Annotated in this window: 58 protein-coding genes (2 of these 58 only partly in view); 27 read left to right on the forward strand and 31 right to left on the reverse strand. The window is 41.4% G+C overall.

What is annotated here, in order from left to right; genetic code table 11:
* The 5 genes in view from mlaB to mlaF are tightly spaced (at most 35 nt apart) and all read right to left on the reverse strand, a layout consistent with a single transcriptional unit that may run on beyond the window.
* Positions 1-3 carry the beginning of a lipid asymmetry maintenance protein MlaB gene (mlaB, locus tag PSF67_RS01065; protein WP_102137922.1) on the reverse strand. It extends 288 nt beyond the left edge of the window, so the window shows 3 of its 291 coding nt (coding positions 1-3); it begins with the start codon at positions 1-3; its stop codon lies beyond the left edge, outside the window.
* Between the two features lies 1 nt (position 4).
* Complete coding sequence (mlaC, locus tag PSF67_RS01070) at positions 5-634, reverse strand: phospholipid-binding protein MlaC (protein WP_102137923.1); 630 nt, start codon at positions 632-634, stop codon at positions 5-7.
* 35 nt (positions 635-669) lie between these two features.
* The gene (gene mlaD, locus PSF67_RS01075; RefSeq protein WP_102137924.1) at positions 670-1,173 is read right to left on the reverse strand and encodes an outer membrane lipid asymmetry maintenance protein MlaD; all 504 of its coding nucleotides are present in this window, start codon (positions 1,171-1,173) and stop codon (positions 670-672) included.
* Between the two features lie 3 nt (positions 1,174-1,176).
* Positions 1,177-1,959: a lipid asymmetry maintenance ABC transporter permease subunit MlaE gene (mlaE, locus tag PSF67_RS01080; protein ID WP_102137925.1), complete on the reverse strand. Its 783-nt coding sequence runs from the start codon at positions 1,957-1,959 to the stop codon at positions 1,177-1,179.
* Positions 1,960-1,964: 5 nt separating this feature from the next.
* Entirely contained in the window at positions 1,965-2,768 is an 804-nt protein-coding gene (mlaF, locus tag PSF67_RS01085) for a phospholipid ABC transporter ATP-binding protein MlaF (RefSeq protein WP_102137926.1), read from the reverse strand.
* A 477-nt stretch (positions 2,769-3,245) separates the two neighbouring features.
* On the opposite strand from mlaF, the gene kdsD reads away from it, so the two are divergent.
* From kdsD to rnk, 11 genes are all read left to right on the forward strand, one after another.
* On the forward strand, positions 3,246-4,214 hold the full coding sequence (gene kdsD / locus PSF67_RS01090) for an arabinose-5-phosphate isomerase KdsD (protein WP_166264319.1): 969 nt from the start codon (positions 3,246-3,248) through the stop codon (positions 4,212-4,214).
* A 14-nt stretch (positions 4,215-4,228) separates the two neighbouring features.
* Entirely contained in the window at positions 4,229-4,789 is a 561-nt protein-coding gene (kdsC, locus tag PSF67_RS01095) for a 3-deoxy-manno-octulosonate-8-phosphatase KdsC (RefSeq protein WP_102137928.1), read from the forward strand.
* A gap of 16 nt (positions 4,790-4,805) precedes the next feature.
* Positions 4,806-5,381, forward strand: coding sequence for an LPS export ABC transporter periplasmic protein LptC (lptC, locus tag PSF67_RS01100; RefSeq protein ID WP_102137929.1), 576 nt, complete (start codon positions 4,806-4,808; stop codon positions 5,379-5,381).
* Between the two features lies 1 nt (position 5,382).
* The gene (lptA, locus tag PSF67_RS01105) at positions 5,383-5,943 is read left to right on the forward strand and encodes a lipopolysaccharide ABC transporter substrate-binding protein LptA (protein ID WP_102137930.1); all 561 of its coding nucleotides are present in this window, start codon (positions 5,383-5,385) and stop codon (positions 5,941-5,943) included.
* Positions 5,944-5,948: 5 nt separating this feature from the next.
* On the forward strand, positions 5,949-6,674 hold the full coding sequence (gene lptB, locus PSF67_RS01110; RefSeq protein ID WP_231067970.1) for an LPS export ABC transporter ATP-binding protein: 726 nt from the start codon (positions 5,949-5,951) through the stop codon (positions 6,672-6,674).
* A gap of 41 nt (positions 6,675-6,715) precedes the next feature.
* Positions 6,716-8,161: an RNA polymerase factor sigma-54 gene (rpoN, locus tag PSF67_RS01115; protein ID WP_102137932.1), complete on the forward strand. Its 1,446-nt coding sequence runs from the start codon at positions 6,716-6,718 to the stop codon at positions 8,159-8,161.
* A 22-nt stretch (positions 8,162-8,183) separates the two neighbouring features.
* Positions 8,184-8,471: a ribosome hibernation promoting factor gene (gene hpf, locus PSF67_RS01120; protein WP_102137933.1), complete on the forward strand. Its 288-nt coding sequence runs from the start codon at positions 8,184-8,186 to the stop codon at positions 8,469-8,471.
* A gap of 93 nt (positions 8,472-8,564) precedes the next feature.
* The gene (gene ptsN / locus PSF67_RS01125; protein ID WP_102137934.1) at positions 8,565-9,032 is read left to right on the forward strand and encodes a PTS IIA-like nitrogen regulatory protein PtsN; all 468 of its coding nucleotides are present in this window, start codon (positions 8,565-8,567) and stop codon (positions 9,030-9,032) included.
* A 119-nt stretch (positions 9,033-9,151) separates the two neighbouring features.
* Complete coding sequence (rapZ, locus tag PSF67_RS01130) at positions 9,152-10,003, forward strand: RNase adapter RapZ (RefSeq protein WP_004258318.1); 852 nt, start codon at positions 9,152-9,154, stop codon at positions 10,001-10,003.
* A gap of 5 nt (positions 10,004-10,008) precedes the next feature.
* Complete coding sequence (gene npr, locus PSF67_RS01135; RefSeq protein WP_102137935.1) at positions 10,009-10,281, forward strand: PTS phosphocarrier protein NPr; 273 nt, start codon at positions 10,009-10,011, stop codon at positions 10,279-10,281.
* A gap of 188 nt (positions 10,282-10,469) precedes the next feature.
* Positions 10,470-10,880, forward strand: coding sequence for a nucleoside diphosphate kinase regulator (gene rnk / locus PSF67_RS01140; protein ID WP_102137936.1), 411 nt, complete (start codon positions 10,470-10,472; stop codon positions 10,878-10,880).
* 133 nt (positions 10,881-11,013) lie between these two features.
* Here rnk and pmbA read toward each other — a convergent pair whose 3' ends face one another.
* Positions 11,014-12,354: a metalloprotease PmbA gene (pmbA, locus tag PSF67_RS01145; RefSeq protein ID WP_210848206.1), complete on the reverse strand. Its 1,341-nt coding sequence runs from the start codon at positions 12,352-12,354 to the stop codon at positions 11,014-11,016.
* A gap of 185 nt (positions 12,355-12,539) precedes the next feature.
* Between pmbA and yjgA the strand changes: the two genes are divergently transcribed.
* The 3 genes from yjgA (at position 12,540) to PSF67_RS01160 (ending at position 13,818) form a co-directional block, all read left to right on the forward strand.
* A complete protein-coding gene (gene yjgA / locus PSF67_RS01150) occupies positions 12,540-13,085 on the forward strand; it encodes a ribosome biogenesis factor YjgA (protein WP_004258329.1) in 546 nt (181 codons plus the stop codon).
* Between the two features lie 173 nt (positions 13,086-13,258).
* On the forward strand, positions 13,259-13,492 hold the full coding sequence (locus PSF67_RS01155; protein WP_102137938.1) for a hypothetical protein: 234 nt from the start codon (positions 13,259-13,261) through the stop codon (positions 13,490-13,492).
* The gene (locus PSF67_RS01160; protein WP_195697722.1) at positions 13,489-13,818 is read left to right on the forward strand and encodes a low molecular weight protein tyrosine phosphatase family protein; all 330 of its coding nucleotides are present in this window, start codon (positions 13,489-13,491) and stop codon (positions 13,816-13,818) included. The genes PSF67_RS01155 and PSF67_RS01160 overlap by 4 nt, the downstream gene beginning before the upstream one ends.
* Here the strand turns inward: PSF67_RS01160 and PSF67_RS01165 are convergent.
* The 11 genes from PSF67_RS01165 to PSF67_RS01215 form a co-directional block, all read right to left on the reverse strand.
* Positions 13,815-14,402 carry an RBBP9/YdeN family alpha/beta hydrolase gene (locus tag PSF67_RS01165; RefSeq protein WP_272676407.1) on the reverse strand — a complete coding sequence of 196 codons (588 nt, stop codon included), beginning with the start codon at positions 14,400-14,402 and terminating at the stop codon, positions 13,815-13,817. The two genes, PSF67_RS01160 and PSF67_RS01165, sit on opposite strands and share 4 nt — an antisense overlap.
* A gap of 60 nt (positions 14,403-14,462) precedes the next feature.
* Positions 14,463-14,750: a barstar family protein gene (locus PSF67_RS01170; protein ID WP_102137941.1), complete on the reverse strand. Its 288-nt coding sequence runs from the start codon at positions 14,748-14,750 to the stop codon at positions 14,463-14,465.
* Positions 14,751-14,762: 12 nt separating this feature from the next.
* Entirely contained in the window at positions 14,763-15,251 is a 489-nt protein-coding gene (locus PSF67_RS01175; RefSeq protein WP_272676408.1) for a ribonuclease domain-containing protein, read from the reverse strand.
* Positions 15,252-15,362: 111 nt separating this feature from the next.
* On the reverse strand, positions 15,363-16,808 hold the full coding sequence (tldD, locus tag PSF67_RS01180; RefSeq protein WP_102137943.1) for a metalloprotease TldD: 1,446 nt from the start codon (positions 16,806-16,808) through the stop codon (positions 15,363-15,365).
* A gap of 5 nt (positions 16,809-16,813) precedes the next feature.
* Positions 16,814-17,665, reverse strand: a complete 852-nt coding sequence (gene nit1, locus PSF67_RS01185) for a deaminated glutathione amidase (protein ID WP_166264311.1) — start codon at positions 17,663-17,665, stop codon at positions 16,814-16,816.
* Entirely contained in the window at positions 17,665-21,456 is a 3,792-nt protein-coding gene (yhdP, locus tag PSF67_RS01190; RefSeq protein ID WP_272676409.1) for an AsmA2 domain-containing protein YhdP, read from the reverse strand. The genes nit1 and yhdP overlap by 1 nt, the downstream gene beginning before the upstream one ends.
* Before the next feature lie 14 nt (positions 21,457-21,470).
* Entirely contained in the window at positions 21,471-22,940 is a 1,470-nt protein-coding gene (gene rng / locus PSF67_RS01195) for a ribonuclease G (protein WP_102137946.1), read from the reverse strand.
* Positions 22,937-23,524 (reverse strand): Maf family protein, encoded by a 588-nt coding sequence (locus tag PSF67_RS01200; protein ID WP_102137947.1) that lies wholly within the window; start codon positions 23,522-23,524, stop codon positions 22,937-22,939. The genes rng and PSF67_RS01200 overlap by 4 nt, the downstream gene beginning before the upstream one ends.
* A gap of 35 nt (positions 23,525-23,559) precedes the next feature.
* Positions 23,560-24,048, reverse strand: coding sequence for a rod shape-determining protein MreD (gene mreD, locus PSF67_RS01205; protein ID WP_004258382.1), 489 nt, complete (start codon positions 24,046-24,048; stop codon positions 23,560-23,562).
* A gap of 44 nt (positions 24,049-24,092) precedes the next feature.
* A complete protein-coding gene (gene mreC / locus PSF67_RS01210) occupies positions 24,093-25,061 on the reverse strand; it encodes a rod shape-determining protein MreC (RefSeq protein WP_102137948.1) in 969 nt (322 codons plus the stop codon).
* 86 nt (positions 25,062-25,147) lie between these two features.
* Positions 25,148-26,191 (reverse strand): rod shape-determining protein, encoded by a 1,044-nt coding sequence (locus PSF67_RS01215; RefSeq protein ID WP_004908213.1) that lies wholly within the window; start codon positions 26,189-26,191, stop codon positions 25,148-25,150.
* Positions 26,192-26,794: 603 nt separating this feature from the next.
* On the opposite strand from PSF67_RS01215, the gene acuI reads away from it, so the two are divergent.
* The 9 genes from acuI to fis all read left to right on the forward strand — a co-directional run bounded on the left by acuI (position 26,795) and on the right by fis (position 34,744).
* Positions 26,795-27,775, forward strand: a complete 981-nt coding sequence (gene acuI / locus PSF67_RS01220) for an acrylyl-CoA reductase (NADPH) (RefSeq protein WP_272676410.1) — start codon at positions 26,795-26,797, stop codon at positions 27,773-27,775.
* Positions 27,776-28,010: 235 nt separating this feature from the next.
* Positions 28,011-28,475 carry a type II 3-dehydroquinate dehydratase gene (gene aroQ / locus PSF67_RS01225; RefSeq protein WP_102137950.1) on the forward strand — a complete coding sequence of 155 codons (465 nt, stop codon included), beginning with the start codon at positions 28,011-28,013 and terminating at the stop codon, positions 28,473-28,475.
* Positions 28,476-28,493: 18 nt separating this feature from the next.
* Positions 28,494-28,964, forward strand: coding sequence for an acetyl-CoA carboxylase biotin carboxyl carrier protein (accB, locus tag PSF67_RS01230; RefSeq protein WP_102137951.1), 471 nt, complete (start codon positions 28,494-28,496; stop codon positions 28,962-28,964).
* Between the two features lie 12 nt (positions 28,965-28,976).
* The gene (accC, locus tag PSF67_RS01235; RefSeq protein WP_102137952.1) at positions 28,977-30,323 is read left to right on the forward strand and encodes an acetyl-CoA carboxylase biotin carboxylase subunit; all 1,347 of its coding nucleotides are present in this window, start codon (positions 28,977-28,979) and stop codon (positions 30,321-30,323) included.
* 176 nt (positions 30,324-30,499) lie between these two features.
* Positions 30,500-30,742, forward strand: coding sequence for a DUF997 family protein (locus PSF67_RS01240; RefSeq protein WP_102137953.1), 243 nt, complete (start codon positions 30,500-30,502; stop codon positions 30,740-30,742).
* A complete protein-coding gene (gene panF, locus PSF67_RS01245; protein ID WP_272676420.1) occupies positions 30,732-32,192 on the forward strand; it encodes a sodium/pantothenate symporter in 1,461 nt (486 codons plus the stop codon). The genes PSF67_RS01240 and panF overlap by 11 nt, the downstream gene beginning before the upstream one ends.
* 62 nt (positions 32,193-32,254) lie before the next feature.
* Positions 32,255-33,139 (forward strand): 50S ribosomal protein L11 methyltransferase, encoded by an 885-nt coding sequence (gene prmA, locus PSF67_RS01250; protein ID WP_102137955.1) that lies wholly within the window; start codon positions 32,255-32,257, stop codon positions 33,137-33,139.
* A gap of 317 nt (positions 33,140-33,456) precedes the next feature.
* Complete coding sequence (gene dusB / locus PSF67_RS01255) at positions 33,457-34,440, forward strand: tRNA dihydrouridine synthase DusB (RefSeq protein WP_102137956.1); 984 nt, start codon at positions 33,457-33,459, stop codon at positions 34,438-34,440.
* Between the two features lie 7 nt (positions 34,441-34,447).
* Positions 34,448-34,744, forward strand: a complete 297-nt coding sequence (gene fis / locus PSF67_RS01260) for a DNA-binding transcriptional regulator Fis (protein ID WP_004258438.1) — start codon at positions 34,448-34,450, stop codon at positions 34,742-34,744.
* 97 nt (positions 34,745-34,841) lie between these two features.
* Here fis and PSF67_RS01265 read toward each other — a convergent pair whose 3' ends face one another.
* Complete coding sequence (locus PSF67_RS01265; RefSeq protein WP_272676411.1) at positions 34,842-36,398, reverse strand: methyl-accepting chemotaxis protein; 1,557 nt, start codon at positions 36,396-36,398, stop codon at positions 34,842-34,844.
* Between the two features lie 472 nt (positions 36,399-36,870).
* Here PSF67_RS01265 and PSF67_RS01270 point away from each other — a divergent pair, with 472 nt between their 5' ends.
* Both PSF67_RS01270 and PSF67_RS01275 read left to right on the forward strand, forming a co-directional pair.
* Positions 36,871-39,006 carry a TonB-dependent receptor gene (locus tag PSF67_RS01270; RefSeq protein WP_229597481.1) on the forward strand — a complete coding sequence of 712 codons (2,136 nt, stop codon included), beginning with the start codon at positions 36,871-36,873 and terminating at the stop codon, positions 39,004-39,006.
* 173 nt (positions 39,007-39,179) lie between these two features.
* Entirely contained in the window at positions 39,180-40,004 is an 825-nt protein-coding gene (locus tag PSF67_RS01275) for an energy transducer TonB (RefSeq protein WP_272676412.1), read from the forward strand.
* A 91-nt stretch (positions 40,005-40,095) separates the two neighbouring features.
* On the opposite strand, the gene PSF67_RS01280 is transcribed toward PSF67_RS01275, so the two are convergent.
* The 5 genes from PSF67_RS01280 to PSF67_RS01300 all read right to left on the reverse strand — a co-directional run bounded on the left by PSF67_RS01280 (position 40,096) and on the right by PSF67_RS01300 (position 45,032).
* A complete protein-coding gene (locus PSF67_RS01280) occupies positions 40,096-41,343 on the reverse strand; it encodes an aromatic amino acid transporter (protein ID WP_102137960.1) in 1,248 nt (415 codons plus the stop codon).
* Between the two features lie 63 nt (positions 41,344-41,406).
* Positions 41,407-42,810: a tryptophanase gene (locus PSF67_RS01285; protein ID WP_102137961.1), complete on the reverse strand. Its 1,404-nt coding sequence runs from the start codon at positions 42,808-42,810 to the stop codon at positions 41,407-41,409.
* Positions 42,811-43,341: 531 nt separating this feature from the next.
* Complete coding sequence (locus PSF67_RS01290) at positions 43,342-43,998, reverse strand: DUF799 domain-containing protein (protein WP_102137962.1); 657 nt, start codon at positions 43,996-43,998, stop codon at positions 43,342-43,344.
* Entirely contained in the window at positions 43,995-44,348 is a 354-nt protein-coding gene (locus PSF67_RS01295; protein WP_272676413.1) for a DUF4810 domain-containing protein, read from the reverse strand. The genes PSF67_RS01290 and PSF67_RS01295 overlap by 4 nt, the downstream gene beginning before the upstream one ends.
* A 9-nt stretch (positions 44,349-44,357) precedes the next feature.
* Positions 44,358-45,032 carry a CsgG/HfaB family protein gene (locus PSF67_RS01300; RefSeq protein WP_102137964.1) on the reverse strand — a complete coding sequence of 225 codons (675 nt, stop codon included), beginning with the start codon at positions 45,030-45,032 and terminating at the stop codon, positions 44,358-44,360.
* A gap of 578 nt (positions 45,033-45,610) precedes the next feature.
* Here PSF67_RS01300 and PSF67_RS01305 point away from each other — a divergent pair.
* Positions 45,611-46,906, forward strand: coding sequence for an MFS transporter (locus PSF67_RS01305; RefSeq protein ID WP_166264292.1), 1,296 nt, complete (start codon positions 45,611-45,613; stop codon positions 46,904-46,906).
* A 67-nt stretch (positions 46,907-46,973) separates the two neighbouring features.
* Here PSF67_RS01305 and PSF67_RS01310 read toward each other — a convergent pair whose 3' ends face one another.
* Together PSF67_RS01310 and PSF67_RS01315 are read right to left on the reverse strand one after the other, a co-directional pair.
* A complete protein-coding gene (locus PSF67_RS01310; RefSeq protein ID WP_206276874.1) occupies positions 46,974-48,104 on the reverse strand; it encodes a hypothetical protein in 1,131 nt (376 codons plus the stop codon).
* On the reverse strand, positions 48,101-49,354 hold the full coding sequence (locus tag PSF67_RS01315) for a hypothetical protein (protein WP_241098781.1): 1,254 nt from the start codon (positions 49,352-49,354) through the stop codon (positions 48,101-48,103). Before PSF67_RS01315 ends, PSF67_RS01310 begins: the two co-directional genes overlap by 4 nt.
* 378 nt (positions 49,355-49,732) lie before the next feature.
* Between PSF67_RS01315 and PSF67_RS01320 the strand changes: the two genes are divergently transcribed.
* Positions 49,733-50,446 carry a UTRA domain-containing protein gene (locus tag PSF67_RS01320; protein WP_102137967.1) on the forward strand — a complete coding sequence of 238 codons (714 nt, stop codon included), beginning with the start codon at positions 49,733-49,735 and terminating at the stop codon, positions 50,444-50,446.
* 88 nt (positions 50,447-50,534) lie between these two features.
* Here PSF67_RS01320 and PSF67_RS01325 read toward each other — a convergent pair whose 3' ends face one another.
* The 6 genes from PSF67_RS01325 to PSF67_RS01350 form a co-directional block, all read right to left on the reverse strand.
* Positions 50,535-52,217: an electron transfer flavoprotein-ubiquinone oxidoreductase gene (locus tag PSF67_RS01325; protein ID WP_210843489.1), complete on the reverse strand. Its 1,683-nt coding sequence runs from the start codon at positions 52,215-52,217 to the stop codon at positions 50,535-50,537.
* An 11-nt stretch (positions 52,218-52,228) separates the two neighbouring features.
* A complete protein-coding gene (locus tag PSF67_RS01330; RefSeq protein WP_166264288.1) occupies positions 52,229-53,179 on the reverse strand; it encodes an electron transfer flavoprotein subunit alpha/FixB family protein in 951 nt (316 codons plus the stop codon).
* 15 nt (positions 53,180-53,194) lie between these two features.
* Complete coding sequence (locus PSF67_RS01335) at positions 53,195-53,950, reverse strand: electron transfer flavoprotein subunit beta/FixA family protein (RefSeq protein WP_166264286.1); 756 nt, start codon at positions 53,948-53,950, stop codon at positions 53,195-53,197.
* 152 nt (positions 53,951-54,102) lie between these two features.
* Positions 54,103-55,542: a purine-cytosine permease family protein gene (locus PSF67_RS01340; protein ID WP_102137971.1), complete on the reverse strand. Its 1,440-nt coding sequence runs from the start codon at positions 55,540-55,542 to the stop codon at positions 54,103-54,105.
* A 275-nt stretch (positions 55,543-55,817) separates the two neighbouring features.
* Entirely contained in the window at positions 55,818-56,957 is a 1,140-nt protein-coding gene (locus tag PSF67_RS01345) for an acyl-CoA dehydrogenase family protein (RefSeq protein WP_102137972.1), read from the reverse strand.
* On the reverse strand, positions 56,954-57,671 hold the 3' portion of the coding sequence (locus tag PSF67_RS01350) for a CaiB/BaiF CoA transferase family protein (protein ID WP_231067976.1). The gene runs 467 nt beyond the window's last position; the window shows 718 of its 1,185 coding nt (coding positions 468-1,185); the start codon falls outside the window, past its right edge; its stop codon occupies positions 56,954-56,956. The genes PSF67_RS01345 and PSF67_RS01350 overlap by 4 nt, the downstream gene beginning before the upstream one ends.

Raw genomic sequence — 57,671 nt, forward strand, 5'->3', positions numbered from 1 at the left:
CATATTACTTTTTCTCTTCTAAAGTAATTGGCGCTTTTGCACTGATTTCTAACTGTTTTGTTAAGCCATCGACACCCTGCTTACGTAGAATATCACCCCATTCATTTTGCTTAGTCGTGATCATGCTCACGCCTTCTGCAATCATGTCGTAAGCTTGCCAATAACCTGTTTTGCTATTTTTTCGCCATTGGAAATCTAAACGTACGGGAGGACGACCGTTGGTATCAATAATCGTCACACGGATAGCCACAATGTTTTTATCACCCAGTGGTTGCTCTGGTGCAATTTGATACGTTTGGCCATGATACATCGCCAATGCTTGGCCATAAACTTGCTCAAGGTAATCTTCAAACGCGTTGAAGTAAGCCTCGCGCTGGGCAGGGGTAGCCCCTTTATAATAGGTTCCTAGCACCAAAGCCCCTGCATATTTAACTTGTACATAAGGTAATAGTTCCTCACGAACAATTGTTCTGAGATACTCGGGGTCTTGCTTAATTTTTGGTTGCTCTGATTTCAAGCGGTTAAACGTTTTCGCCGCCGCTTCATCCATTAATTTATAAGGGTTGGTTTGGTCTACTGCCATGGCAAATGGCGCAATTGCCAACATAGCAACCATCATTAAACGTTTAAACATAATTCATTCCTTTATTCTTCAAAGGGAGCATCAAATTACTGTGCAGTTGACTCTGGCTCTGCACCTTGGCTATCACCACTTTTATATAAAAACTGGCCAATTAAGTCTTCTAATACCATAGCTGGCTTCGTATCTTCAAGGCGCCCGCCATTTTTTAAGATTGCGATACCTAATTCTTCATCATCTGGGCCGATATTCATTGCAATATACTGTTCACCCAACAAACCTGATGTGCGAATTGAAAGTGAGCTCGAATCAGGAATATTGTCGTATTCACTCAATAAATCAATTTTCACTTCAGGAACATAATTTTTTTTATCTAATGTGATACTGGCAACTCGACCAATCACCACACCGCCCACTTTGATTGGAGAGCCTTCTTTTAAGCCACCAATATTTTCAAAAGATGCTGATATTTGATAGGTGGATTGGCTTCCTATCGATTTTAAATCAGCGACTTTTAAACATAAAAAGATAATTGCGGCAATCGCCAGCAACATAAAACAACCAACCCATATTTCACTTTTTTTACTTTGCATGACTTAGTTCCCAAACATCAGTGCGGTAAGTACGAAATCCAGTCCTAAAACAGACAATGACGCATGTACAACTGTTCTTGTTGTAGCTTGGCTTATCCCCTCCGAAGTTGGGATGGCATCATAGCCATTAAATAATGCGATCCAAGTAACCGTGATGGCAAAGACTAAGCTTTTGATCACACAGTTGACTAAATCTAGCCGCCAATCAATGGAAGATTGCATTGAAGCCCAAAAAAAGCCTTCATCAATACCCTTCCAGTCAACCCCAACTAATGCACCACCTAAAATACCGACAGCAACAAAAATTAGAGATAACAATGGCATACTAATAAAACCAGCCCAAAAACGTGGGGCGATGACACGCCTAAGAGGGTCAACTGCCATCATTTCAAGGCTAGAAATCTGTTCAGTCGCTTTCATTAAGCCAATTTCAGCTGTTAACGCTGAACCCGCTCGTCCGGCAAACAACAACGCAGTCACAACAGGGCCTAGTTCACGCAATAGTGAAAGCGCCACCATCATACCTAAGCTAGCTTCAGCACTAAACGTCGTGAGAACCAAATAACCTTGTAACCCTAAAACCATCCCAATAAATAACCCTGAGACGGCAACGATCAGCAATGACTGCACACCAATGGCGTACAATTGCTTCATCAATAATGGCCATTGTTTACGAAACTCTGGTTTGCCAAGTAAGGCGCGAAACAGCATGTAGCCTGCTCGACCAAACGCGGAAAATATGTCAATCCATCGGCGTCCGAAGGCTGCAATCGCCTTTATTATCATTTTATTTACCCTAATAAATCAGCTAGATAATCATTGGCGGGAAAACGAAATGGAACAGGCCCATCCGCAATACCATCAAGGAATTGTCGCACACGAGGGTCTTGGTTTTCACGCAATTCTTCACCCGTTCCCTGAGCAATGACATGCTGCTGCGCAACAATATAAGCATTATCTGCAATGCTCAATACCTCTGGAACATCATGGGAAACCACGACACAGGTGACACCCAATGCTTGATTAAGCTCATCAATCAATTTAACCAAAACACCCATAGTAATCGGATCTTGACCAACAAAAGGCTCATCAAACATGATTAAATCAGGATCTAGAGCGATAGCACGCGCTAAAGCTGCCCGCCTAGCCATACCTCCCGATAACTCAGATGGCATTAATTTTGCGGCTCCTCGCAAGCCAACCGCCTCTAATTTCATCATCACTGTAGTATGGATCAGCGATTCAGGCAGGTTAGTGTGCTCACGCAACGGGAAAGCCACATTATTGAATACGTCCATGTCTGTGAATAGCGCCCCCGACTGAAACAGCATGCTCATCTTTTTACGAGACTGATACAGTTTTGAGCGTGACAGTGCAGGAATATTGTCACCATCAAACCAAATTTCACCTTCATTTGGCCGTAATTGCCCACCAATCAAGCGCAGTAATGTGGTTTTACCGATCCCTGACGGCCCCATAATTGCCGTAATTTTCCCACGAGGAACGGTCAGATTAATATTTTCAAATATTTTCCGATTTCCTCGAGTAAATGACATGTTCCGTACTTCAATTAAGTTGTCTGTCTGTGCTTGCATTGTTAAATAACTCGTTATACACCACGCGTAAATATTTTTATCCGTTCAGATGTTACCGAAAGATAAACTGAAAATCGTCAAATATCACAACAAAATAGAATTTATAGTATTATAGCGTCGAAAATATGACTTTTAGTATTACAACTTTGTTTTTACCTAAAGGAAACAGAGAAAAAACAATATAATTTCTTTATAGTCAGCAAAAGCTTTCGCTATTAACAGCAGATAGCTCTTAGAATGCTATGATTTACCTAACTGAGGATACGCGAATTTGCCTATCTTTTTTTGGTTCAAGATGCTAATAAAACCATCTTATACGTATTAAATTCTACATCGAAGTGCCAAAAAATACTTATTAAGTCTAAAACTAACATTAAAAAGTGCTTAACTGACAAAATACTTACTGATACCAAGTATTCGTTATACAATTTGATTTCGCTAATCCGATTAACTTAAAAGCTACGCATGGAACTAGAAATGTCAAACTTCGATTTTCAGAAAGTAGGTAAAGAAGTTCTCCATATCGAACATGAAGGTTTAAAAAACCTAGAACAATATATCAATACTGATTTTGACCGCGCTTGCCAGCTTATTTTTAACTGTGAAGGCAAAGTCGTCGTAATGGGAATGGGGAAATCGGGGCATATTGGGCGTAAAATTGCTGCCACACTAGCGAGCACAGGTACGCCGTCATTTTTTGTTCATCCAGGGGAAGCTAGCCACGGCGACCTTGGGATGATTACGCATAAAGATGTTGTGTTAGCCATTTCAAATTCTGGGGAGTCAGGGGAAATTTTAGCTTTACTCCCTGTTTTAAAAAGAATTAAAGTGCCTTTAATCTGTATGACTAACAACCCTGAAAGTAATATGGGAAAATATGCAGATGTGCATTTGTGCATCAAAGTGCCTCAAGAAGCCTGCCCTTTAGGGCTTGCACCTACCACGAGTACAACAGCAACACTCGTGATGGGAGATGCATTAGCGATTGCCTTATTAACTGCGCGCGGTTTCACGGCTAATGATTTTGCGCTTTCGCATCCGGGTGGCGCACTTGGGCGCAAACTTTTACTCCTCGTTCGTGATTTAATGAATACGGGTGATGATATCCCCCATATTCCTAAAAGCGCGTCTTTACGTGAGGCTTTAGTGGAAATTACCCGCAAAAAACTGGGTATGACAGTCATTTGTGATGATGACATGAATATTGAAGGTATTTTCACTGATGGGGATTTACGCCGTATTTTTGATATGGGTATCGACCTGAATAACGCTAAAATTGCTGATTTAATGACCCCCGGTGGAATTCGAGTATCGCCAACCATGTTAGCGGTTGAAGCGCTCAATTTAATGCAGTCTCGACACGTGACTTCATTATTAGTCGCAAATGATAACAAATTAGTTGGTGTGCTACATATGCACGATCTGCTACAAGCAGGTGTTGTATAACAGAAGGAAATACTATGACGTCTACCTTTTTGGAAACCTGCTATGGCCCTGTTGCCGATACTGTTTTAATCAAAGCAGAAAAAATCAAATTACTGATCTGCGATGTTGATGGTGTCATGTCCGATGGCTTGGTCTATATGGGAAATAATGGCGAAGAACTCAAGGCCTTTAATGTCCGTGACGGCTATGGGATACGTTGCTTATTAACGTCCGGTATTGAAGTCGCCATCATTACAGGAAGAAAAGCGAAGCTTCTTGAAGATAGAGCCCAAACATTAGGCATTACATATCTTTACCAAGGCCAAAGCGATAAGCTTTTGGCGTATCACGAACTGTTAGATACACTACAATTATCAGATGAAGAAATAGCTTATATTGGGGACGACCTGATTGACTGGCCTGTTATGGCTAAAGTAGGCTTATCCGTCGCCGTCGCTGATGCCCACCCTTTGCTATTACCGAAAGCGGATTACGTGACTCGTATTGGCGGGGGAAAAGGTGCAGTCCGCGAACTTTGTGACCTTATTTTGCTTTCTCAAGACAAACTAGAAGAAGCAAAAGGTTTATCAATATAACGAATAGATTGAATTCATGAGCAATGCGAAGAAGTGGTTAATTATTATTTTATCCTTAGTGGTATTAGGACTTATCGGTTGGAATTTAGCGGGTAATGATTCCGACAGCGCAGAGGATAAAGTAATTAATGATGGGCAACCTAATTATCAAACTGATGATTCAGTGACTTTTGTCTATAATCCAACGGGTAATTTAGCGTATAAACTCGTTTCAGATAAAATAGATAACTACACTGAAGGGAAAATCACGTGGTTTTCGAAACCTGTTCTAACCACTTATAACGAAGCCGGTGAGCCTACCTGGACAGTTAAGGCTTTCAAAGCAAGGTTAACGAACGATAGAATTCTCTATTTATATAGCGATGTTCAAGTTGATAGCTTAACTAAAGACTCGCAGATCCAACGAATTACAACTGAGAGTGCAGTTGTCAATTTGACAACACAAGACGTTTCATCTGATGATAAAGTGACCATTGTTGGACAAGGTCTCAATTCTACTGGTATGAAAATGAAGGGAAACCTTCGTACAAGAACGGCTGAATTAATCGAAGATGTAAAAACTCATTATGTGTTACAACCAGAAGAGCATTAAAATGAATCAAGTAACTAAGAAACGTTTTATTCAAGGAGCTGTTGCCAGTGCAATTTTGGCTCTTAGCCTACCTGCGATGGCATTAAAAAGTGATACGCAGCAGCCAATGACGATTAATTCGGTCAAACAATCTCTTGATTTAGAAAAAAACGTCACCACTTTTACAGATGATGTTGTTATTAAACAAGGCTCTATTGATATCAGAGCCAATAAAGTGGTTGTTACACGCCCAAGTAGTGACTCAGATAAAATTGTGATTGAGGCCTTCGGGACCCCAGTTACCTTTTACCAGTTGCAGGATGATGGCAAGCCAATTAAAGGCCATGCCAGTAAAGCCCGTTATGAGGTTGATAAACAACTCGTCACATTAACAGGCAATGCTTATCTTGAGCAATTAGACAGCAATATTCAGGGTGACAAAATTACCTATATCGTGCCAACGCAACAAATGGAAGCATTTAGTGATAAAGGCAAACGCGTCACTACCGTAATACTGCCAGCCCAATTGCAAGAAAAAGGCCCTGCAGCGAATAAAAATTCATCAGAAAGTAAGAGTAAATAACTGTTATGGCGATACTAACCGCTGAGAATCTAGCTAAAGCCTATAAAAAACGTAAAGTCGTTGAAGATGTCAGCCTGGAAGTTAAATCAGGTGAAATCGTTGGCTTGTTGGGACCAAACGGGGCCGGTAAAACAACGACCTTTTATATGGTTGTGGGTATTGTTCAGCGGGATGCTGGCAAAATTATGATTGATGGTGAAGATATCAGCCTTCTACCGTTGCATGAACGTGCACGCCGTGGAATTGGCTATCTTCCTCAAGAAGCCTCCATTTTCCGTCGCCTCAGTGTTTATGATAACCTAATGGCTGTGTTAGAAATTCGCGAAGATTTGAACTCTCAGCAACGTAAAGAGCGTGCTGAAGAGCTGATGGAAGAATTTAGTATTACCCATCTTCGGGACAGCATGGGGCAATCGCTATCCGGTGGGGAACGCCGCCGTGTTGAAATAGCTCGAGCACTTGCAGCTAACCCAAAATTTATTTTATTAGACGAACCTTTTGCGGGTGTTGACCCTATTTCCGTCTTAGATATCAAAAAAATCATTCAGCACTTAAGGGATTACGGCCTCGGTGTATTAATCACCGACCATAACGTGCGTGAAACCTTAGATGTATGTGAAAGAGCCTATATTGTCAGCCAAGGACACTTAATTGCTCATGGGTCACCAACCATGATCTTAGAGAACGAACAAGTGAAACGTGTATACTTGGGTGAAGGTTTCCGGTTATAAATTAGCGTATCGTCATTTTTTAGGGAGAATAAAACAGATTCATGAAGCAAAGCTTGCAGCTTAGAGTCAGTCAACAACTTGCAATGACCCCTCAATTGCAGCAAGCCATTCGCTTGTTGCAGCTGTCTACACTTGAGCTTCAGCAAGAAATTCAACTCGCCTTGGAAACCAACCCACTTCTTGAACAAGAAGAGTTAAATTCCGAGTCTGAATCTATTGACTCCCTAAATGAAAATTCCGATACCAGTGAGCTCGATACCAAAGACGCGCTCGAAAACCATGATATGCCAGATGAACTCCCTTTAGATACTAATTGGGATGAAATATATACGGCAGGAACACCGTCAGGGACCAGTAATGATTATAATTTTGATGAACTCCCTGTTTACCAAGGTGAAACAACGCAAACATTGCAAGATTACCTGACGTGGCAAGCTGAGCTGACCCCTTTTACTGATACGGACAGGGCAATAGCCACCGCTATTATTGATTCAATAGATGATTCCGGTTACCTGACAACAGCAGTTTCTGATATACATGAAGGGATTGATAACCCAGAGATTAGTATTGAGGAAGTCATTGCTGTCCTTAAACGTATTCAGCATTTCGACCCACTGGGTGTCGCAGCACAAGACTTAAAAGAGTGTTTATTAATTCAATTGTCACTCTACCCTAAAGAAACTGATGGGCTACAAGATGCGAAGCTCATTATTAGTAACCATATTGATTTACTGGCTAACCGTGATTTTCGCCAGTTAGGTAAATTAACTCGCTTAAAAGAAGATGCGCTCAAAACCGCGATAGACCTGATTTTAACGTTGAATCCAAAACCTGGCCAATCTATCAATACTGGGGAATCGGAATACGTCATTCCTGATGTTTTAGTGAAAAAAATCGCAGGGCACTGGCAAGTTGAGTTAAATACAGATAGCATCCCTAAGCTAAGCATTAATAACCATTATGCTTCGATGCTGAATAATTCAGCGAGTGAAGATGACTCCCAATATATTCGTAGTCATCTGCAAGATGCAAAATGGTTGATTAAAAGCCTTGAGAGCCGCCACGAGACACTATTAAAAGTCGCGACTTGTATTGTAGAACAGCAACAAGAATTCTTTGAGCTGGGAGAGGAGTACATGAAACCGATGATACTGGCCGATATCGCCTATCAAGTGGACATGCATGAATCAACTATCTCACGAGTGACAACTCAAAAGTTTCTCCATAGCCCACGAGGCATTTTTGAGTTGAAATATTTTTTCTCCAGCCATGTTAATACGGACACAGGTGGCGAAGCCTCCTCAACCGCAATTCGAGCATTGGTGAAAAAACTGGTTGCTGCTGAAAACCCAGCAAAACCATTGAGTGACAGTAAATTGACGAGTATGCTGGCTGAACAAGGCATTCAAGTCGCTCGCAGAACTGTTGCTAAGTATCGAGAATCGTTATCCATTCCGCCCTCTAACCAGCGTAAACAACTGGTTTAATTGATAAAATAAGGAAGATTGTATGGAATTTCAGATTACTGGACACAATATTGAAGTTACTCCTGCATTGCGCGAGACTGTTGAGAAAAAACTCAAAAAATTGGAACAATTATTTGATCGTATTAATAATATCCAAGTTGTCTTGAAAGTTGAAAAAGTTCAGCAAATTGCGGAAGCAACTGTGCAAGTCAATGGAGCGGATCTCCACGCATCAGCGGAAGAAAACGATATGTACGCCGCTATAGATATACTCGTAGACAAACTGTCGCGCCAATTAACCAAACATAAAGAAAAACTGAGACAACATTAATACATTGATACGGCTTATTAATGAGCCGGATAATGTTTCAAACCAGATGGTGGGATACACCATCTGGTTTTGTAGTCCTAAGTGAACAATAAAATGAATAGTGATATAGAAATCCAGTTAAACGTTGTTTTATCATCAGCCTGTACACGTAATAATATTGTGTGCACCAGTAAAAAAAGAGCTTTAGAAATTATTAGTGAGCTGGCTGCCGTTGAATTGGAATTACCTGAAAATACGGTATTTGAAGCGTTATTAACCAGAGAAAAAGTTGGCACAACAGGTATTGGTGGTGGTATTGCCATTCCTCATGGAAAGCTGAACGAAGGTGAAAGTAGCCGTGCTGTCGGTGTCTTTTTGCATTTAGAGGAGCCGATTGCGTTTGATGCAATTGATAATCAGCCTGTTGACTTGTTGTTCGCGTTACTTGTGCCATCAGACCAATGTAAAACGCACTTGCATACATTGTCGCTTATCGCCAAAAAATTAGCCGATAAAACGCTCTGTAAACGCCTACGCAGTGCACAAAGTGATGAAGAGCTATACCGCATAATTACAGAGTAAGTGATAAATTATGTATCTTGCCATATGCAAATGATATTGTTATGGTTTCTAAGTAATATTATTTGGCAAATACTGCTTTTCAAGAAGCACATTATTAGGAAACAAAAGGGAGCAAGCTCATGGTGCTGATGATAGTCAGCGGCCGTTCCGGTTCGGGGAAATCCGTTGCCTTACGTGCGCTGGAAGATATGGGTTTCTATTGCGTAGATAACCTACCGGTTGTATTACTACCGGAGTTAGCGAATTCACTGGCTGATCGTAATATTTCAGCAGCGGTAAGCATCGACGTGCGTAATATGCCCGACAATCCAGAGATTTTCGAAGAAGCGATTGATAAATTACCTTCAACCTTCTCTCCTCAATTATTGTTTCTAGATGCCGATCGTAACACGCTTATTCGCCGTTACAGTGATACCCGTCGACTACACCCGCTTTCAAGTAAAAATCTTTCGCTTGAAAGCGCAATAGATGAAGAAAATGAGCTACTTGAGCCTTTACGCTCTCGGGCTGATTTAGTTATCGATACTTCTGAAATGTCCGTTCATGAATTAGCTGAGATGCTAAGAACACGTTTGATGGGCAAACGTGAGCGTGAACTGACAATGGTGTTTGAATCTTTTGGCTTCAAACATGGTATTCCTATTGATGCGGATTATGTATTCGATGTGCGCTTTTTGCCCAATCCGCACTGGGATCCGAAATTGCGTCCAATGACAGGCCTTGATAGACCCGTGGCTGCATTCTTAGATAGGCATACTGAAGTCCATAACTTCATTTACCAAACCCGTAGTTATTTAGAATTATGGTTACCGATGTTAGAAACCAATAACCGTAGCTACTTGACTGTCGCAATTGGCTGTACCGGGGGTAAGCACCGTTCAGTGTATGTCGCTGAACAACTTGCCGACTATTTCCGCTCTCGTGGTAAAAATGTGCAGTCACGCCACAGAACGTTGGAAAAACGCAAGTAACAGCAATGACCGTAAAAGCCACAATAACGCTCAAAAATCGGCTTGGAATGCATGCAAGGCCTGCTATGTTACTCTATGATTTAGTTAAACAATTTAACTCAAGAGTTATTTTGCGTAATAATAATCAAATTGAGGCTGAGGCCGATAGCGTTATTGCGATGTTGATGTTAGACTCAGAACAAGGCAGTAATATTGATATTGAGGTTAGCGGCCCAGATGAAAATCAGGCATTATCCGCAATTATTAACCTGTTCGAAAGTGGGTTTGACGAAGAGTAGTCAATTCAAACCTAACGATAAAAATATCAATCTGTATTTTTTACAAAGGTAGGCTTAGAGATCGTGATCATGATCTCTTCCCTTTAAAGCGTATAGCGCCTAATATTTTAAACAAACTTATTTCTAGCGACACCCCCTACCTTATGGGTGGGGGGTGTTTGCTTTGTATGTCTCTATTGGAGTGTGGTATGACAAAGCCAACAATTATTATCAATGATTTAGATGCTGAACGTTTAGATGCACTGATGGAACAGCCGGCTTATGCGGGCACACCGGTTGCCGATGCGCTCAATGATGAACTTGACCGTGCGGATATTCTGACCCCACAAGAAATGCCTGCTGATGTGGTCACGATGAACAGTACCGTTCGCTTTTTGGATTTAATCAGCAACGAAGAGCGCACACGTACCTTAGTTTACCCGGCGTCACTGAAAGATAGCGCAGAGCAGCTGTCTGTTATGGCACCGATTGGTGCGGCCTTATTAGGCTTGCATGTCAACGATGAAATCAGCTGGGAACTGCCAAACGGCGTTCAAACACGTGTTCGCGTACTTGAAATTGTTTATCAGCCAGAAGCGGCTGGTGAGTTTCACCGTTAATCTCGACAACGGCTGAATTAAGGAAGGCTTAGCGAAAAAAGTTTTATTTAAAAAACTCTGGTAAGTCCTCTAACATATTCAGGCACTCAATTGAGTGCCTTTTTTGTTGCTTTAAAATGAGCAAAGTAGAAAACTATTCTCCCGCAATACTCATTTCAGGGATCAATACCGAACCACACTGAATATTGCTACGAGTTTCAATATCATCAGCGATAGTGACCATATTCGCCCACATATCTTTTAGGTTCCCAGCAATGGTAATTTCACTCACAGGGTATTGAATTTCACCGTTTTCGACCCAAAAACCTGAAGCCCCACGAGAGTAATCCCCCGTAATACCACTAACCCCTTGGCCCATTAATTCAGTAACGATTAGCCCTGTTCCCATTTGTTTCAGCAATGCATCGAAAGAAAGGCCTTGCCCTGCAATACGCCAGTTATGGATGCCACCCGCGTGACCCGTACTTTGCAGACCTAACTTTCTTGCGGAATAACTGGTCATCAACCACGTTTGCAAAACACCATTTTCAACAATATTGCGTTCACTGGTACGGACGCCTTCGCTATCAAAAGGAGATGACGCCAACCCACCCATTAAATGAGGTTGCTCATTGATAGTTAGCCAGCTTGGTAAAATTTGCTTTCCTAAGCTATCCAATAAAAAAGAGGATTTACGATAAATACTGCTACCACTAATGGCGCCGACTAAATGACCAAATAGACCGGTTGCCACTTCTGCTGCAAAAATAACAGGGGCTTTCATTGTCGGTAATTTACGTGGCGATAAACGAGATAAAGTACGGCGAGCACACTCCTGCCCAACCCACTCAGGCGACTGTAATGCCCCTAAGCTACGGCCAATCGTATAAGCGTAATCACGCTCCATTTCACCATTTTGCTCAGCAATCACACAGCTCGACATTGAATAACGGCTAGAACAGTAACTTTGCAACATGCCATGGGAGTTACCAAATACGCGAACCCCATAGTGGCCGTTAAAACTTCCACCTTCCGTGTTTACAATGCGTGAGTCTGCATTTAAAGCTGACATTTCCGCAATCGACGCTAAGCGGATCGCTTCTTCAGGAGAAAGCTCGCTCGCTTGGAACAGGTTGAGGTCTGGTGCTTCAAAAGCCAGCAAAGATTTGTCTGCTGGCCCTGCACACGGGTCTTCTGAGGTGTAGTTAGCAATATCAATTGCCGCCTGAACAGTCCGTTCAATGGCTTCAGGGCTTAAGTCTGTAGAAGACGCACTGCCTTTACGTTGTTGATGATAAACGGTGATCCCTAGCGCGCCATCACTGTTAAACTCAACATTTTCGACTTCCCCTTGGCGGGTACTCACACTAATCCCTGTGCTTTTGTTTACTGCGACTTCCGCGGCATCACAACGTGTTTTGGCAAATTCTAATGCGTGTGCGACGGCTTCTTCGAGTTTTTTACGTTGTTCGGTGACTTGTTCAGTTACACTCATGCTTTAGTCCAATCAATAATGTGGGGGAAACGTGATTTTCTGCCCTAACAAGCAAATGCTAGGTAGTCATAGAGGGGTTTTCCCAGTTACAATATATAATAGATGAATGTTAACACTCACAACACAGTAAATCATATTAATTACGCGTAATTAAACCACTGTGTTCGGTAAAAAGGAAAATCGATATGGCCAAACAGCCTGATGACTGGCTGGATGATATCCCAGCGCCGCAAGACGAAGAAGACGAGGAAATCATTTGGGTCAGTAAAAGCGAAATTAAACGCGATGCTGAGATCCTCAAAAAGTTAGGGGCTGAGCTCGTAGATTTAAGTAAAAGTGAGTTAGAGCGCATCCCGTTAGATACTCAATTACTTGAAGCCATTGAACTTGCCCAAAAAATCAAACGTGAAGGCCGTCGTCGCCAATTGCAACTGATCGGTAAATTATTACGTTCACGTGAAGTTGAGCCAATTACAGAGGCTCTGGATAAGCTTAAAAACCGTCACAACCAGCAAGTGGTCATTTTACATAAACTGGAAGACTTACGTACCCGTTTATTAGATGGCGGTGATGAAGTCATTGAAGACGTGGTTGCCCTGTTCCCACAAACAGACAGGCAACAACTGCGTGCATTAGTCCGTAATGCGAAAAAAGAGCGTGAAGGTAATAAACCACCAAAAGCCTATCGACAAATCTTTCAATACTTGAAAGATCTCTCTGAAATGGCTTAATGAATTATCCCCTATGCTGCGGCTAGGGGATTTTTCTTTGTAAATTAAGCAATAATCTGAAAAACCTAACAGCGTGTTGATAGCGCTGCCGAAACAACCTATCATGCCATTGTTAGTCATACTCTGACCTGTATTATCGCGGCTGCTGAACCCCGATAAATAATGAGGAAGATATGGATAATACCCGAAATAGAGCATGGCGCAGAGCCAAAGCTCGGATCAATAAATCCCGCGATCAACTAAATTCACGCCTAGTTGACTGCTATACACCTGAAAAAAACTGGAAACAGATGTACGGTCGAAGCGAAAAGATGATCCGTGCAGCCCAATTAGGTATGGCATACCCGCAAGTGAGTAATATACAGCTTGCCCGTATTAGCCTTGAAGAGACACACAATAACTCGTGAATATTTTATTCATTTGCAGTAAAAACCAATGGCGTAGTCCAACCGCTGAACAGATCTGGCGCAACCATGAAAGTTGGGTCACCCGTTCAGCGGGAACGAGCCGCAATGCGAGGCGCCCTGTTAATGCGGATTTAATCCGCTGGGCAGATGTAATTTTTGTGATGGAGCAAAAACATAAAAACCGCTTAAGAGCAGATTTCCCCCGCCTTTTGGAATACAAACCGCTTCATGTTCTGGATATTCCTGATAATTACCCCTATATGGACCCAGAGTTGATTGAAATACTCAAAACCAGTGTGCCTAGTATTCTTACCAACCATAACTAGCTAAAATGCGTTTTGATCGTATCAAGTAGTGTTCTGAACTCAGTATAGCCTTCTCTATCAAGAAAATGACCGGCTGAGCCTTCAATAATAACCTGTGTTTTTAAGGCATTAGCCAATGCTTTCGAAGACTCTGGTGACACAATTTCATCATTGGTTGATATAATCGATATTCGATTATTTGCCACTTGTATGAGTGCATCATAATTCAATGGTTCGCTTGTGTGGTACTGTAATTCAGGCAATGTAGGCTGTTCTTCATCAAACCCTGATACCAATACATAACCCGCTACCGGCTGCCCTGCATTTTGAAGAAATCGTAATACGGTAACGCAACCTAAGCTATGGCCAATCAAAACCGTATTTTCATCAATATCAAAAGGCAAGTGTTGTAAGCGCTGCTGCCATCTTTCAGGGTTGGGGGCTAATGAGTCAGGCATGGTGGGCACGTTAACAAAAGCGCCTAAAGCTTCGAGCTCTGATTTCAACCATGGAAACCAGTTTTTTTCAGGGGATGCGGTATAGCCGTGAACAATCAGGAATTTTTTTTCTTTTAGCGGAAATGCAGTACAGGTAACGTTATTCATCCTAAAGACCCCTATCAGCTCAGTTATCTTATTTAGACTTTACCATGAGTGATAGGAATATTAGTTAGAGCTTTTTGTTATATCTAAAGCAAAAATGAACTCTTCTTCCCACATATCTTGTGCGTCATTCATCACATCAATAACATCTGCGAATTGGATACGTTGTTCCGCAGTCATGTGTGAAAACGTGATAGTTACAGGTAACTCAATGCCTGCGGAAACCATGTCCCACAGGGCATCAAGATTACGACCAAACCAGTCAGGAAGGGAAAATTGCCGAGCAAATTGGTCATAAAAATCATTCAATGAGTTTATCTGCCTGAAATCAAAGCTCACCTGTTTGCTCATCACGATTTTCCTTTAGTTGACTTGTGTAAAGCTCTTATAATGGTCATGCGTCACAAAAATCATCCCATCAGATGAGTATAGCAAACGGTCTGCCCCACGATGGCCACAGCGATAATTAATGTCAGCTTCAAACCACTGGCACCCTTGTGCAATGGGTAACCCTTTCTCACGGTTAGAAAAACGGTCGCCGCCAATCGCTCTTCCTGGTAATACATCGCAAAGATTGCCTTTTTTCGCATCCCATCCAGCTTCACGGGCTTGCTTCTTTGTCATATAAAAAGCGGGAAGTTTTTGATATTTTTCCATAAAACTAACAACATTATCTTGTGCGGTTAGTTTATCAATCGGTTGTGCTGTTTCTTTTGGCGTTATCGCTTCACGAGAAGGTGGATTACTTTGGTTAACCGGTGGCTCAGATGGGGTTTTATCTCCACCATTAAAATACAGGCTAATCACAATCAAAATAGCCATCAACACGACGGGTAAAATACGTTTATTCATAACACCTCAGTTGTTTTGTGCTTTGCAGACACACAAACGCCCTAGTCACAACATCTCCAAGAGTTTGTCACAAGGGCGAGCAAAGCCTAATTTATATCATAACCGTGAAAATTAAGCGGTACCACCAACGGTCAGTTTGTCCAGTTTTAATGTAGGCTGCCCCACACCAACAGGCACACTTTGGCCTTCTTTACCACAAACACCAACGCCTTTATCTAGCGCTAGGTCATTACCGACCATTGAAATCTGCTGCATAGCTTCAACACCAGAGCCGATTAACGTTGCCCCTTTCACAGGAGAAGTAATTTTACCCTTTTCAATCAGGTAAGCTTCTGATGTCGAAAATACAAATTTACCTGAGGTGATATCTACCTGACCACCACCAAAGTTTGGTGCATATATGCCTTTATCCACACTCGCGATGATTTCTTCTGGCGTTGATGCCCCTGCTAACATGTAAGTATTGGTCATACGCGGCATAGGTAAGTGTGCATAAGATTCACGGCGTGCATTACCTGTTGGAGCAACTCCCATCAGGCGTGCATTCAGTTTATCTTGAATATAATTACGTAAAATACCATTTTCTATTAGGACGTTATACTGCCCGGGTACCCCTTCGTCATCAATGGCAAGGGAGCCTCGACGGCCTGCTATCGTGCCATCATCCACCACAGTGCACAGTGGTGATGCCACTTGTTCACCTATTTGACCTGAAAAAACAGAGGTGCCGCGACGGTTAAAGTCACCTTCTAAACCATGGCCCACCGCTTCATGTAATAGAACCCCCGGCCAACCAGCGCCCAGCACAACTGGCATCATTCCAGCAGGAGCGGCAATTGCAGACAAGTTCACCAGCGCCATACGCACCGCTTCACGTGCATATTGCTCAGCAACCACTTGCCCTTGATGAATTTCCAAGAAATACTCGTAGCCATAACGGCCACCGCCACCACTCGCACCGCGTTCGCGCTTGCCGTCATGTTCCACCAGCACGCTGACCGATAAACGCACTAATGGGCGAATATCTGCCGCTAAGGTGCCGTCTGTTGCAGCGACTAACACTTGCTCATAAACACCGGTTAAACTGGCATTGACCTCAATGACACGCGGGTCTTCTGCGCGAGCAATTTGGTCAACACGATGCAGTAAATCAATTTTTTGTTCCCGCGATAAGCTTTGCAGTGGATCTGCCATTGAATACAGTTTTTTATATTCAACGTTAGTTAGAATTTGTGATTTACCAGAACCTTGCTCATTCACAATACTGCGTGCAGCAGTCGCACTTTGTGTCAGCGCATGTAGCGAAATTTGGTCTGCGTATGCAAACCCAGTTTTTTCACCACTGACAGCTCTCACACCAACACCTTGGTCGATATTGTAAGAGCCATCTTTGATGATCCTATCTTCAAGCACCCACGATTCATGGAAGCTCGATTGAAAGAACAGATCCGCATAATCCAGATGGCGCTCAGATAACAAACCTAAAATGTCATACAGATTTTCTTGCCCAAGGCGGTTGGCGGCCAGCAAATGTTCGCTGACAGAAGCTAAACTCATATTCGTTACTCTTTGGTTTCTTTTTTAATCAATGATGTCAATTGCGGTCTAAAGCGGTTGTGTTTTACCACTTTAATTTGCTCACGCATGACACTTAAGCTGTCTGTTTTAATATTCAGTACCGTAGAAGCGACTGCATCGACGTTCTTTTTCATCACTTTACCCCACCCATCAACTGCAAGGCTGTGCCCCCATGTGCGACGGGTACCATGCACACCGACTTGAGCAGGCGCTAAAATATAGCATTGGTTTTCTATCGCACGAGCGCGTAATAATGGCTCCCAATGTGCTTGGCCGGTATAACGGGTAAATGCAGCGGGTACAGAGATAATTTCTGCGCCTTGCTCACGTAATGCTTGGAATAAACCAGGAAAACGTAAATCATAACAAATTGTCATGCCAAGGCGACCAACGGGTGTATCAACGACGGTAATATGTTCACCGCGTTGATAAATTACAGACTCGTTATAAGTGCCTTGCTCGTCTTCGATATTGACATCAAACATGTGAATTTTGTCGTAGCGTGCTTTAATATTTCCTTCTGAATCAAATAATAAGCTGCTACTTGTAATACGCTCAGGATCTTCACGGCTAACCATTGGCATTGAGCCAATTAAAATCCAAACATGATAACGTTTGGCCATTTCGCTGATCGCATTTTGCAAAGGGCCTTTTCCTTGCTCTTCCGCTTGTTTGCGATACGTTGCTGCATCCGCAAATAACAGTGCGTTTTCAGGTGTCAGTACTAACTCAACAGTTTCGGGTAACTGTTTGATTTGTTGTTCTATTTGCGCCAAATTGTGTTTAGTATTATTTCCGCTACATAACTGCAAAAGTGCAACGTTGCCATTTTTCATTACTCTTGAGTCTCCTTAAGTTGACGTAATACCTCATCAATTTTTGGCTCGTCCAAGCTACCAGTTACTCGGTAACGAATAACAGAAACTTTACTCCATAATGGACCGAGCACTTTCGTTGCTGCAAATACCGCAGCCCCAGCAAATGGATTTACCACAAACGCGGTTGCTACTCCTACTGTAGCAGATATTTCTGGTGTGATGACGGCTTCAACGTTAATTTGGCGTTTAACAAGGTCAATTTGACCATCAAATGAAATGTCTGCAACTAAGCCATCAACATAGGTATTTTTCGAAACCAACACACCATTTTTAATCGTCGCATCACCTTTAATCGAGTCAAAATCGAAGTCATTACTAAACGTGTCGCTAAAATCAAATCGTAGTTTACGTAACAAGGCGTCAAAGCTGACTAAACGCAATATTTGCCCTGCCCGGCCACCGCCCATTTGGGCAATCGCACCTTTACCCAATTTCACAGACATTTTACCATTTAAAGAGGCAATATCGGGTGACCAAGGCAAATCGGCCCAATCTAAATCAAATTCAATAGTATAAGGTGATTGGATAATAGGAACTAATATACCAAAATAGGCCGCTGTTTCGTCGAAAGCATCACCCGTTAATGAGCCTGCAACTTGTGTTTTGTTGCCTTTTTTGCTGTCCCAAATAGCATCTAGCTTTAATTTCGTGACACTGTTATCTAGCGTACCGCCCGTCAATTGCAATAATGACCCTTTAGGTTGGATATTCGCACTAATCTCCCCCAGTTTCTGCCCAGCAACCCAACACTCTTTACAGTGCAACTGTAATTGCGGCCATTGGCTAAAATCAAATTGGGTTGTGGCAAGGTCATTAATTTGGGCGCTCGTGGAAGCACTGGGATTGTAATACAAATAATCAATGGCAACCTGCCAAGGCTGTGAAGCAAATATTTGTGACGAACCTTTCAGGTTTTCACTATTGATATGAACCAGTTGCTCAGCCCGTTGTAGATCATAGGAAAAGTTGACTGCATTCCATTGCTGCCCTACGAGATAAATAGATGGAATATTGACCTCGAGCATGTCAGGTAAGCGAATATTCATACCGCCTTCTCGGCTATGGGAAGACACTAGCAGCCCTGCTAATTTCTCCCAGTTCATATCGGTAATAGCTGGCAAATTAACGACAAAAGTCGAGCTTTTAGGTAATTCAGGAATGCCATTACGCCATTGGGCAACATGGGCTTTTAATAAGCTTAAAGGCTTATCACTCAGCCCCCATTGAGTATTAAAACCAATGCGCTTACCAATATCACCACCAACCACCAACTGCTCTGTCGTTCCTTTCGCCTGAACATTGATTTGCCCAAGCTCGGCTAATAGAGCGCTATCAATAGCGGGTAGCTGGCTTTTCAGTTGTTTTAGCCCTGCGGTGACGTCTATTTGTAAACCTACTGGCTCTTTTGCCGTATTTGGAATGGTAATGGCGACTTGGCTTTTCCAGTCAGTGGTTCCTGACACTTTTTGCTTAATTTCAGTAGGCAACATTGCCAACTTATTCACCGCCCAGTTTCCGTTAATATTCACATCCACTAAATAATTTTTTGCTTGGTCTGTGGTGGTGAAATCGACAGTTATCGGCTGTTCAAACCAATGGCCCCGCAGGTTTTCACCGCGTAAATCGCCATTGTTAAACTCAAAACTGCCCGTTAAAGCGGAAATAGTGCTATCAATCGGCTGAATGTATAAATCATTTTTATTGAGATTGACCTTCCCTTTGGCAACAACGTCCTTACCCGCTACCAGTGGAATAGATAATCCCAACTGCCCATTAACTGTTCCCCCAATTTGTAACTCTTCAAGCGTATCGCCAATTGAGTGGTTCATCGGGGTATGCACAAAATATTGTTGGATTTGTTTTCCTGTCCCACTGATATCCGCATTGATATACAACATTTCTTTAGTGTAATCCGGGATATTAGCATCAAGATTGGTTGCGGTGGCATCCGCCAATTTCACAGTTGGTGCATGCATATATAGCCCTGCACGCCTGAAGTCTAAATCCATATCCAAGTTCAATAACGCAGGCCATTCGCTGTCATATTCAAATGTGGCATCACGCAGAGGGACGTAAACTTGGAATTGCCCATCATTGTCATCATAAGGAAAATGAGCAGGATCACCTTTATAGACTAAAGTCGCGTTATCTACACTACCTGCGATAATCGCTTTCGTCAGGTAATCTGCCACATCTTGGCCCATTAATTTTTGGGGGAAATAACGCCATGCATCCCCCGCATCATCTAAACGAATTCCTGCGAGGATCGCGAGATCCGCATAATTTCCTTTTTTCGCTTTTGCGTAACGAAACTCACCATTTGCCCAAAGAGACTGAGCTTGTACATCTAATGATGGGCTCCACAATTTAAATTCACTGTCATTATTGACCCAATGGAATTGACCTGTTGCCGTTTTTATCAAAAAAGGGGCTTTAAATTCATCACGATAATCCACTTCACTATCTTGTAAGCGAACTGTGGCACCACCACTTTGCATTCCACCAATTAAAGCCCCCGAAAAATGGTTAACCGAAGGTAATTCTTTCCATTTTTTCCAGCTAACATTTTGCCAGTCCATGTTAAATTGTACGTTTTCAGGCAGATTTGGCGTGATATCAAGCGCAAATTCACTCACCACACCCGTTGGTTGGCGGTGTTGCCAATCCTGTACCATTTCAGGGGTTAAAAAGGAAAATGTGGGTAAAACTTCGCTTAAACGTTCAAGTTCAATATCTTTTGCACGGATGCGCCAATGGTCATTATCCTGATATTTCTTGCTGGCAGGCAAATACAAGACAGAGACGCTCCCTTGCGGCCAGATAAACTCATTGGTTTTCAAAGTATCAAGCTCAGGAATGTTAAATAACCACCCATTCCCCTGCCTTTTCATTCGCAAAAGCAAATCATTGACTTGCAAGTTTTGCGCTAATTCGCCCGTTCCCCAGTTAGCTTCACCTTGCCGTAGTTGAATAAGGCCACTATCAATCCGGTTATTTTTCAGGGTTACCCAAGAAGACAAACTAAAATTGGCATCCCGCAATGAGGTATTATCACGCAGCCAGCGGCTAAGCCATGGCTGCATGTCAATATTATCCGCTTGCAAATAAAAAACCCCATCACTTAACACGCCATTTTTATCTAACACATCAAGCTTTACTTGCAGATAACCATGCTGCTTATTAATGGTTTCAAGGCTTACAAAACCTTGAGCACGATGCCGTTCATTGTCATTAAGCCATGAAAGCTCAGGTAAAATCAGCGTTGTTTTTTGTTCAGAAGGTGTGAGAAAGGTTAATTGGCTTTCTTTTAATACGAAATGGTCGAATTGCCTTAAAAATAGATCTTCAATCCCATCTAAAGAGCCGCCTTCCGACGAGTCTCCAAAGCTAAAAGGAATTTTATAATCCACATTTAATTGGTAAAAGGTTAAGTCACGAAAACGCCAGCGTAGAGAAAATAACGAGCTCCAAATATCTAATTCAACCCTAATAGTATTCGCTGTGACATCGATGGCTTGATTCTGTAAAACCACATCAGATAACGTCAGTGCAGGACCAAAAGATTGCCAAGCCCCTTCGATTTTACCAAGCTGCACGGACATATCGGTCTTTTTTTCAACGTAATCGACCAAGTCTTGCCGATAATTATCGATATTTGGCAGAAGAAAACGCAGCCCTGACAACACTAATGCGCACAGCAATAATATAACCGCAGTCGTCACCAGTGCTACACGTGGCAGTCGTCTCACTCATATCTCCTTTATTACATCATCACGACATCAAAACGTTCCTGACTGTAAAGAGGCTCAGTCTGAACTTTAACTTGCTTCCCAACAAAGATTTCAACTTCTGCAAGGGCGTGTGACTCATCCCCTTTAAGGACATCTACCACCGCTTGAGAGGCATAAACCAAGAACCTATCGGCATCTATCGTGCGGTGCACGCGAACTATTTCACGTAAAATTTCATAACATACTGTTTCGACTGATTTAACGGTTCCACGTCCTTGGCAAGTTGGGCAGTCATCGCATAACACATGTTCTAAGCTTTCTCTTGTGCGCTTGCGCGTCATTTCGACTAAGCCTAGCTGCGAAAAACCATTAATGGTTGTTTTGACTTTATCTTTACTCAATGCCTGCTCTAATGATGCTAGCACACGGCGACGATGTTCTGGGTCAGCCATGTCAATAAAATCAATAATAATAATACCGCCTAAGTTGCGTAAACGCAGCTGCCTTGCTATCGCTTGAGTGGCTTCGATATTAGTGTTGAAGATGGTTTCTTCAAGGTTACGATGCCCAACAAATGCCCCTGTATTGATATCAATAGTCGTCATGGCTTCAGTTTGATCGATAATCAAGTAACCACCTGATTTCAATTCCACTTTTCGATCCATTGCTCGCTGAATTTCGTTTTCAACGTCAAACAAGTCAAATATCGGCTGATTTCCCTGATAGAGTTCGAGCTTAGCTGTCATTTCTGGCACATACTCTTCGATAAACTCTTGTAATTGAGTATAGGTCAAACGAGAATCAACACGAATGCGGTCAAGATGAGCGCCTGCAAAATCACGGATAATACGGAAGGCAAGCGCTAATTCACCATAAATTTTTGTGCGAGTCACATTACGTTTTTTTCGCTCAATCACTTTCGCCCACAGGCGCTTTAAGAATGCAGCATCCTGTTTAACTTCCTCTTCCCCGACCCCTTCTGCTGCCGTACGGATGATAAAACCGCCATTTTCATCACAATACTGTGAAACACAGGCTTTTAAGCGTTCTCTTTCATCTTCACTTTCAATACGTTGTGAAACGCCAACATGGGAAGCCCCTGGCATAAAGACCAAATAGCGAGAAGGAAGAGTAATGTCCGTAGTAAGGCGAGCGCCTTTAGTACCAAGAGGGTCCTTAACGACTTGGACGATTAAATCTTGTCCTTGCTTAACCAGCTCTGCAATATCCCTGACATGAAAGTTTTTCTGCTCATCACCCGCAATACATTCCGTGTGAGGCATAATATCAGACGCGTGCAAAAAAGCCGCTTTATCTAGACCAATATCAACAAAGGCCGCCTGCATTCCTGGTAAGACGCGGCTCACACGGCCTTTGTAAATATTCCCTACTAGCCCTCTTTTCGCTTCTCGTTCAACATGAATTTCTTGTAATATCCCACCATCAATATAAGCAACGCGCGTTTCAGATGGTGTAATGTTCACTAATAGTTCCGCTGTCATGACTTCCCCTTACCATCACTTAACGCTAAAAATCGCTGAATTAGCTCGTCTGTTTCAACCAGTGGTAAACCAACAACCCCATGATAGCTGCCATTAATTTTACGTATAAAACGCCCACCAATTCCTTGTATTCCATAAGCGCCTGCCTTATCCATTGGCTCACCTGACTGTATATAATCCTGTATTTCGAGCAAAGATAACTCGCGGAATGTCACATCTGTCACAATTAGTGACTGCATCGTCTGTTGACGACTGGATAAGGCAATCGCCGTCATGACTTGATGGGTTCTTCCCGATAATGCACTTAGCATCGCTTCTGCGTGCTGGCTATCTTGCGGTTTTTCTAAAATTTTACCTGCGAGAACAACGATAGTATCAGCGCCCAAAACAGGCTGATTATCGGGTGCTATCGCAACACCAGCTAAAGATTTATCTCGTGCAAGACGCTGAACATAGTCTTGAGGCGTCTCCCCCTCTTGCCACTGTTCTTCTACCTCTGGACGCAAAATTTCAAAGGTATAATTAAGTTGCTGAACAAGTTCACGTCGACGGGGTGAACCGGACGCAAGATAAATTAAACACATAAACTGAATTCCCAGTCAGACCGACAACTAGCACTCTAACATACTGAAAATTGCCGGCGAATTTTACGTAAAAGCAAAAATAGCCATGGCCATAGAATACCATTCACTAAGCTATTCCAAAATACTTGCGGATGGAATAATACTTGTGATGATAGAAATTCAGCCCAAAAAACAGCAAGATCTTGAATGATAGTAAGCAACATAATCACCAACGCTTGCTGCCACAACGCCATATTGCGCAACAGCTGGTGCTTATAAGAGACGAGATAACAAATAATACTAAAAGAGAGAGCATGCACTCCTAGTGCGGAGCCCTGAATGGAATCAACGATAATCCCTAAGATAAAGCTTGTGCCAACACTCACTCGGTGTGGTAACGCCATCACCCAATAAGTGAGAATCAACAGAAGCCATGATGGTCGGTAAAAACTGAGTTGCTCCGGCCAAGGCATGACTTGTAAAATCAACGCAATAAAAAATGATAACCAAATAATGGCGCGGCCATTTCCACGATACTCATCCATGCTAATTTACTCTCTTGCCCATAACCATACTGTGTTTCCTCTACTTATGGTTGTGACGTCGGAGCCATTGATGGTGGCAATGGAGGCCCCTGAATTTCATTCGGGTTAGGTAATACTTGCGGCAAAACTTTCATTAAGCGTTCATTTGCCGCACGATAAACTTCCGAAGGCTGTAGTGGCGTTTTAGGATCGTTATCATTTCCCCATAATAACAGCAGGTAACGTAAACGTTGTAATTCAGCGCTCGGCTTCGCGCTAATGATCGTATAAGCTCGTTGTGTGTCATGTTTTACAGCTGATACCACCCCAACTGGATACCCTTCAGGGAAACGCCCCCCTAACCCCGATGTGACGAGAACATCACCAACACGAATATCGGTATTTTCAGGTAACGGTTCTAATTGTAGATCATCGGCACATCCAGAACCCGCCGCAATAACACGTACATCATTACGTAATACTTGTACAGGTAAGGCATGAGCAGTATCACAAATTAACAAGACACGACTATTAAAGTTACTCACCCCAACCACTTGGCCAACAACGCCTTTATCACTAATAACGGGCTGCCCTTCATACACCCCTTCGTTACTGCCCTTGTCTATAACCACTTGGTCACGATAGGGTGTATTTGCCCCTGAAATCACTTGCGTTACCATCATGTGTTCATCTTGACGAAGTGGCGAGCCAAGCAACTCCCTTAAGCGCGCATTCTCCTGCTTAAGTTGCTCTAAAAGTAAGTTATCCGCTTTTTTCAGTAATAACTCTTGGCGTAACGCTTTGTTTTCAAATTGCAGTTGGTCCCTTGAAGAGAAACTTTCAGAGATATTATCTAGGAATTGGCGAGGGCCATTCGCTAAAAAATAGAATGGGCTAACCGCCGTGTCTAAGTAGTTACGGACTTTATTGAAAGGCTCGAAACGATGGTCAATCACCACCAGTACAAGTGCAATGATTACCGCAAAAAAAATGCGTAACTGTAGGGATGGACCTCGCCTAAAAATTGGCTTCATGTGTGGCTAAGTTTCGCTAATGTCAGAGGAACAAAAAATAGTCAAAACAGTTGGAGAACCGTCTCCAACTGTTTCTAAAAGGCCATTTAGTCTTCGCTAAACAGGTCACCACCGTGCATATCGATCATTTCTAACGCTTTACCGCCACCACGAGCGACACAAGTTAGAGGATCTTCAGCAACGATAACAGGGATACCCGTTTCTTCCATCAATAGGCGATCTAAATTACGAAGAAGCGCGCCACCACCTGTTAAGACCATACCGCGTTCTGAGATATCTGAGGCCAATTCAGGAGGACACTGTTCAAGTGCTAACATGACTGCACTGACAATTCCTGTAAGCGGTTCTTGCAGTGCTTCTAAAATTTCATTTGAATTCATCTTAAATCCGCGAGGCACACCTTCTGCAAGGTTACGACCGCGAACTTCAATCTCGTAGACTTCATCTGTCGGGAATGCAGAGCCAATCCCATGTTTGATGCGCTCGGCTGTCGCTTCACCGATTAGTGAGCCATAATTACGGCGTACATAGTTAATGATGGACTCATCGAAACGGTCACCACCAATACGTACAGATGAAGAGTAAACAACGCCATTTAAAGAAATAACAGCGACTTCTGTTGTACCGCCACCGATATCAACAACCATTGAACCCGTCGCTTCTGATACAGGCAACCCAGCACCAATCGCCGCAGCCATCGGTTCTTCAATTAAGAAGACTTCACGCGCACCTGCACTTAATGCCGACTCACGAATGGCTTTACGCTCAACTTGTGTTGCACCAACGGGAACACAAACAAGCACTCGCGGGCTTGGGCGTAAAAAACTGTTGCTATGAACTTGTTTGATGAAGTGTTGTAACATTTTTTCTGTCAGGAAAAAGTCAGCGATAACACCGTCTTTCATTGGCCTGATTGCCGAAATATTACCTGGTGTACGTCCCAGCATCTGCTTCGCTTCACCACCGACAGCAGCAACGCTTTTTGGCGATCCAGAGCGGTCTTGACGAATAGCAACTACAGAGGGTTCATTTAATTTTACGCCTTGTCCTTTGACATAAATAAGGGTATTGGCCGTACCCAAGTCAATAGACAGGTCATTAGAAAACATGCCACGAAATTTTTTAAACATAACGAAAGAGTTATCCTGCAAGCTGGGGACGAATTTAAACCCGTCTACTCTACCAACCACTTGAAGCGGTCTCAAGGCGTTAATGAGCTGCTTCTACAAATATGGTTAATTCATCTATTTTTCACGTACCGTACTGTACATGCTTCTTATATAAACGAAGCAGATAAAAACCCCAAAAACAGAGATTAATTGTATTTTTACCGACAGGATAAAAATATACAAAAAAATTCCTACTCTTTGGTTGTTATATACTCCATCTTTTTCTTCCCAGTGTGACAAGCTATTGGGGCAACAAGTTCAAATATTATTTAGTTCTTTTTATTATTGCTACACACTGGCTATTTCCAATACAAATTGGGTGAATTCGCTGAGTGTTCGCTCTATTATCTACCAGAAACGCGGCAAATTTATGTCAATATACAAAATGAAGCCGTCAGGTTGCGATATTTTGCATGATAAAAGCCTATTTATGCCAGAAAAAAATAAATTTTTACAAATTAATTACAATATTAATAGCTTAAATACTGTTACTACGTCAATGAAATGCACTCAAATTTTAGTAATTTTCAAAATACATATTTAATCATTATATAGGAGTGAAAGATGAAAGCTCTCGTCCTACAACAAACTGACGAAAAAATCGTCTCTGGCATTCAACCATTAACTACAGAAATGCTTCCAGCCGGAGATATTATAGTCGATATTCATTGGTCCACACTCAATTATAAAGATGGATTAGCCATTTGTGGAAAAGCAGGTGTTGTTCGCCAATATCCAATGGTGCCCGGTATCGACTTTTCAGGCGTGATCCATCACAGTGAAGACCCGCGCTTCCAAGTTGGCCAACATGTGCTACTCACTGGATGGGGAGTTGGTGAAACACATTGGGGAGGCTTAGCCTCTCAAGCCAGAGTCCCGGCCAAATACTTAACACCCCTGCCAGAAAATTTATCTTTAAAGCAAGCAATGATAATTGGCACTGCCGGCTTTACCGCTATGCTCTGCGTAAACGCCTTAGAAGACGCAGGTGTGACACCAGATAAAGGTGAAATCATTGTTAGTGGAGCAAGTGGTGGAGTTGGCAGCACCGCTGTGCAAATACTTGCGTTATTAGGTTATGACGTTGTCGCGATTTCAGGTCGTGAAGAAAACAGCAGCTACCTGCAAAGTTTAGGTGCCAAGAGGGTATTACCTCGTAGTGATTTCACTCATCCCGCTAAACCATTAGACAAACAACTGTGGGCCGGTGCAATTGATACTGTCGGCGGTGAGTTGCTCGCCAATCTTCTTGCACAAACACATTATAATGGTGCTGTTGCTGCCTGTGGCTTAGCCGGTGGCTTCGATTTACCGACCAGTGTCATGCCATTTATTTTACGTAATGTTCGGTTACAAGGTGTCGATTCCGTTTACTACCCTGCTGCAAATCGTCCTAAAGTATGGCAACGGCTCACGGAACTTCTCCCATCTTCTTTCTATGAGCAAGTCAGCAATGAGATCACGTTAGAAGATTCTGTCGAATATGCAAAAAAACTCTTAAAAAATGAAGTGACTGGGCGTACGCTAGTTAACCTGCGAGGTTAATCACCAACTTGTCGCGGTACTTTCGCCTAAATAGGGATTACCGCACATTTTCTAAAATAAATTCGGGTATTTTCTCTGATAAGACCAGTATTTTGCTGCTATATGTCACGAAATAATTATAATGACGAACCTTGTCAGTAGAAAATCCATTTATTTTTATGATAAAAGATGACAAACGCTTAGCATCGCGTTATGTTGTCGGGCTATTGATAATATCGTCGGAGTTAGCAGCATAATGGCAGAAGATATTCACATTTTACTCTTGAATGGGCCAAACCTAAACCTGCTAGGTACACGGGAACCCGATAAATACGGCAACCAAACTCTTGCCGATATCGTATCCAACCTTGGGGCAGAGGCTAGTCAACTAGGGGTAAAACTGAGTCATTTTCAGTCAAACGCAGAATTTGAACTCATCGATAAAATTCATGCTGCACGTCATGATGTTGATTTTATTCTCATCAATCCGGCTGCATTCACACATACCAGTGTTGCACTACGTGATGCATTACTCGCGGTGAGTATCCCGTTTATCGAGATCCACCTGTCTAATGTGCACGCTAGGGAATCATTTCGCCAACATTCTTATTTCTCCGATAAAGCAATCGGTGTAATTTGTGGTCTAGGTGCTGATGGTTATAGTTTTGCTTTACAGGCAGCGGTTAACCGTCTGCGCCTAATTAATTCAATCCAAATATAAGAGTACGGAATCATATCCATGGATATTCGTAAAATTAAAAAGCTGATCGAGCTGGTCGAAGAGTCTGGCATTTCTGAACTGGAAATTTCTGAAGGTGAAGAGTCAGTACGTATCAGCCGCGTTTCACCTGCTTCTCAGGTTATGGCTGCACCTCAACAATATTACTCAGCACCGGTTGCACAGCAACCTGCTCTGGCTAATGCGGTTGCACCATCTGAAGCGATGGTAGCGCCAGCTGCACCTGCAGCAGTTGCAGGTCACCAGGTTCGCTCACCAATGGTCGGTACTTTCTACCGCGCGCCAAGCCCAGAAGCGAAATCATTCGTTGAAGTTGGCCAAACGGTCAGCGTTGGTGACCCACTTTGCATCGTTGAAGCGATGAAAATGATGAACCAAATCGAAGCAGATAAAGCAGGCGTTGTTAAAGCCATTCTGTTGCAAAACGGTGATGCAGTAGAATTTGACGAGCCATTAGTTGTCATCGAATAACGAGGCGTTTCCATGCTGGAAAAAATTGTTATCGCTAACCGTGGCGAAATCGCATTACGTATTTTGCGTGCCTGTAAAGAACTCGGCATCAAAACAGTAGCGGTTCACTCTACGGCAGATAGCGATCTAAAACACGTGTTACTGGCTGATGAAACAATTTGTATCGGCCCAGCAGCATCAGCAAAAAGTTACTTAAATATCCCTGCGATTATTTCCGCAGCGGAGATTTCAGGTGCTCAAGCGATTCACCCAGGATATGGTTTCTTGGCTGAAAACGCAGATTTCGCAGAACAAGTTGAAAACTCTGGTTTTGTTTTTATCGGTCCAAAAGCTGAAACCATCCGCCTAATGGGTGATAAAGTTTCTGCGATTAACGCGATGAAAAAAGCTGGCGTACCTTGCGTTCCGGGTTCTGATGGCCCATTAGGGAACGACACTGAAAAAAATAAAGCCATCGCGAAACGTATCGGCTTCCCTGTCATCATCAAAGCATCTGGTGGTGGTGGTGGTCGTGGTATGCGTGTGGTACGCAATGAGAAAGATTTAGAATCTTCTATCAACTTGACGCGTGCTGAAGCGAAATCCGCTTTTAATAATGATATGGTTTACATGGAAAAATTCCTTGAAAACCCACGTCATATTGAAATTCAAGTCATGGCTGATGGCCAAGGCCATGCGGTTTACTTAGCTGAGCGTGACTGTTCAATGCAACGTCGCCACCAAAAAGTGGTTGAAGAAGCACCAGCTCCAGGCATTACGCCGGAAATTCGCCGTAATATCGGTGAACGCTGTGCTAATGCATGTATTGAAATCGGTTATCGCGGCGCAGGTACCTTCGAATTTTTATTCGAAAACGGTGAGTTCTACTTCATTGAAATGAATACCCGTATTCAAGTTGAACACCCAGTCACTGAAATGATCACGGGTGTAGACTTGATTAAAGAGCAACTGCGTGTTGCCTCTGGGTTACCATTATCTGTGAAGCAAGAAGATATCGTGGTACATGGTCATGCTGTTGAGTGTCGTATCAACGCAGAAGATCCGAATACCTTCATCCCAAGTCCAGGTAAAATCACCCGTTTCCACTCACCAGGTGGTTTTGGTGTACGTTGGGAATCTCATATTTACGCAGGCTACACTGTACCTCCGTATTATGACTCAATGATTGGTAAATTAATTACTTATGGTGAAACTCGTGAAATCGCTATTTCTCGTATGAAAAATGCATTAAACGAATTAATCGTCGATGGTATTAAAACCAATATTGAATTGCACCAAATGATTATGAGCGATGAAAACTTCCAAAAAGGTGGCACTAATATCCACTATTTAGAGAAAAAACTGGGGATTGCTGAATAAGTCAGCGATAACCTGTTTGGCTCATCGTCAATCGATACCGTAACGCGCTGCGTTGCGGTATTTTTTTGTGTTAAATACGCTTTATTGCACTTTTCTTCTGGTATTTTTCACACTCAGCCTGCGGATTATCGTACAATTGCTGATTATTTTTTTATGGGAATGAAGGGGAAGAACGGGTGGATAAACGTTTTCTTCAATCAAATAAAGAAGCACGCTGGTCATTTTATTTGACTATCGCCTATCTAATTGGCTGGGTTATTAGTGCCTACCTACCGGACAACACGCTTGGAGTTACAGGACTACCACTGTGGTTTGAATGGTCTTGTCTCATCTTACCCATCATTTTTATTTTGCTCTGCATAATGATGGTTAAACTGATTTTTAAAGACATTTCTCTGGAGGAGAATGATGCAGATTGAAGTTCTCCTGCCTCTCGTCGGCTACCTAGCTCTCGTTTTTTTGCTATCCATTTATGCATATAAAAAACGAACAAAAGGCGAGTTCTTAAATGAATACTTTTTAGGTAATCGTTCAATGGGCGGCTTTGTCCTTGCGATGACCATCACAGCGACTTATATCAGTGCGAGTTCATTTATTGGTGGGCCAGGTGCTGCCTATAAATATGGCCTAGGTTGGGTGCTATTGGCGATGATCCAACTGCCTGCGATTTGGCTTTCCCTTGGCGTGCTAGGTAAAAAATTTGCTATTTTGGCGCGTCGCTATAATGCCGTTACGCTTAACGATATGCTGTATGCACGCTATCAAAGCCGGTTTTTAGTATGGTTTGCCAGTGTCAGCCTGCTCATTGCCTTTTTTGGCGCCATGACGGTGCAATTTATTGGTGGGGCGCGCCTATTAGAAACCGCAGCAGGTATTCCATATACTTATGGGTTAATGATTTTTGGGGTATCCATCGCACTCTACACCGCAATTGGCGGGTTTAGGGCCAGTGTCCTAAATGATGCGCTGCAAGGGCTTGTAATGCTTTTAGGTACGGTGATCCTGTTAATCGCGATTATTTACCATGCAGGTGGTTTACCTGCCGCGATAGAAAAAATGCATAGCATAGACCCTAAATTGGTATCGCCTGAAGGTGCAGATGACATTTTAAGCGGGCCATTTTTAGCTTCGTTTTGGGTTTTAGTCTGTTTTGGGGTGATTGGTTTACCTCACACCGCAGTACGTTGTATTTCATATAAAGACAGTAAAGCGGTTCACCGTGGAATTATCTTAGGAACGATCGTCATGGCCATGCTGATGTTTGGCATGCACTTTGCGGGGGCACTCGGTCGCGCAATTTTACCTGACCTGACGATCCCAGACCAAGTGATCCCAACTTTGATGGTGCAAGTGCTGCCACCTTTCGCAGCAGGGATTTTCCTAGCGGCACCAATGGCTGCGATCATGTCGACGATCAACGCACAACTACTGCAATCTTCGGCAACCATCGTAAAAGATATCTATCTAAATACCGTGCCAACACAAATCAAAAATGAAAAGCGTCTTGCGCGCATCTCTAGCCTTTCCACTTTGGTCTTAGGTGCATTGCTTTTAGTTGCAGCATGGAACCCGCCTCAGATGATTATCTGGCTGAATTTACTGGCTTTTGGTGGTTTAGAAGCTGTTTTCTTGTGGCCATTAGTCCTCGGGCTATATTGGGAAAAAGCCAATGGAACAGGCGCTATCAGTGGGATGGTCGTCGGAGGCGTCAGTTATGCCATACTGGCTAGCTTTAAAATTGAGATCATGGGTTTCCATGCCATCGTTCCCTCACTGGTTTTTAGCCTTGTGGCTTTCTTAGTGGGTAACCTTTTCGGTAAAAATCCCGTACAATCGACGCCAATTGAGCAGGTAACTAGCACGCACTAACGCCTATTATAGGTAAGTGATTTTGCTCAACCTGACATAAACGAATAAATAGAGAAAAAATAATGCCTTGGATCCAAATTAAAATTAACTCCACCGCTCAACAGGCAGAAGCGCTTGGCGATGAACTGATAGAAACAGGGGCGGTATCCGTCACTTTTCAAGACAGCCACGATACGCCCGTTTTTGAGCCGCTTCCGGGGGAAACCCGCCTTTGGGGTGATACCGATGTCATTGGCCTATATGACGCAGAAACCGACATGAAAATTGTCGTTGCTCAACTAGAAAATAGTCCTCTATTGAGTGCAGGTTTTATCCATAAAATCGAACAATTAGAAGACAAAGATTGGGAAAGAGAATGGATGGATAATTTTCATCCAATGCGCTTTGGGGAACGTTTGTGGATCTGCCCAAGTTGGCGCGATGTGCCCGACCCGACCGCTGTCAATGTAATGTTAGATCCTGGCCTTGCTTTTGGTACTGGTACGCATCCAACGACCTCATTGTGTCTTCAATGGCTAGACAGTCTTGATCTCGAAGGTAAAACCGTGATCGACTTTGGTTGTGGATCCGGTATTTTAGCGATTGCTGCCTTAAAATTAGGTGCTGCTCACGCGATTGGGATCGACATCGACCCTCAGGCTATCACTGCAAGCCGCGATAATGCGCAGCGTAACGGTGTTTCAGAGCGTTTATCTCTATACCTACCAAAAGACCAGCCTGATGACTTACAAGCTGATGTCGTGGTTGCTAACATCCTTGCTGGCCCATTGCGTGAACTCGCCCCTATGATTAGCGTTCTACCTCGTCCGGGTGGGTTATTAGGACTTTCTGGCGTGCTCGCCACTCAAGCAGAAGGAGTGGCTGATGCTTATCGTTCCACTTTTGAAATCGACCCTGTTGCTGAAAAAGAAGAATGGTGCCGGATTACGGGTGTCAAGCATTTTTAGTGAGTTTTTTTATTAAAATTAGAGAATAATTTCTTTGAAAACAACGCCAGAATAGATTATCTTATAGCTCAAATATTGCTCAATAGCTGGCGATAATCTGTTCTGCACGAGATTTGAACAGCACAACCGTTATTTTAATAAATCGTTATAGGATGAACTTAACTATTTGTTAAATATAACTAATTTAATAATTGCAAAAATGCAAGATAAAAAAATTAGTGATAAATAACCGTTTGCTCAAAGTTTGTCCTTTCATATCTCGTAAAAAATGCGTAATATACGCGCCCTTGCAGTCACAGTATGGCCCCCATTTAGTTATGCGAATCGGACAATATCAGTTGAGAAACTGTCTTATTGCTGCCCCCATGGCAGGCATTACAGATAAGCCGTTTAGGTCGCTCTGTTATGACATGGGTGCTGGGATGACAGTATCAGAGATGCTTTCTTCTAATCCTCAAGTTTGGAAGACCGACAAATCTAGACTCAGAATGGTTCATCGCGATGAACTAGGGGTTCGTTCCGTGCAAATAGCTGGCAATGATCCTGATGAAATGGCTGCCGCGGCTCAAATTAACGTTGAGAGTGGCGCTCAAATCATTGATATCAACATGGGCTGTCCAGCTAAAAAAGTGAATCGTAAGCTTGCAGGCTCTGCACTGCTACGCTACCCAGAAATCGTGAAATCGATTCTTGAAGGTGTCGTCAAAGCAGTGGATGTGCCAGTTACCCTTAAGATCCGCACAGGCTGGTCACCTGAAGAGCGAAACTGCATAGAGATTGCCAAATTGGCCGAAGATTGCGGCATTCAAGCTCTCACTATTCATGGCAGAACTAGAGCCTGTCTGTTTAATGGGGAAGCTGAATACGACAACATTCGGGCAGTTAAGCAGACTGTTACCATTCCGGTTATTGCCAATGGCGACATTACTGACCCGCTAAAAGCCAGGGCTGTTTTAGACTACACAGGGGCGGATGCCTTGATGGTAGGCAGAGCGGCTCAGGGAAGACCTTGGATCTTCCGGGAAATCCAGCATTATCTGGACACAGGTGAAATATTGCCACCAATGCCAGTGGCAGAGGTAAGGCGTATTATGCTAGCGCATGTACAGGAATTGCACGACTTTTACGGTCAAGGCAAAGGAGCCCGTATAGCGCGCAAACATGTTTCTTGGTACTTAAAAGAACATGCACCTGATGACCAGTTTCGGCGCTCATTCAACACCATTGAGGATGCCAGCGAACAGCTGGAGGTGTTGGAGGCATTTTTTGAAAATTTTTGCGTAAATAAAGATAAGAGCTGACAGAACTATGTTCGAACAACGCGTAAATTCTGACGTACTAACCGTTGCTACTGTAAATTCACAAGATCAAGTAACTCAAAAACCGTTACGTGACTCAGTTAAGCAAGCACTGAAGAACTATTTTGCTCAATTAAATAATCAAGATGTTAATGATTTATATGAGCTGGTATTGGCTGAAGTAGAACAGCCTTTGTTGGACATGGTTATGCAATATACCCGTGGAAACCAGACCCGTGCAGCCCTGATGATGGGTATCAACCGCGGAACTCTGCGTAAGAAACTGAAAAAATACGGCATGAACTAATCCTAGTCGGTTAATGCAGTGTTTTTGTGAGCCCTCACTGTAACGCAGTGAGGGCTTTTTATTTGCAAAAATAATGGCTAGTTGCCAAAATAATGTGCTAGGCCATTTGGGTGGATAAACTGAACTGCTGAACAGCTTGTTGTAATTCTTGCGTTTGCTCCGCTAATGAACTGGCCGCTGTAGCCACTTGCTCAACTAAAGCCGCATTTTGCTGCGTAACACCGTCCATCTGTGTAATAGCGACCCCAACTTGGGCTATCCCTTTGCTCTGCTCTTCTGAAGCCACCGTGATTTGCGCCATAATTGCAGTCACTTCATTGACTCCCTGTAAAATATGCTCCATCGTTTTCCCCATCTCATTCACCAACCCCGTTCCTTTTTGTACGCAAGTTCCTGAATCTGCGATAAGCCGTTCAATTTCCATCGCAGCTTCCGCACTGTGGCTCGCTAACTTGCGTACTTCTGCAGCGACTACCATAAAGCCGCGTCCATGCACACCAGCACGAGCGGCTTCGATGGAAGCATTGAGCGCCAAAATATTAGTTTGGAAACTAATATCGTTAATCATGTTGATAATATCAGCGATTTTCTGTGAGCTTTGAGAGATTTCAGTCATGGTCACGACAACCGAATCAACAATGCTATTCCCTTTATTAGCGGCCACAAACGCTTCGCCTACAAGTTGATTAGCTTGATGTGTGTTTTCCATATTCAGTTGAACTGCTGCGGTAATTTCCTCCATACTCGCAGCTGTCTCTTCCAAAGCAGCGGCCTGCTCTTCTGTTCGTGATGAAAGGTCGCTATTACCATTTGAAATCTCACTTGCTCCCAGATAAATATTTTCACTTCCTTGCCGGATTGAATTGACCGATTCACTTAAGTCTTTTCTCATCCCTTCAAGTATTGGAAACAATTTTCCTACACAACTATTTCCGAATGGCTGTATAGGATGGCTTAAATCGCCTTTGGCGATATCGATAAAATGCTGCCTTAATAAGCCTAATGGTTTTTGCATCATCTCTGCCATATAGCGATCCGTAAAAATGAGCATGAAGATCCCTAATATTGCCGTGATAATCATAACCATTCGCGTAATATCCATCACGTTATCAACATGATTTCGAGCTTGGCTAATCAACTCTTCTGCAGTTTGGTTGAATTTTTGAATTGATGCACCAAACGTTCGGCTCAATGCAGGAGTGACATTGTGGGCGTGAGATAAATATTTATTGGCATCACTTTCCATACTAAGGGTTAATTGAGGTTTTACCCCATCATCAAGTAGTGCTTGCCAGTTATTAATTACCTGTTCTGCTATTTCAGGCGTCATTGGCCCAGGGGAAATCAATTTCATCTGCTCTAAATATTTTTCCATATTGGACATCGCCTCTTTGACTGGGCCATAATCCACCGTTTTCCCTTCACTTTTACTTTCCATTACTCGGGTTAACCGAGTGACAAAACGAAAATATTGGTCATTTCCCTGACTAATTACCGTCATTTGCTGCACTAATTGTCTATCGATGTCATTTCCATCTGCGATACGTGATAGTGACCAACCACTGTATACATTCGTTCCCCCCAAGATCAGGCACAAAATACTTAATAATACGAAGACCACAGTGCGGATTGAGTAATTTCGAAGTTTCTGCATAGAATTTCTCTTTCGCTGGGATAAAATAAGGATATTTAACTTTATCGGCACTATAGAGAAATATTTTAACCACTGTATTTGGTTGATTTTTACCCAAAATAAGTAAAAGCACTTATATTTCAAAAGGGTTACTATTTGATTTTGGAAATCAAAGAATAATAAAAATTTGAGATTAATATGAGGAATTTGAAGTAGATCGCTAAATGCAAACATCCAACCTGGGTAAATGAACCATCCTTATCGCTATTATCACACCTAACCTAGTGCAAAAATTGCTACCCACTCAATTAGACACTCCGATAAGTCAACAGCTTATTTTCACTTAAATCAAATAATTAGCTACAGAATAAATTTGTTTAAATTAATTGATCTTGAAACTAACAATAATATAATAAGATTGATTATCATTTGCATTATCATTACAAAAGGCAAGCCTACTCCAATGAAAAACATTTCCTCCGTTGGAAACAATATGGTTAAATTTAAGCCAAGTTTTATTTGTTTCATTATTTTATCAACACTTTCTTTTACGACACATGCAGCCAATAAAGAACTTGAATCACCACAACTTCAAGAAACAACTGATGCTATTGAGCTACAAGATAGTTATGCACGACCTGACTATGTTGAAATAGAACGTTTACGAGACACCAAACAAATTATTGTTATTTCAAAAGAAGATATTCAAGGCAAAGGAAACCGCACAATCTCTGATGTGCTTAAATCCGTTCCTGGTATTAGTGTCGATACCTCTGGACAAGGTAATATTGACTTGCGGGGACAAGGGGCTGAAACCTCACAACGTAACCTACAAGTATTACTTGATGGGGCTCCAATTACCACATTAGCAAATCACCCTTATACCACTAACTACGATATTATTCCCGTTGAACAACTTGAGCGTATTGAGATCATTCCCGGTGGTGGAAGCGTTATTTACGGCTCAGGGACTGCCGGTGGCGTCATTAATATCACTTCAAATCTGAGAAGTATGGCTGATCCAAAAACAAGTGTTTTATCTGAATGGAACTCAGAAGGATATCGCTTAAATGCCAATTTGGGCGCTCGGGTTAATGATAAGTTTTCAATTTTAGGTACTGCCAGTAAACTAAATCGTGATCTTTACTATAAAGATACCTACCGTAATTCAGAATATTATTCATTAGGTGGAAGATGGGATCTTACCCCAGATCAAAGCCTCATGTTACGAGGAAGTCATCTCACTGAAAGTTCTCAATACGTGAAAACGCTCACATCACGTAATATCAAAAAGTATGGTAAAGACTACGTTCCACCAGACAAAACCGTCACTGTCGGTATTGATGAGAATGGTAAACTAATTAAAAAAACAATCAGCGGTTATCTGATCGGTGACCGCGAAGTCGATAGCTATAATTTAAGTTACCAAAATGCACTTACTGAAAAACTCAATTTTGCTACAGATGTTTTCTACACTGATGGTTTTTATACTAATAATGCCAACTGGGAACAAAAAGTTAATCAAAAAAGCCATGGAACAAAAATCAAATTAGATATCGGCTATCTCGATGATAGCAATCTACTTTTTGGCGTAGATTATGCAAAACAAAAGGCTTCTATTCATTATATTGGGAGCTATAAAAAAGACAGTAAAGGCCGATATTATGGGGTTCCTCATAATTTTGATTATGATAAAACAACAAAGGCAATTTATGTCCTTAACAGCCTAAAATCAGATCAATTTGTATTTACTCAAGGGTTGAGACGTGAATTGTCGGAATGGTCATTTGATAAAAGTGGCACAGTAAATGGGTCTGGTACTTCAGACCGTTGGAATACCGCAGCTGAACTTTCTCTTGCTTACCTTTATCGCGATACTGGCCGAATTTATGGGCGATACGAACGAGGCTACACCCTTCCCGATGGCTTGCAAATCAGCGACCAATCTGTCGTCAATGGTGAGAAAATTTACACTCCCACTAAGGCCGAAGATGAAAAATATGACTTATTTGAAGTCGGTTTAAGAGACAAATTAGCGTTTAGTACTGTCAATGTCACGTTCTGGACATCCAATACGAATAACCAGCTAAATCGTATTTATCTCACTAGCGTCAATGATGCGAAGACAATGAACTTGTTAAAAACTCGTCGCTGGGGAGCTGATGTTGACTTCCAGCAGACACTCGGTGATTTCACTTTCCAAGAATCCTATTCATGGCTCAGAGGGCGTTCTGATTATAACAACCATGGCCGTCAGTTTTTGGAAGAAAACGGCAAAAATACCATTGATTACACAAAAAGTGGTTTAACTAAAGTGCCAGAGCACTCCGTTAAGCTAAAAGTAAAATACGACTTCACCGAAGATTTATCGGGAGATATTCAGTACACCTATTACGGTTCGTACAATAATTTCCTTTCTGATGCCAATAAAGAGGAAGATGGCGTTGTTAAATCACGTGAGCTCATTGACCTCAGTGTTCGTTACACACCAATTGAACATATCGAATTATATGGTGGCGTCACTAACTTAATGAATAAAACTTACTACGACTATGTTACTGCAGGTTATGGTTCATTGATTCCTGGAAATGAGCGCTCATTCTTCGCAGGTATTAAAGCTACCTACTGATTTAAACAGGAAACGTTTCAGTGACTATACACCCGTTTTTTCGTTATAAACTTGCTTTAGCGCTGTCACTCGTTATCCATATCATTGTCATTATGTTTATCGCCCTACAAATAGGTAGGGCGGTACCTATAGTGGAAGGGACGGAAACGATAACTTTATCTCTAGGGGGAGCAATGGGCTCTTCAGGGGGCACAGGAGAACAAAGTAGTAAGAAACAAGCGCAATTACAAGAAGTTGTATCAGAATCCCCCTCGAAGGCTGAAGCTGCTTCCCAACAGAAGCAGGTTAGCAAGTCTCAACCGAATGAAAGTAAAATACCTTCAAAAGCTCAACTTAAAAATTCATTGATTCCAGTGAATGTTCCCGTTGATAACACGATTGAATCGCCTTTACTCACGCAAAAAACAAAAGTAAATACAAAACCGGAAATCAGTCAGTCCGTACAAGGAAAAAAACAAGAAAAGCAAAGTAAATTACTGAACAATAACTCTCGAAATAACACAGAAAATCAACTTATTGCTAATAAGATAAGCCATAAGATGCAACAAGGCTCACAAGAAACGGCTAAAGAAATGCCATCTAATTTAACTGCTGAAAATCATTCTTCCGCAAACCCATCCGCTTCAGAGAGTAATCAAAGTGGTAAAGGGAATAATGTATTATCTGGTAATAGCCAATTTTCGGATAATGGTGATGGAAGTTATACTGCACTCGGTTCGAGTGGTATTTCCTATACAATTTTACAGGATGCAACCCCTAAGTATCCGAAAGAGGCTCGCTCTTTAGGTTATACAAAAGTGGTTAAAGTACAACTCCGGCTATTAGTTGGATTAGATGGTCAAATTGAGTCCGTTGAAATACTAAATAATAAAATTCCTGATTTAGGTTTTAAAGAAGAAGCGGTTAAAGCGATTAAAAAAATGGTCTTTAAGCCCATTGTTTATCAAGGACAAAATATTAAAATGTATTTTAAAAAAACCGTCATCTTTCAATATTAGCCACAAACCATCGTATCGTTGGATAGGAAAAAAGGTACAGCGAACCCTCACTGTACCTTTACAGTTATTTTACAGCCTGTGTTTTGAAAAATTAACGGTATATCGGTAACAAATTAAACTGCGCTAACAATTGGCAAATAATGCCGACGACTCCAAAGGCGATAACGGCATAAATTAACCCTTTTCCGCCCCACACTTTGAATCTAGAATCAGGAAAACGTTCTCTTACTTTTAATGCCATAACAGCAGGGCAAATAATTGCCCAGATACATGCAGCCATACCTGCATAAGCTATAGCGATTAAAAAACCATTTGGGAATAACATGCAAAGAATAAGTGGTGGCAAGAAGCATAATAATGCAGATTTCATTCTACCCGATGGGTTGTCCTTAAAATTCAACGAAGCAAGAATGTAATCAAATAACCCAATTGCGACGCCTAAGAATGAACAAAATACAGCACTAATAGAGAACCACAGTAAGAATGTTGCGATATTTTTGCTATTGAGTACTGCATATAGTGATTCAATAAATGCATCTAAATTACCACCTTTATTGATAATAGTTAAAAACTCAGGTCTAGGTAGGTTTCCCATCGTTCCTAATATCCATAGAAAATAGAGAACCAATGCCAAAACACAACCAATAATACAGCTCTTAACAACCTTTCTTTCATTCTCATGGTATAACTTATATAAGCTACAAACGTTACCATGATAACCAAAAGATGTGATTGCATAGGGAATAATAATAAAAACAAATGGTAGTAATGATGCTTGCCCACCTTCTACTGGTGAGGTTAACAGTAAGTCTGTTTTAACAATAAGAAATAGTCCAGAGAAAGCCAGTACAAACAAAATTATTTTGATAAATAAAAATAGTGATGTTAAACGACTTGCCCCGATACCACTCCACCAAATACTCGCGCCTAAGATTAAGGTGAATAAAATAAATATCAATCTTAGATTTATGCTGTATCCGTAAATGGCAGCGGCTTCTTTAATAACTGAACCTGCTGCAGATATATAGGCATATATTAATATATAAAGTACAAATATTAATGCTATATTGGCAATGTAACATGCCCATTTTGGTAATAGTTCTTTAGATATAAAAAAGTAATTCGTTCCTGAACCATATTTTGATATACATTCTAGAATATATATTCCAGAGTGAAACATAAAAAAGCAAACAATTAATAAAATAACTACAGAGTTAATAAACCAAGCTCCTGCCATAATAGTAGGCAAACTAAACATTCCTGCCCCTATCATGGCACCGCCTAGCACAAAACCCCCTACCATTATGGAGGGTTCTTTCTTGGCTGCCGAATTATTCATGGTGTTTACCTTAAGAATAAGGATGAGGTTCCCGCATTGCACGGGAACCATAAGAACAACCTATTATTTAATTGGTTTTAATCTCGCAGTAAAGTGTCTTAATACTGGCGGTTCATATTCGAAATCTAGCCCTTTTAGGGTTGCAAATTTATCTTTTAAGCCAATCAGAGCATCTGCAATGTAATCCATGTGGTCATTGGTATAAACCCGTCTAGCAATCGTTAATCGCATAAACTCCATATCAGCATGTTTTTGTTTACCCGTTTCAGGATCACGGCCTAATAAGAATGAACCAATTTCAACCGCACGAACACCTGATTCTAAATAAAGTGCGTTAATTACCGCTTGAGCTGGGAACTGATCACCTGGAATATGTGGAACAAGTTTCTTACAGTCAACAAATACCGCATGGCCGCCTGTAGGATACTGAATTGAAATACCACCTTCACGTAAACGGTCACCTAAATATTTAACTTGGCCAATACGATAATGCAGATATTCTTCTCCAGCCCCTTCTTCAAGCCCCTGTACCATTGCTGCCATATCACGCCCTGCAAGACCACCATAAGTCACGAAACCTTCCATTGGTACGCAACGCTGTCTTGCTAAGGTAAAGATTTTTTCATCATTTTTAATACTGACTAACCCACCAATATTTAATAATGGGTCTTTTTTCGCTGACATTGTTAATGCATCAGCATATTTATACATATCGAGAATGATTTCTTTGATAGTAGAATTTTTATATTTAGGATCACGTTCTTTAATAAAATACGCATTTTCACAGAAGCGCGCAGAGTCCATAACAACAAAAATATTATGTTGTTTTGCAATTTCATAAACTTCTTTTAGGTTAGCCATAGATACTGGCTGACCGCCCGCACTATTACAAGTTACTGTAGAAACGATAGCCACAACGTTTTCTGCACCATGCTTTGCAATATTATCTTTTAATTTTTGAATATCAAAGTTACCTTTCCAGTCATCATAAGTATCCGAGTCATAGGCTTTTTCGGTAACAATATTAATTGCTTTACAACCGTTTAATTCAACGTGCGCTGCGGTTGTATCAAAGTGGAAGTTAGAAATAAATACAGGTTTTTTTGCGCCGCCTTGTTCCTGTTTAACTTTCAATAATACAGGGAACAACATATTTTCAGCACCGCGACCTTGGTGAGCAGGAATGATATAATCATAGTCAAACATCTCTTTCACTTTATCTTTTAAATCATAATAGTTACGAGATCCTGCATATGCTTCATCACCGGTGATCATTGCTGCCCACTGGTGGTCACTCATCGCATTGGTGCCTGAGTCAGTTAATAAATCAATATAAACCGCACTACTTGGCAGTAAAAATGGGTTATATCCAGCTTCTTTTAGCGCTGCTTCGCGTTCTTCTCTTGATGGAATACGGATATTTTCTACCATTTTAATACGGAATGGTTCTACAATTCTTTTAGCCATGATAATACCTTTAATTTTTCATTAAATAATAAATATTAGAGATTTAACCTATAATGAAATAAGTTAAAAAAACTTTAAGGAAAGAAAAAAGAAAGGTTATTTATTTGGAAAGAAGAAGGCTAAGGAAATATCAATATTGAACCATTTCTTCATATAGAAGAAATACCTTGATATAAGTGATTCGTTTAACAAGAACATACTATGACTCCTATCAACGAGGAATTAGTACAACCGACTGCTATTATATATATAACAGTTGTATTACCAAAGTAATCGCCATTGTCATAATATTGTACCTATATCACACTATTCTTGATATAGGCCAGAACAACTTGACTCAAATCACAGTATTAATCTCTATATCAAATTAAGAATTTAATATGATGATTTTTCGCTTAATCACACCAATTAAGATAGGCATAAATAATGTAATTAGATAATTAGACAGGTTAATTTAACTTAAATTTATTTCAACTTAAGTTAAATGGGTAAAATATTTTTTATTTTACCCATTATTCAATCAATTAATAATTACTGAGCATCTTTGCCATATTTAGGTGATCTAGGCCCATATAAGATACCATTAGGCTTACCTGCAGATAATAACCTGACACTTGTTATACCCGCAATTGCATAGCTTTTGTCCGTCATTGTATCTACGATTTGGTTAACAACCGCTGAAACTAATGCTCCAATAATACCATTTGAGGAAGAATTATTTTCAGCACTCGATGCCGTCGCGGAGCCACTCCATAATAATGTCCCTGTTCTGGCATCAACCAATTTCGCATCCGCGGTGACACGAGTGTCACTAGAAATGACCTGATAACTTGTACCATACTCAGTAATATTCAAATAAAGTACTGCATCAGTACCAAAAATTTCGCGCAATTTTGCAGGTGGAACAGCCTGAATATCGCCCGCATTTGTTATCCCATTTTGCTTAAATGTTTCTTCAACAACAGCAACAGGGAAAACATAATAACCCGCTTCAGCTAAAGGAAGCGTCGTTTGTGATAATAATCCATGACTGGCTTGTACTTCTGGTGAGCTATTTTGTGGTAACAGTACCAGAATACTTTTGGGCTTACTTTGATTAAATGCCGTGTAATCAACTTTCGTTGGCTGAGCACACCCCGTTAATAACCATGTCATTATCAATCCACAGACTATAAGTAAATGTTTCATTTTACTTTTCCTTTATTCTTCATGAGAAAATCCATGTAAGCCGCAGATTCTGGATACAATGCTTTTTCTGCAGTAAATTCTTGCATTGCAAGATCAATCGCTCCGGTTGTTGAATACAATAACCCTAAATGCGCATGCAGCCCCGGTGGAGTTGCCAAACCATTTGCTTTACTCATTTCCAAATTCTTTTTCAAAGCTTGAATTTGTTCTTGAGAGCCAGTTTCTGTTTGTTGGTAATATTGGTAAACCGTTGTTTGATAACCGTCCCAGTGATATAGCGGTTTTGGTTCATTAGCACAGCCATTTAATAAAATAGTACCGGCTAAAACAGCCAATAATTTAATTTTCATGTTATTCCCTTATTTAGCTGGCTGCCATGCACCACTTTCAATACCAGAAACTAAGTTATTTACAGCTTCCCTAATTGCTAAATCTAATACTTTGCCATTTAAAGTTGAGTCATAACTGGCTGTGCCACCAAAACCAATCACTTCCCTATTTGATAATTCATATTCACCAGCACCTTGTGAAGAAAATACCACTTCAGATGTTTGAACATTAACAACGTTTAAATTAACTTTGGCATAAGCGACTTGTGATTTTCCACGCCCTAAAATACCGAATAATTGGCGATCTCCTACTTCTTTTCGCCCAAATTCAGTCACATCACCAGTAATCACGTAAGTTGCACCTTTTAACTGTTGCGATTGGCCTTTAATTCCAGCTTCTTCTTTAAGTTCTTGCATATTTGCACGGTCTAATACATTAAAACGCCCCGTTTGCTGCAAATGTGTCATCAAAATAGTTTTAGATTGATTACCTAAGCGATCAACGCCATCAGAGAAAATGCCATTCATATAACTAGAACGATTATCAAATTTCCCTATTGATATTGGGCTTTTAGGACCTGAATATTGCGTGTTATATGTTGCAACTTTTTCTACGGCTAAGGAACGAGAAGATTCTTTAGCACAACCGGTTAATAATGCACTTGCAATAAAAATTGATGCAATGCTGATTTTGGATATATTCATTTAGCTATCTCAATTAAAAGAAAATTAGAATTAGAATTAATTTTTGCATTGTTATTTTGCATTAAATGAAAAACCGAATCTAGTCAAGATTACTTATTTTTTATCTTATATTTAGTTTTACTTTCAATTACTATAGTATTCATAAAGTAACTAGGGTTTACTAAAATGGTTTTCCAAAATAAAATCAACCGTTTGATTATGTATTGATAGATTTAGAGGAAATGATTTAATTAGTAATCTTTAGTGATGATATCTAATATGGCCACGTATAATTAGTAATGTATAGTATTAACTGTATTTATTGGATTCTAATTATAATTTCCTAATTAGCGGTTATATTTCCATATAATAAGTTAAAGTTGTCTATTTTTTCAATGTGTCATTGGAAAGAGACCTTTCTCATCTTGCATGTGCAGATTTACTGCAAACTATATCCATTTCCTGCATTAATTTAACCTTTAATTAACATTAAGCATTGTACTTTACCTTAGAAACGTTGAGTGTAACTAAGTCACCTTGGACTCAAGAAATAGGCTTGTAATTAAAAAAATCAAACCCTCACCATAAGAGAGTTAGCCATGACAATGCAAACAATCGCAGTGAAATCATTTGGTTCTACAAAAACAACATCTAAAGTTTTACTCATTTGTTGGATGAGTATTTTATTTGAAGGTTATGATGTCGGTGTTATGGGGGCAGTTTTACCTACACTTGCTGAATATAAACAGTGGAATTTATCTCCTCTAGAACTAGGTGCTTTGAGTAGCTATGCGCTTGTTGGGATGTTTTTCGGCGCGTTTATCATCGGTACTTTGAGTGAATTGTATGGTCGGCGCCGCATGTTACTCGCTTGTGTTACCTTATTTTCATTGACCATGTTAGGCGCAGCATTCGCACCAACGCCTTGGCTTTTTGGTTTAATGCGTTTTATTGGTGGCATTGGTTTAGGAGGAGTTATTCCTGTTGCAGCGGCACTCACGATTGAATATTCCCCAACAGAAAAACGCTCTTTTAACTATGGAATTATGTATTCAGGATATTCATTAGGTATATTAAGTGCCGCGCTCGTCGCAATGTGGTTATTAGAACACTTTGGTTGGCGTAGCGTGATTGCATTTGGTGCATTACCTCTATTACTTATTTGGCCAATGGCGCGTATTCTGCCTGAGTCATTAGAATATTTGACACACAAGGGCTTACATTCTGAAGCTCAAGCTCTCGCTAAAAAACTCGACATTGATTACCAATCATCTTCAGAATATGTGCAACATAAATCACAAAGTATTAAAGAGATTGTAGCAGTTGTATTTGCTTGGCGTCATTTGCGTGCCACAGCTTGCTTCTGGGTTGCATTATTCTGTGGGATGCTATTAGTTTACGGGTTAAATACTTGGCTGCCATCTATTATGCGAAAAGAAGGTTATAACCTTGGCTCTAGTTTAACATTTTTAATTGTGTTCAGTTTAGCCTCCGCATTAGGTGGATTATTTCTCGGAAAAATTGCAGATAAATATGGCGTACGTAATTCTGTCGCATTTTTCTTTTTACTGGGTGCAATCGGTGTGGGTTGCTTGATATTCAAGCAAAATATCTATATGAATTACGTTCTCGTGGCTTTTGCAGGTGTTGGAAGTATTTCTGCCGCACTCATATTAACGGGTTATATTGCCAATTATTATCCATCCAATGCACGAGCTTCCGCAACAGGTTGGGCCCTCAGTTTTTCTCGAATTGGCGCAATGACAGGCCCTATGTTTGGTGCTTATATAGCTAGCCTGGGGATTGCCACTAGCTGGAATTTTATTGCTTTTGCTATCGTTGCCGTCATCGCAGCTACCGCGGTTATTTTGTTACCTAAACAACGCGCACTATAATGACCAAAAAGGATAGGGTTTTCCCCTATCCTTCTTGAATGAGAACGCATTAAACCATCACTAGGTATCAATGCAAAGATTGATAAGAAACTTGAGCTCCCTTAGTTAATTTATCTTCATTCGAATAAGTACTTTCTATTTCAATTAAGGATTGGTCCGCCATATTGTATATTTTGTTATACAAAGGAAACTGAGGACGATAACGGATCTCTTTCGTGGCAAAATCCATCATTAAATATTGTTGCGAACCTCTAACTATATTCGAAACAATTAAACCTTGATTGCCGACTTCTAAGCTGTTCATGTGGTTATAACCGCTTTCTGCCATCACCTCAAAATTACCATTAGTATGAAATTGCATCAAAGAAAATAAGCGACGTGAGGGCTCTTGAGCAACTACAAAAATATCACCATTACGATTTTGTGCTGATTCATTGATCCTGACAGGCAGCCATTTACTGCTAATAACCTGTTTTGTTGAGATATCCATAATAACTTCTAATGATCCCATTTGGTTGCCATAGCTATACCACATCACTATTTTATCTCGATATGTTGCATAAGAAAAATTTGAATTTCCTTCAATTTCTTCAGGATATAATGACTTGGCTAAATCTCGAACATTCATAAAATGTTCCCATGTCATTCCTTTATCAGCACTGATAAAAATATTTTCATTATCCGCAACAACATAGAAAGGAGAGCTTTTAGATAAGTAGATTTTTCCCATAATCAACGTTGAAAATAGCTTGCCAGTTTTTTTACTCCAAGGTGTAAATTCACTCACTGAAAAATCAGTTAAGTTAATTTTTTGATAGCCATCACTGAACATCATTAAACATTGTTTTCTTTCACAAACCGCATTATAGAAACTTTGATCGCTATGAGTAATAAAATGCACGCCATTATTATCTGCAAATAAAATCTGGTTATCATATTCGCTTGAAGGCATATAAGTATTATAAGAAGAGTAATAATAATTAGAACGGCCACTTTTTTTAGCTACAATTAGCATCCCATTTTCTGCTGGAAATGTTGTTGCAAAATCATAACTACCAATCGGGAAGCTATTTTCATTGTGGTTTTTCCACTGCCAATCAACCGTACCAGCACGAATAAAAATAATAAAAGTGAAAGCGAGACTTAGTGCAAACACCAAAGCCAAAAAGAGAAAACGTTTACTCAGAAATGGGTTCATGAGCGCACCTCCGTCACATAATCCGTTTGGCCATTATTACGACGTAAATGCTTCAAAATATATTGCGCTTGATAATACCCACTTCCACGCTGAGATAATTTAAAATATATCGCCACGCACAAAGCAATAAGAAAACTGATACCGAATAAAATCGTTACTGCGAAACTGATAAATAGCACACCTGTATCCACAATATTAACCCAGTCCCAATAATCCCAATATCCGCCTTTCTCTAGGGTTTCGGAAATTGATAACCCTCCGGCCATAAAGACAAAGAACATTAAAAGTAAGCAAACGAACCCCCACAGCCCGAAATAAAAACCTCGTTCTTGAGGAGCCCCCTTACCAATCAAGCTATAGGCAAGTCCGTCTTGGTGATTGTAAATACCAAAAATTACCTGATCTTTTGAATGCGCTTGGATATTTTTATGAAAAACCTCAAGTTCGTCACCTTGGGCAATAAAGAGATTATGGTTGTTAAATAATGGCTCATTAGCTGAAACCAAAACATCCATATGGCTTTTATTAATCTGCAAGCCGACATGATTAAGCTTTTGTTCTGTATCCCCTCTTGCAACGGTTAAGCTAAGGGTTGAGGTAATATTAACCTTCCCACGAGTGGTGAGTAGTGACGCTTTATCACGATAATTATCGACTGATTGACGCAATTTACGGGCTTTGGCTTTCGAGGTTTTAATCCCTGGAATGTTAATTTCCTGCTCTTGCTCGCTTTTTTGGTATTGCCCATCAATAACCAAATCCAACGCCTTTAAAATTCGCTTTCGTTTTGGACTTAAAATATATTTGGTTTCGGCCAATGCAAGGCCAAACAGAACGATCCCGCCGAAAGCTGCTAAACCTAGAATTGCCACTAGGATGATCATTAAGAAACTATCATCTGCATTAATAAAACAGTAATACACTGCAGGAATTAGCATCATTAACAACAATGAAACTAAATATTGTATTCCTAACTTTCGAGTAAAACCGACTGTTCTGTCAGGCTCTAAACGACCATGCTTTTCATGGTAAACCCATTTAACCCAATAGCTTCCATCGTTCATCTCTTCTGCGCAAATTATCAAAGCGTCACCTTGCTGTATGCGCTCTAAAAAAATTTCGCTATTTGAAAAATCATCCTGATTAAAGAAAAATACTTTTTCACAAGCAATCAGTCTTACCATCCCCATTGGGCTGACATTTCGATAATCACACTGAGTAAGATTGACATGGAAATATTGAGCTCGCATGAATAGTGCCTAATTTGCTAAGTAAATTTAACATTATGATAATAAATAAAGGTATATAGCCCTAGCAAAACTTACCTTATAATAAAATAATTCAGACAATGATTAACGCCTTTAACCGCCAATTATCTTAGGCGTTATACTCTAAATAATTCATGGTGCAGTTAGGCGACAAATGAATGAGACGCTAGGAGCCTACACCAGTAGGTGACTAGTGCGAATGAGTGCAGTCAACAACACGGCAACGTGAAGTATGACGAGTATAACTAGCAAAGCCCATAATTACTGATAAACTGCATTACATACAAAGTTTGTGAGTGAAATGTGGCAATAAAACAATTTTACCACTCCTTCCTTTAACAATAATTTTGAATGACAGCGATGACATCACAACCTGCATATAAGCAAATTCAGTCTTACATTTTACGCAGTATTGATTTAGGAATTTTTAAGCCTGAAACTCAAATTCCCACAGAACTTGAGCTGTGCGCTCAATTTAATGTGAGCCGTATGACGGTGAATAAGGCCATTTCCGAGTTAAGCCAAAAAGGGATCTTGAATCGTATTGCAGGAAAAGGCACATTTGTTGCCACTCAAAAACATGAACTCCCCGTTACAAAAGCATTTGATATTTTTGATGAAATTTCAACAAGCGGTAATAAATATAGCGGTCACCAATTACAGCTTAAAATTATTTCGGCATCAGCAGAAATCGCACTACAGCTAGGAATTAGTGAAGGAAGTGATGTGGGTTACTGTAAAGTTCTACATTTTGAAAATGATATTCCTTTAATGTTAGAAGAACGCTATGTTAATCATGCCATTGTGCCTGATTTTGTTAAGCAAAAATATGGTGACACTGAAACGCCGAGCGGTTATTTACAACGCCATTTTCCTGTTAGTGAAATGGAACATACCATTGAAGCCGCATTAGCCACAAAATCCATTGCTCAATCATTATCAATTAAAGAAAACTCACCTTGCTTACAACTTAGCCGTCGCACTTGGACAGGTAGCACTCTAATTAGCTACGTTAATATGATCACAGCTGGCTCGCGTTACAAATTAAAATTACATTCGCGAATTGAGAATTAATGCAAAATAAAAAAATGGGGCAAAATTGCCCCAAAGCGACTGATAAAACAAAAAATATCAAGCACAACTACATCACAACAAATTCGTTTTACATTCCCTGATAAATAGGGCCTTCGCCTCCTTGAGGGGCTGTCCAAGTGATATTCTGTAACGGGTCTTTAATATCACAAGCCTTACAATGTAGGCAGTTTTGCGCATTAATTTGCAGTTTTTCTTCGCTCTTACCCCCTACAATTTCATAGACTCCCGCGGGGCAATAACGCGTCTCGGGCGCAGCATATTTCATTAAATTAACTTGGATAGGGACATTAATATCCGCCAGTTTTAAATGGCAGGGTTGTTCCTCTTCATGATTCGTATTCGATAAAAACACGGAAGAAGGCTTATCAAAAATTAATTTTCCATCAGGTTTTGGGTAATTTATTGGCGAAAAATTTCGTGCTTCTTTTATTCCTTCATGGTCTGCGTGTTTTAACTTTAAAGTCCACGGACTACGGCCTTTTAATAACAGTTGTTCTGCACCAAATAGCATTGAACCAATCACTAACCCTTTTTTCATATAGGGTTTAAAATTCCGTGTTTGATAAAGTTCTTGATATAGCCAGCTCTCTTCAAATAGCTGCCGAAATTGTTTTTTAAACTGTGAATAGTTAACCATTCCATTCTGGTTAGCACTGAACCAGGCTTCTGCTGCTAATAACCCACTTTTCACTGCACAGTGTGTACCTTTAATTCGAGCTGCATTAAGAAAACCTGCATCATCACCGATTAGTACGCCACCGGGAAAGCTCAGTTCAGGTAACGCGGCCAACCCACCGGCCACCATCGTTCTAGCGCCATAGCTAATACGCTCTCCCCCTGATAAAAAAGCACTAAACTCAGGGTGGGTCTTTAAACGCTGAAACTCATCAAACGGTGATAAATAAGGATTTTCATAATTTAACCCGACCACCAAACCCACTGCGACTAAGTTATCTCCATAGTGATAAGCAAAGCCGCCACCATAGGTGTGGTTATCTAGGGGCCAACCAACAGAATGCACAACCAGCCCTGCTTGATGTTGCTCTTTGGGAATTTGCCAAATCTCTTTGATGCCCAAACCATAGGTTTGTTTACCGCTCTCTGCGGCTAAATTAAAATGATTTATCAATCTCTTACCTAGCTGGCCACGGCACCCTTCCGCAAAAAAGGTCATTTTTGCCAGTAAATTCATACCTGGTTGGTACATCGCTGTTGGGTTGCCTGATTTATCCAGCCCCATGTCTCCGGTGGTGACACCTATTACTTGGTTTTTATCATCAAACAGCACGTCAGTGGCAGCAAATCCGGCAAAAACATCAACACCTAATCTTTCAGCCTCAACGGCAAGTGCAGCACTTATCTGCCCTAAGCTACCAATGAGGTTGCCATTATTTTTCAAACAGCTTGGCAATAAAGATAGGGGTAAATGGCTCGCTTTATTTTCTTTCAACCATAAAAAACGGTCATGGTTTACAGGAGTTAAAGAAGCTGACACCTTTTGCTGCCAATCTGGCAGCAATTCATCGAGAGCCCGAGGGTCTATCACCGCGCCAGATAAAATATGAGCACCTATCTGCGCACCTTTATCAATTAAACAAACTGATATCTCTGTGCCTTTCTCTGCTGCTAGCTGCTTTAATCGTATTGCTGCAGATAACCCTGCGGGTCCACCACCGACAATCAGGACATCGAACTCCATCGATTCCCGCTCGGGAGCCTCGTTTATCTTATCAATATTGTCGATAGCCATTTGTCCACCTCTTACGCTAATGCTTTGTCAAATTCCGGTAAGATCTCAAATAGATCGCCAACAATGCCATAATCCGCGACTTGGAAAATCGGTGCCTCAGGATCACTATTAATAGCAACGATCACTTTACTTTCCTTCATACCAGCAACATGTTGAATTGCCCCGGAAATCCCTACTGCGATATATAAATCGGGTGCAACAATTTTCCCTGTTTGTCCTACTTGGTAGTCATTTGGAACAAAACCAGCATCTACCGCAGCACGTGAAGCACCCACCGCAGCGCCAAGTTTGTCAGCTATCGTTTCCAATAACGCAAAGTTGTCACCTGAACTCAAACCTCTCCCCCCTGAAATAACCACTTTTGCAGAACTCAATTCCGCACGGCTTACTTGGGTTAGAGATTGACTTTTTAACTGACTACGCAAGGGAATATCAGCAAAGGAGACTTTTTCAATTTCAGCATGATTTTGCGCTTCATATCCCCCAGAAAATGCCGAACTACGCACTGTAATGACCACCTGCTGGCCATTATTTTGTACTGTTGCTAACGCATTTCCTGCATAAATAGGCCTAATAAAAGTTTGAGGATCAATAACTTGGGTAATGTCTGAAATTTGTGCGATCCCTAACGTTGCCGCAACCCGTGGAGCAATGTTTTTACCAAATGTCGTCGCTGGAAACAGTAAATGGGTATATTCTTTTGCGATACTTGCCACTGCATGGCCCATCGGCTCTGCAAGTTGGTTTTTAAGGTTATCTGATTGTATTTCTAGGACTTTACTCACGCCCTGTATACTTGCAGCTGACTGAGCGACCTGTTCCGTCTCACTTCCTGCAACTAATAAGTGCAAATGACCACCAGCTGTGAGAAGTTGCTTTGCAGCGTTAATACTATGATAAGTAGATGTTTTTATTGTTTGATTATCATGTTCGACAACCACTAATACCGATATTTGGCTCATAGATATTTTCCTCGATTAAATCACTTCTTTCGCTTGTAATGCACTAACTAGCTCTGTCGCGCTGCTTAACAATGTGCATTGCCCCGCTCGTTTTTTAGGTTCTGAGACACTCAGCGTCTTAATTTGCCCTAATGGCGTAAAATCCATCTCAGCAATATCGATAATATCTAACGTTTTTTTCTTAGCTTTCATGATATTAGGCAAAGTAGCATAACGAGGTTCATTGAGCCGTAAGTCCGTTGTGATAACCGCTGGTAATGGCATCTCTAACGTTTCTAAGCCACCATCAATTTCCCTTGTCACTTGCAATAATTGGCCTTCAAGCTTCACTTGTGAGGCAAATGTTGCCTGCGGGTAGTCCAATAATGCACTAAGCATTTGGCCGATTTGATTACAGTCATCATCAATCGCTTGTTTACCTAATAAAATAAGATCTGGCTGTTCCTTTTGCACAATTTGTTGAAGTAAACGTGCAATATCCAGTGGTTCTAAGGTTAACTCTTCAGGCTTTTGGACTAAAACCCCGCGATCTGCCCCAATCGCCATCGCACTGCGTAATGTATCTTGATAACTAATATCACCAACGGAAACAGCAATAACTTCTGCCGCTTTTCCCGCCTCTTTTAAACGTACAGCTTCTTCGACAGCAATTTCATCGAAGGGGTTGATGGCCATTTTGACATTTGCCAGCTCAACTCCTGAACCATCGGCTTTCACTCTTATTTTGACGTTATGGTCTATCACTCGCTTCACTGCGACTAAAATTTTCATAGCAACTCCTATCCCAATTCTTCAGCGATTGGTGGGTATGGTAATGTTCTAAAATCGTTTTTTAGGTTGAGAGAAACCGTAACAGTGATATTCACACTGCTACTGGCTATCTCAATTTTTACTATTTTGAATGCTAATTTTTTATGAAATGGTTATTTACTCGTAGGTAATATCAATCTGTCTGCCACTGACATAGGCCATTTTTTAATCGCCACATAGTAAATAACGCTGGTTGCGACTAAACCCACAATCCATGAGATATCAACCCCGCCCAGTTTTTCGACTAAAGGCCCGGTATAGAAGCCCGTGGAAATAAATGGCAATTGAATCAATACCCCAACGATGTAAGTGATAATCCCAACTTTATTCCAACGTCCATAACGGCCATTTGGATTAGCTAGCTCAGGTACATCGTAGCGGCCTTTAGTGACCCAATAGTAGTCAACGAGATTAATTGCACTCCAAGGGGTAAAAAATGCGAGTAAAAACAGTAAGAAGGCAGAGAATAACTTTAAGAATGAGTGCTGGCCTGCTAACCCTAAAGCGGTCGAGAAACTCACCATCAGAATAATGAAAAATAACCTTTGTCCGCGAGAAATTTGGCTTTTCCCTCGGAAACCACACCAGATCGCTGCCATAGACATAAAGCTACCATAAGCATTCAGTGCAGTTATGGTCACTTTCCCATAAAAAATACTGATGTACAGCAACGCCGCGATTAAACCTGTGCTACCTAACCCTACGATATAAGAGACTTCGTTACCTGCAAATTGATTGCCGGCAAGTGCTGCGGCAAAAACCCCTAAAATCATCGATGCTTGCGTACCAATCACTGTACCTGAACCGACGGCCAAAAAGGCTTTTATTGTCGGAGTTTTAGTCGGTAAATAGCGAGAATAGTCAGCAACATAAGGCCCAAATGCAATTTGCCAAGAAGCGGACAATGACATCGCTAATAGAAAGTTCGTCCAGCTAAAATGGCGGTTTTCGAGTAGTATTGAGACATCATTCATATAAAACAGACGGAAAAATAGATAGAAGAACGTAATTACGCCTATAACGCTCGCCACTTTCCCTAAAATATGGATGATGCGATAACCACAAATTGTGATGCCGATTATCACCACACCAAAAATGATAATTCCAACCCAATCCGTCACATGTAATAACTGACCAACCGCTTGCCCTGCCAGCACAGTACCACTAGCAGAGAACCCGACATACATCATACAAACCAGTAAGATAGGGATAACTGCACCGTATACGCCAAACTGTACACGGCTCGAAATCATTTGTGGTAGCCCCAATTTCGGCCCTTGCACCGCATGCAAGGCCATCACCGCACCACCTAATAATTGGCCAATAAATAAGCCTATTAATGACCAGAATACATCGCCACCCAGTACCACAGCCAAGGCCCCAGTGACAATTGCGGTTATTTGCAAATTAGAACCAAACCAAAGTGTGAATTGGCTTGATAAGGTGCCGTGGCGCTCGGACTCTGGAATGTAGTCGATGGAACGCGCTTCGATTAAAGGTACATTCTCCTGCCGGGCTTTTTGCCCTGTTGCGATGTCGTTTGAAACTGTCATGGTAACTCCTCTTTAAGCAAGGCTGGCTTAAAGAATGAACCAATTAATCGTAATGGAACCGCAATAACTACAGTTGTAAGGTACAGTTATTAAGCATTACGCTGGGTGATGTTTTATCTGTTATTCACCCTAAATAACTAATTGAAATACATTCTTAAACCTGATTGTTGTTGTGTTTTTAATTCCATGATCCTGTTGTCAGGTAGTGCTTCCTATGGTGCTCCATAAACCAGTAAACGCCTGTCCCGCTTACTGGCTCAATACTGATAAATAACTTAATGGGCGTCTAAAACGGCACGTGAAATAATAATTTTTTGTATTTCTGACGTCCCTTCAAAAATTCGTAAAATCCGTGCATCCCGCACATAACGCTCGAGAGGCAGGTCACGAATATAACCGTAGCCTCCGTGAAGCTGTAATGCTGCATCCGTAACAAAACCTGCGCATTCAGCTGCAAACAATTTTGCCGTAGCAGATTGCAAACTAAAACGTTCCCCTGAATCACGTAATTCCGCAGCTTGCCAAGTCAACATACGAGCAGCTTCCAATTGCGTGTGCATATCCGCAATACGCCATTGGGTTCCTTGGTAAGCCGCTAATGGCTTTTTACCAATTTGGCGTTCTTTTACCCAGCCTAAAGCACTTTCCATCGCGGCTCGAGCAATACCTAGTGAGGTTGCGGCCACTTCGACGCGCCCTTTATCTAAAACTTCCATGGCGGTATGAAACCCTTTGTTTTCCTCTCCCAGTAATGCAGATTCAGGTAGCCAACAATTCAGTGCTAATTCATAAATAGTGCTACCCCGTAACCCCATGGTTTTTTCAGGTTGAGAAAATGCCACACCTTCCGTGCCTTTAGGGATCATAAATGCGCTGATCCCGCGAGCCCCTGCTTCTATATCCGTTTTCGCATATAACACGATGAAATCAGCTTCTTTGGCGTTAGTAATATAGTGTTTATTACCCCGAATGCGCCAGCCACCATTTTCACGAGTTGCCACGGTTCGCATATCTGCAGGGTTAGAGCCAGCAGCTGGCTCAGTTAAGCCAAATGCACCTAATAATTCCCCAGCTGCGGCTTTTGGTAACCAATGCTGTTTTTGCTCTTCTGTACCGCCAATCAGAATTGAATCTGTCGCTAAAAAATGCGCTGTTAGAGCCGATGAAGTCGAAGCACAAGCCGCTGCAACCGCTTCTACCACCTTACTCATCGCTACACTACCAATACCAAAACCGCCATACTGTTCAGGTAAATTAATTCCCCAACAGCCCATTTCCCCCAACGCTTGTAAACTTTCAGCGCAAAAGGTTTCGGTTTCATCGTATCTTTGTGCATTCGGCTGTAAAATGTCGTGACAAACTTTTTCTATCGCATCCACAACGGCTTGTTCTGTTTCATTAATATCAAAACTCATTGCATCGTCTCCGCATTTTTAATTGTTGTTTTCGCTGGCTTATAAACTGCGTTTGCCTCACCTAATTTCGGAGCCCGGTGGGTCGAATGAGGTTTCTTTCCATTAAAAAAAACCGGTTGAGAAACCAATGGCGTTCCTCCGTCATTCAGGTGTGTTAGCACTTGCCTCACTTGGGCATGCTCACTTTGTGTGGCTTGGTATAAATTATGGATCGGTGAGGCAGGCACACCCGCGTTTAATAATATGTCGCATACCTCTTCAACGGTTTTTTGGCATGTCCAACTTTCGATTTCTTCTCGAAGCTCAGCTTGGTGCTGTGTTCGACTCGGGTCATTAAGGTAACGTGGGTCGTGGCATAACTGCGGTTTTTCCATACACTCGCAAAAGCGTTGAAATAACTTTTCACTGGCAATCGCGATAACCACTAAACCGTCTTTTGCTTGATAAGTATCGAATGGCGTGGATACTGGATGGCGGTTCCCCACTAAGCTCGGGGCCTTATCATTCGCAAATAGGTTTGAAAGCCCAGTTAACTGCATGCTTAATAAGACATCCACCATCGCCACATCAATATACTGTGCCGCTTCGCCATGACGCTCTCGCGCAAATAACGCACTGCTTATCGCCCATGATGCAAACATCCCTGCACATACATCGCCAATTGACTCACCGCTACGTGTTGGCCCCGTTTCTGGGAAACCCGTGACACTCATA

Origin of the sequence: Providencia sp. PROV076, from assembly GCF_028483405.1 — a bacterium.
Classification (GTDB): domain Bacteria; phylum Pseudomonadota; class Gammaproteobacteria; order Enterobacterales; family Enterobacteriaceae; genus Providencia; species Providencia huaxiensis.

Coding starts and splice junctions, on each gene's coding strand:
- PSF67_RS01340 (WP_102137971.1), bottom strand. CDS start 55,542: ATGACAGTTTCAAACGACATCGCAACAGGGCAAAAAGCCCGGCAGGAG.
- lptB (WP_231067970.1), top strand. CDS start 5,949: ATGGCGATACTAACCGCTGAGAATCTAGCTAAAGCCTATAAAAAACGT.
- mreC (WP_102137948.1), bottom strand. CDS start 25,061: ATGAAGCCAATTTTTAGGCGAGGTCCATCCCTACAGTTACGCATTTTT.
- pmbA (WP_210848206.1), bottom strand. CDS start 12,354: ATGAGTGTAACTGAACAAGTCACCGAACAACGTAAAAAACTCGAAGAA.
- PSF67_RS01295 (WP_272676413.1), bottom strand. CDS start 44,348: ATGAAAATTAAATTATTGGCTGTTTTAGCCGGTACTATTTTATTAAAT.
- mlaF (WP_102137926.1), bottom strand. CDS start 2,768: ATGCAAGCACAGACAGACAACTTAATTGAAGTACGGAACATGTCATTT.
- ptsN (WP_102137934.1), top strand. CDS start 8,565: ATGAATAGTGATATAGAAATCCAGTTAAACGTTGTTTTATCATCAGCC.
- acuI (WP_272676410.1), top strand. CDS start 26,795: ATGAAAGCTCTCGTCCTACAACAAACTGACGAAAAAATCGTCTCTGGC.
- PSF67_RS01170 (WP_102137941.1), bottom strand. CDS start 14,750: ATGAGCAAACAGGTGAGCTTTGATTTCAGGCAGATAAACTCATTGAAT.
- prmA (WP_102137955.1), top strand. CDS start 32,255: ATGCCTTGGATCCAAATTAAAATTAACTCCACCGCTCAACAGGCAGAA.
- PSF67_RS01285 (WP_102137961.1), bottom strand. CDS start 42,810: ATGGCTAAAAGAATTGTAGAACCATTCCGTATTAAAATGGTAGAAAAT.
- hpf (WP_102137933.1), top strand. CDS start 8,184: ATGGAATTTCAGATTACTGGACACAATATTGAAGTTACTCCTGCATTG.
- panF (WP_272676420.1), top strand. CDS start 30,732: ATGCAGATTGAAGTTCTCCTGCCTCTCGTCGGCTACCTAGCTCTCGTT.
- accB (WP_102137951.1), top strand. CDS start 28,494: ATGGATATTCGTAAAATTAAAAAGCTGATCGAGCTGGTCGAAGAGTCT.
- PSF67_RS01270 (WP_229597481.1), top strand. CDS start 36,871: ATGGTTAAATTTAAGCCAAGTTTTATTTGTTTCATTATTTTATCAACA.
- kdsC (WP_102137928.1), top strand. CDS start 4,229: ATGACGTCTACCTTTTTGGAAACCTGCTATGGCCCTGTTGCCGATACT.
- PSF67_RS01280 (WP_102137960.1), bottom strand. CDS start 41,343: ATGAATAATTCGGCAGCCAAGAAAGAACCCTCCATAATGGTAGGGGGT.
- PSF67_RS01275 (WP_272676412.1), top strand. CDS start 39,180: ATGGGCTCTTCAGGGGGCACAGGAGAACAAAGTAGTAAGAAACAAGCG.
- PSF67_RS01200 (WP_102137947.1), bottom strand. CDS start 23,524: ATGTGTTTAATTTATCTTGCGTCCGGTTCACCCCGTCGACGTGAACTT.
- PSF67_RS01330 (WP_166264288.1), bottom strand. CDS start 53,179: ATGAGCCAAATATCGGTATTAGTGGTTGTCGAACATGATAATCAAACA.
- aroQ (WP_102137950.1), top strand. CDS start 28,011: ATGGCAGAAGATATTCACATTTTACTCTTGAATGGGCCAAACCTAAAC.
- dusB (WP_102137956.1), top strand. CDS start 33,457: ATGCGAATCGGACAATATCAGTTGAGAAACTGTCTTATTGCTGCCCCC.
- PSF67_RS01165 (WP_272676407.1), bottom strand. CDS start 14,402: ATGAATAACGTTACCTGTACTGCATTTCCGCTAAAAGAAAAAAAATTC.
- PSF67_RS01320 (WP_102137967.1), top strand. CDS start 49,733: ATGACATCACAACCTGCATATAAGCAAATTCAGTCTTACATTTTACGC.
- rnk (WP_102137936.1), top strand. CDS start 10,470: ATGACAAAGCCAACAATTATTATCAATGATTTAGATGCTGAACGTTTA.
- lptA (WP_102137930.1), top strand. CDS start 5,383: ATGAATCAAGTAACTAAGAAACGTTTTATTCAAGGAGCTGTTGCCAGT.
- PSF67_RS01300 (WP_102137964.1), bottom strand. CDS start 45,032: ATGAATATATCCAAAATCAGCATTGCATCAATTTTTATTGCAAGTGCA.
- PSF67_RS01175 (WP_272676408.1), bottom strand. CDS start 15,251: ATGAATAAACGTATTTTACCCGTCGTGTTGATGGCTATTTTGATTGTG.
- rapZ (WP_004258318.1), top strand. CDS start 9,152: ATGGTGCTGATGATAGTCAGCGGCCGTTCCGGTTCGGGGAAATCCGTT.
- accC (WP_102137952.1), top strand. CDS start 28,977: ATGCTGGAAAAAATTGTTATCGCTAACCGTGGCGAAATCGCATTACGT.
- mlaE (WP_102137925.1), bottom strand. CDS start 1,959: ATGATAATAAAGGCGATTGCAGCCTTCGGACGCCGATGGATTGACATA.
- PSF67_RS01215 (WP_004908213.1), bottom strand. CDS start 26,191: ATGTTTAAAAAATTTCGTGGCATGTTTTCTAATGACCTGTCTATTGAC.
- PSF67_RS01310 (WP_206276874.1), bottom strand. CDS start 48,104: ATGAACCCATTTCTGAGTAAACGTTTTCTCTTTTTGGCTTTGGTGTTT.
- mlaC (WP_102137923.1), bottom strand. CDS start 634: ATGTTTAAACGTTTAATGATGGTTGCTATGTTGGCAATTGCGCCATTT.
- yjgA (WP_004258329.1), top strand. CDS start 12,540: ATGGCCAAACAGCCTGATGACTGGCTGGATGATATCCCAGCGCCGCAA.
- npr (WP_102137935.1), top strand. CDS start 10,009: ATGACCGTAAAAGCCACAATAACGCTCAAAAATCGGCTTGGAATGCAT.
- rng (WP_102137946.1), bottom strand. CDS start 22,940: ATGACAGCGGAACTATTAGTGAACATTACACCATCTGAAACGCGCGTT.
- PSF67_RS01325 (WP_210843489.1), bottom strand. CDS start 52,217: ATGGCTATCGACAATATTGATAAGATAAACGAGGCTCCCGAGCGGGAA.
- PSF67_RS01265 (WP_272676411.1), bottom strand. CDS start 36,398: ATGCAGAAACTTCGAAATTACTCAATCCGCACTGTGGTCTTCGTATTA.
- PSF67_RS01335 (WP_166264286.1), bottom strand. CDS start 53,950: ATGAAAATTTTAGTCGCAGTGAAGCGAGTGATAGACCATAACGTCAAA.
- PSF67_RS01155 (WP_102137938.1), top strand. CDS start 13,259: ATGGATAATACCCGAAATAGAGCATGGCGCAGAGCCAAAGCTCGGATC.
- PSF67_RS01290 (WP_102137962.1), bottom strand. CDS start 43,998: ATGAAACATTTACTTATAGTCTGTGGATTGATAATGACATGGTTATTA.
- mreD (WP_004258382.1), bottom strand. CDS start 24,048: ATGGATGAGTATCGTGGAAATGGCCGCGCCATTATTTGGTTATCATTT.
- mlaD (WP_102137924.1), bottom strand. CDS start 1,173: ATGCAAAGTAAAAAAAGTGAAATATGGGTTGGTTGTTTTATGTTGCTG.
- rpoN (WP_102137932.1), top strand. CDS start 6,716: ATGAAGCAAAGCTTGCAGCTTAGAGTCAGTCAACAACTTGCAATGACC.
- kdsD (WP_166264319.1), top strand. CDS start 3,246: ATGTCAAACTTCGATTTTCAGAAAGTAGGTAAAGAAGTTCTCCATATC.
- fis (WP_004258438.1), top strand. CDS start 34,448: ATGTTCGAACAACGCGTAAATTCTGACGTACTAACCGTTGCTACTGTA.
- PSF67_RS01345 (WP_102137972.1), bottom strand. CDS start 56,957: ATGAGTTTTGATATTAATGAAACAGAACAAGCCGTTGTGGATGCGATA.
- PSF67_RS01315 (WP_241098781.1), bottom strand. CDS start 49,354: ATGCGAGCTCAATATTTCCATGTCAATCTTACTCAGTGTGATTATCGA.
- lptC (WP_102137929.1), top strand. CDS start 4,806: ATGAGCAATGCGAAGAAGTGGTTAATTATTATTTTATCCTTAGTGGTA.
- PSF67_RS01305 (WP_166264292.1), top strand. CDS start 45,611: ATGACAATGCAAACAATCGCAGTGAAATCATTTGGTTCTACAAAAACA.
- tldD (WP_102137943.1), bottom strand. CDS start 16,808: ATGAGTTTAGCTTCTGTCAGCGAACATTTGCTGGCCGCCAACCGCCTT.
- nit1 (WP_166264311.1), bottom strand. CDS start 17,665: ATGAAAAATGGCAACGTTGCACTTTTGCAGTTATGTAGCGGAAATAAT.